Genomic DNA, 50,035 nt, shown 5'->3' on the forward strand with positions numbered 1-50,035 from the left:
GCCGCCGGCTCAGGCCAGCCTCAACCTCGGCCACACCACAAGCAAGAACCACACCAGTCCCAGCGTCGTCGAACTCGTCGGCGCCTAGCCCACCCATTACCGGTTCACACCAGATTGACAACCAGCGGAATCGAGTGAACTAGTCGCCAGGGCTGGGTGTGAGTATGTCGTGAGTAGGATGGCCGCATGACTCAGAGCACCCCACTGAAACCCGTCACACTCACCGGACGGCTGGTTCGGCTGGAACCCCTGTCGCACGAGCACCACGACGAGCTGTGCGAAGCGGTGCGCGATGGTGAGCTGTGGAGGCTCTGGTACACCACCGTTCCCACCCCGGACGGCATGGCGGCGGAGATCGACCGACGGCTCGGACTTCAGGAGGCCGGGAGCATGTTGCCCTTCGCCACCCGCCGCCTGGCAGACGACCGCGTGATCGGCATGACCTCCTACATGAACATCGACCCCACGATCCCGCGCGTGGAGATCGGGTCCACGTGGAACTCGGCCTCCGCTCAGGGCACGGGGACCAACGCCGACTCGAAACTGGCATTGCTCGGCTACGCCTTCGACACCTTGGGGTGTCCGGCCGTCGAGCTGCGCACGGCCTGGATCAATACCCAGTCGCGGCGGGCCATCGAACGTCTGGGCGCCAAACTGGACGGCGTGCTGCGGCGCCACTCCTACACCCGGGACGGCTCACTACGGGACACCTGCGTCTACTCGATCACGGCGGACGAATGGCCCCAGGTACGTTCCATGCTCCGCTTCCGGCTGGGCGAGGATGTGGTGGCCTGACCTTCGGCAGTCACTTTGGTCCGAAAAAACGGCGGCGAACTCTCGGACCAAAATGACTGCCAATCGAGGGGAGAACCGACCAAAGTGACTGCTGATCTGAGTGAGCTGAGACGCCGCCCGGGACGCCCCGCTACCCTGGGGGCATGCGTGCAATCGAGATCAGTGAACCGGGCGGACCGGAGCAGCTCCGCCTGACCGACCGTCCGAAACCCGTGCCCGGCCCCGGCGAGGTCCTGGTGCGCGTGGCCGCCGCGGGCGTCAACCGCGCGGACGTACTGCAGCGTCAGGGCTTCTACAATCCCCCACCCGGAGCCACCGACATCCCCGGCCTGGAGGTCGCCGGCACCGTCGAGGCGCTGGGTACGCCTGCGCCCGTCCCTGCCGCAACACCCGTGTCAACCGGCACCACCCCAGCCGATGCCCCGGAATACGCTCCCGCCCTCGGCGATCGGGTCGCGGCCCTGCTGTCCGGCGGTGGCTATGCGGAGTATGTGACGGTGCCGGCCGGCCAGCTGATCCCGCTGCCCGATGACATGTCCTTCACTGACGCCGCCGCCCTGCCCGAGGTCCTGTCCACCGTCTACTCCAATGTCTTCGCGGGTCCCGAACCCGGTTCGGGCGCCCATCTGGCGGCGGGCCAGTGGCTGCTGGTCCACGGCGGCGGCTCCGGAATCGGCACCTGTGCGATCCAGATGGCCCGGGTCTTCGGTGCCAAGGTCGCCGTCACCGTGGGCAGCGCCCGCAAGGCCGAGTTCTGCCGCGAGCTGGGCGCCGACGCTGTCATCGACTACAAGACCGAGGACTTCGTGACACGCATCAAGGAGGTCACCGCGGCGGCCTCCCCGACCGATGCCTTCGGCGAGCCCCGCAAGCCCGGGGCCGATGTCATCTTCGACGTGATCGGCGCGAAGTATCTGGAGCGCAATATCCGGGCACTGACCACTGGCGGGCGCCTGAGCATCATCGGCCTGCAGGGCGGGGTCAAGGCTGAGATCAACCTCAACGCCCTGATGACCGGGCGCAAATCCGTGATGGGCACGACCCTGCGCGCCCGCCCGGCCGGCCAGAAGGCCGCGATCGTCTCCGAGGTCCGTCGCCGGGTCTGGCCGCAGGTGCTCGCCGGGGCGATCCGGCCCATCGTCCACCGGGTCCTCCCCCTGGGCGAGGCCGGCGCCGCTCAGACCCTGCTGGAGGACGGGACCAGCATCGGCAAGGTCGTGCTCGACGTCGCGGACGCTCACGCCTGATGGGCCTGCTCGACAGATTCCGCAAGCCGAAGGCCCCCACCGCCGACGACCTCTACGGCACCGGCCTGTGGCGTCAGCACCGCGACCGCTTCAACCGTGCGGTGGACCGCTTCTACGACACCGCCCTCGCCGTCCACCGGGAGCACCCGGCGGAGTCGGACGGGACCGGACCGGCCGCGACTCAGGGAAGCGCACACGGACAAGCCACGGCCACAGCAGGCACCTCGGCCCCGGAACCCCCGGCGGAGACCCTGGCACAACTCACCCATACCCTGGGCGAAGCGAGCGCCGCAGTCGATGCCGTCGCGCAGGCAGCGCAGGAGTCCTTCCCGATCGATGGCATGGTCCTGCCCGCGCCCGCCCGCGCCCGGGTGGGCCGCCTGCCGGAGCTGCTCTCGCGCGCTGCCGCCAAGGTCGCCGAGGCCGCCCAGGCCGCCGCTATGAGCCGGGTGGCGCTGCGCACCGGCGGCGATGGGCTCGAGGCCGCGGCGGCAGCGCACCGCTACGTCGCCGATGCCGCAGAACTCGTCGGGCAGTGCTCGGCGATCGCCTCCGGGTGGGGCGAGAACTCCGAACCGTTAAACTCATAGGGTGAATGACCTCAGCGGGATCCGCCTGATCGCAACAGACCTCGACGGTACCCTGCTGCGCCACGGCCAACCGATCGCCCCGGCCACGGTGGCCGCCGTCCGCGCAGCCCTGGATGCCGGGATCGCCGTCCTGCCTGTGACCGGCCGGCCCCTGCACTGGCTGGACATCCTGCGCACCGACCTGCCCGAACTCGACCGCGTGATCGCGGCCAACGGCACCGTGGTCTACGACCTCCACCAAGAGCAGGTGCTGTGGAAGTCCACGATCACACCCGCCCTGACCGGCGCATTCGCCCGGCTTCTGGACGAACGGGTCCCCGACGCGGTCCTGGCCTTCGAAACCCTGGCGGGTTCCGTGGTCGAGCCCTCTTTCAAGGGCCGCACGCCCCGCAACGCCTCCGTCGTCACCCGTGCCGAGGTCGTGTCCGGCGACACCACACCGGAATCCCTGGCCGATGTCATCAAAATCCTGGTACGGATCCCCGGCAACACCGACTCCGCGAAGCTGCAGGACGCCATCGCCCCGCTGACCCGGCTGGATTCCGGCGCCCTGCACGGAACCTATTCCGATCCGCACAACGGGCTGCTCGAGCTGTCCCCCGCGGGAGTCACGAAGGCCCATACGCTGGAGCTCTACACCAGGTCCCTCCAGCTCACCCCGGAACAGGTCGTGGCCTTCGGCGATATGCCCAATGACATCGAGATGCTGCGCTGGGCCGGCACCAGCTTCGCCATGACCGGCGGCCACCCGGATGCGCTGGCCGCGGCGACCGGCGCTTGCCCGGAACTGGACGCGGGCGGCGTGGCCGAACCGATTCGGCGTATCCTTTCAGCGCAGGCCACCCGGTAACCCCGCTGCGGACGCGCCTGCAAACATCGACCCTATCCGGACCACGGACACGATCCACAGACAAGGAGCCCCCACACTCATGATCGACGGCAAGTACACGCTGACCGCTGACACCCCGATGGGACCCAAGCGCGGAGTCCTGACGCTGACCAGTGAGGGCACAGAGCTCAGCGGCGAGCTCACCTTCAGCAACAAGTCGGGCAAGTCCATGGATCTGCCCTTCACCGGCGGGCGCTTCGACGGGGACGACTTCTCGATCTCCGGCAAGCAGAAGGTCGTCGTGTTCTCATTGGAGTACGAGATCACCGGCCGGGTCGAGGGCGATGTGCTCAGCGCATCGGCGAAGACCTCCATGGGGCAGATGAAGATCTCCGGCACCCGGATCTGAACCGGAGGCCGGAGGTCGCTCCGGCCCTGATCACCCCAGGAAGCTCCGCAGGCCGGCGACCAGGCCGTGTTCCTCCACCGGGGGCGCGACGAAATCGGCCAGTTCCTTCAACTCGTCGCGGGCCTGGCCCATGACGATCGCATGGCCGGCCCAGTCGAGCATCTCGGCGTCGTTCGAACCGTCGCCCGCGGCCACGGTGTGTGCCCGGTCCACGCCGAGCAGGTCAGCGACCCGTTGCAGGGCCGAGGCCTTGGAGATCCCCTCCGGCGAGATGTCCAGCCAGTTGCTCCAGCCCACCGAATACGTCACCCCGTGCAGGCCGATCCGCTTGACCGCCTCCGCGAACTCCGGCTGGCTCCCGCCCAGTTCCCGCATCACGATGCGGGTGGCCTTCTTCGCTTTGAGCTCCTCGAAGGACACCACGTTGTAGTCGCCCCCGGCGGTCAGGTCGCCGCGTGGGAAGTCCTCGGACGCCCAGCGCACCAGGTTCTCGTCCTCGACCATGTACAGGGCCGTCGGCATGACGGATTCCATCTGCTCCAGAGCGCTGGCCGGGTCGAAGGTCTCCACGTGCACGGGCTTCCAGCCCAACTCCGTGGCCGGGTCCAATTCCATGATGACCGCGCCGTTGGAGCTGATGACGTAGCCGCGCGTCTGTTCCAGACGGTTGGCCACCTCCAGAGCGCCAACGGGCGCCCGCCCCGTCGCGATCACCACGTGCTGCCCGGCGTCGGCCAGGCCCATCAGATAGTCGCGGACCTCTTCGTGCAGAACGCCGTCGTAGTCGACGACGGTCCCGTCGAGGTCCAGGCCGATCAGGTATCGGGCGGTTGCATCAGCGGCCTGGGCCGCGGCCGTGCTCGTCGTGGTCATGGAACCTCCGGTTTCGTTCATGGCATGGGGTACCGACGCCGAGGCCGTGGCCGGCATTCCGGCCACGGTCCGGAACCGGTTCGGTTCAGTAGCGCGGACCCTCCGGGCCATAGGCGGTCATCCCGCCCAGGTACGGCTGCAGGGCCGCGGGAATGCGGACGGAGCCGTCGGCCTGCTGGTGGTTCTCCAGGATCGCAACCAGCCAGCGGGTGTTGGCCATTGTGCCGTTGAGCGTGGCGACCGGGGTCGTGCGGCCTTCGGCATCGCGTTCGCGAATGTGCAGGCGTCGGGCCTGGAAGGTGGTGCAGTTCGAGGTCGAGGTCAGTTCGCGGTAGGTGTCCTGTGTGGGGACCCAGGCCTCGCAGTCGAACTTGCGGGCCGCGGAATCGCCCAGATCGCCGGCGGCGATGTCGAGCACCCGGTAGGGCAGCTCGCACTTGTTGAGCATTTCCTCCTGCAGGCCGAGCATGCGCGCGTGTTCGGCCTCCGCCTGGTCCTGGTGGACATAGGCGAACATCTCCACCTTCTGGAACTGGTGGACGCGGATGATGCCACGGGTGTCCTTGCCGTAGGAACCGGCCTCGCGGCGGTAGCAGCTGGACCAGCCTCCCATCCGGATGGGGCCGCCGGACAGGTCGATGATCTCGTCCTTGTAGTAGCCGGCCAGGGCTACTTCGGAGGTGCCGACCAGGTACAGGTCGTCGGCCTCCAGACGGTAGATCTCATCCGCGTGTTCGCCCATGAACCCGGTACCGGCCATGATCTCCGGCTTGACCAGGGTGGGGGTGATGACGGGAGTGAAGCCCGCCTTCTGGGCCACGTCCCAGGCCATGGTCAGCAGTGCCAGTTCGAGCCGTGCACCGAAACCGGTCAGATAGTGGAAGCGGGCGCCGGATACCTTGGCGCCGCGCTGGGTGTCGATCGCGTGCAGGCGTTCGCCGATCTCCAGGTGGTCGGCCGGAGTGAAGCCCTCGGCTGCGAAGTCACGCGGGGTGCCCTCCAGCCGCAGGGTCACCGACATCTCCTCACCGCCGGAGGGGACTCCGTCGACGATCAGGTTGGGCAGCTTGGCGATGAGCGCGTCGAAGGTGTTGGCGGCATCGTCGGAATCCGCCTGCAGGGCCTTGACCCGGTCGGACAGGCCCTTGGCTTCCTTGACCAGTTCGGCCTTCTTCGCCTTGTCCTTCTCCTGGGCGACCGTCTTGCCGAAGGCCTTCTGTCCGGCACGGGCCGCTTCGAATTCGGTCAGGGTCGCACGCTTGGCCGAATCGGCCGCGAGGATCTGATCGACCAGCGATTCGTCTGCCCCGCGGGCACGCTGGCTGGCCTTGAACTTGTCCGGGAACTCACGCAACTGCTGTAGATCGATCACATATACAGAGTAGCCGGTGGCTCCGACACATGGGGACTCCGGATCCTGGGGCCCGAGGCCACCACCAATCAGCAACTTGATAGAGCGAACTCAGTTGACACACAGGTTCGTATGAGGCAAACTTGAAGGCCAATGTGGGGCGGGTCAACCGTTCCGCGCTGTTTTGAAGGAAGTCACCTGGCATGAAGAACCTGATCCTCGCTCCCGCAGCAGTTCTCGCGGCCGGCGCCATCGCCCTTTCCGGCACCTCCGCCTTCGCTGCGACGGGTGCATCCTTCTCCGGCACGGATAAGACACATGGCCAGCCCAGGGCACAGGATGAAACGGAATCCGCCGCGCCCCAGGCCAAGGCCATTCTGAGCATCACCCCGCAGTCGATCAAGGCCAGCGAACTGACCACCGACAAGGGTGTGAGCATCCAGGTCAGCGGCCTGCCCGCCGGCGTCACCAAGGTGAACTTCAAGGTCACGCAGAAGGTCGGCGACAAGGATATCGAGCCCTACGAGACCAGCACCGGGGTCGAGGACGGCAAGGCCGGCTTCGACCTAGTCAAGGGCGACGCCTCGGCGGACTCGGATGACTACGTCGGTTCCTACACCGTCACCGCCACCTATGAGGGAGCCTTGCAGACCCTGAGCGGCTCGTTCAAGATCACCACGGACAACGGCGACACGGACCCCAGCGCCTCGGCGACGGCCACCGAAACGGAGACGGCTACGGAGACTCCTTCGGACACCGCCTCCCCGACGGACACTGCGACCCCCACGGACTCGGCGACACCCTCGCAGACCGCCACCGGGACCCCCACGCAGACGGCGACGGCCACCCCCACGGAAACCACGCAGGCCCCCGTGAAAGTCGCCAAGCTGGGAGTCGAGCCCAAGAAGATCTCCGCGAAGAACTTCGTCAACGAGAAGAAGGGCGTCCGCCTGTCGGTCACGAACCTGAAGCCGGGCACCGACGTGAAGTTCACGGTCACTCCCAAGGGCGGCAGCGTCACCGGCCTGGACCGCACAGTGGCCGCCGATGAGAACGGCACGGCCCGCTGGGTCGTCTACGGTGTCAGCGCAAGCAACCCCAGCGCCTATGTCGGCGAATACACCGTCAAGGCCGTCCCCGAACACGGCAAGGCACTGAAATCCGGCTTCACCGTAACCGCCGGTGATCCCAATGCCGGTGGCGGAGACGATTCAGACGACAACGGCCCTGGCGACAACGGCACCGGCTCGGGCGATAACGGTTCGAATGACAACGGTTCGGGCAATGGCGGCTCGGAACTGCCGCAGACCGGTGGCGCCGAGCTGGGCGCAGTGGTCGCGGGTTCCATCCTGCTGTTGGTCGGCGGGGCGAGCATCATGGTGACCCGGCGCCGCAAGACGCAGCACTGAGCACACCAACAGCACCCGTGCCGGGCAGCGCGCCCTGACGGGGTTTGAGCCGAGGGCCCGCAACCGAAAGGTTGCGGGCCCTCGGACTATCCGACTTGATGCGGGCCGGTGGGACGAACGCGAGCACCGACACGCGGACACCCGGACGTGCACAAAAACACTCTTTACATTTGTAAAGCACCGGTTATGATGATGAATGCCCCTGCCGCCGACCGTTCCGAGGAGATGCCCACCGTGTCGGATCACACCGAACCCCTGCCCACCGTGGAGGCCACGGCGCCCGGCCCCGACCCAGTCGCCACGGAATCGCAGGCGGGCCCGGAACCACAGGGCTCACCGGAACCCGAACCCATGATCAACGCCGAGGACCTGGGCATGCGGGGCAAGTCCCCCGTGTTCGAACACGTCGACGCGCAGGTCCCGGCCGGCGGCATGCTCGTCATCATCGGCCCCGAGGGCACTGGCAAGACCGCGTTGTTGCTGTCCCTGACCGGACGGATGAAGTTCACCCACGGCCACGCCACCGTAGCCGGCATCGACGTGGCCAAGCAGCCCCGGCGGGTCCGCAGCATCGCGTCCCTGGGACCGGTCAAGGACGTCACCGACCTCGACGACAACCTGACGATCGAACACCACGTGGCAGAACGCATCATCATGTACCAGCCCTGGTACAAGCCCTTCGCCTCCAAACAACACGTGGCCAGGGCACTCGAGGTGATGCGCAGGGTCTCGGCCCGGGTGTCCGCGGCAATCCAACCGGAACCCGGGACACCCGAGGCGCGCACGGCCTCGCGCGTGGCCACCGGCACCTTCCCCGCCAAGTCCTATGTGGGAGACCTGTCCGATCTGGACCGCTTCCTGCTGGGCCTGGCGCTGGCCCTGTTCGCCCATCCACAGGTCGTCGCAGTCGACGACATCGATCTGCTGCGGCGGCGCGAAGACCGCCAGCGCGCCTGGATGTACGTGCTGGCCGGAATGGAATTGCTGGGCATCGCGGATCCGGACGCCACCTCTCCCACGGACCGAACAGCACTTCCGGCGCCCACCTTCATCGTCAGTTGCGAGGACGCCTCGGAACTGGCCGAGGCGCGCGAGCGCGTCCTCGCCCAGGGCCTGACCCCGCCGCCCCTGGTCCCCGTCCGCCTAAGCGCCGACTGACCCCCGCACAGCCTCGAAACACCGAGAAAACACCGAAGAGCCCTTATGTTCTCATTGCCACTGCTGGAAATCACCCGGTTCCGCCGCCACTTGCTCACCCAGTTGGCGCTGCTGACCGTCATCCTCATCCCGACCGTCTACGGCGGCATCTACCTGTGGGCCAACTGGGACCCCACGGGCAACTCCGACCGCTTGGACGCCGCCGTGGTGAACCTGGACGAGGGCGCGCAGGACCCCAAGCTGGACGCCGGCCGGGAGCTGACCGAAAAACTCACCGGTGAGGACGCCGATGCCGGATTCACCTGGAAGACCACCGATGTGGACAGGGCCGCGGACGGCCTCGACTCCGGGAAGTACGCTGCGGTGCTGACCATCCCCGCGAACTTCTCGCGCGAACTGACGTCGACAGCCGGCGACGATCCCGAGCGCACAGAGCTGAAGATCCAGACCAATGACGCGAACAACTATCTGACCGGCAAGATCGCCTCGGTGGTGCTGGGCCAGGTGCGTGAGAACCTCAACGAGACGACCACCGCCAAGTACGTCGACCAGGTCTATGTGGGCTTCAACGACATCCACAAGAACATGGTCAAGGCCGCGGACGGGGCGGACACCGTCCATGAAGGCGCGGCCAAGCTGGCCACGTCCTCGGACACCCTGGCCGATGGGGCGGGCCAGCTGCACGATGGCGCGGGGCAACTGGTCGACGGCACCGGTCAGCTGCACGATGCGACCGGCAAGGCGGTCACCGGGGCCAAGAGTCTGGCGACCGGGATCGGCAAGATCGACGATGCATCCGGCACCCTGGCCGACGGCTCGGGCAAGCTGGCCGATGGCGCAGGTGACCTGACCACGGGAGCTAAGAAGGTCGCCTCGGGCGCCGACAAGCTCAGCGACACCGCGGATGCCGCGACGCAGAAGGCCGATGAGTTCAAGGACCGCGCCGACACCCTGGTGGACAATACCGTGCCGGTGATCGACCGGGCGGCCGACGACCTGGACGACGCCCACCACAAGGTCAAGGGCGATATCACCGAGCAGCTGCGGGCCCTGCAGAAGAAGTACCCGGACGACCCCCAGGTCAAGAAACTTGTGGAGAGCGCCCAGAGCGTGGGCAAGGACCTGGACGACGCCCACGACCGGGCGACCAAGGGCTTCGAGAAGGCCAAGCAGGCACGCAAGGACACCACAGCCAAAGCCGATGAGCTGATCGGGAAGGTCCACGCCGCCGATAAGAGCATCGGCACCCTGGCCGGCGGCGCACGGACCGTAGCCGACGGCGCCGGCAAACTGCACACCAACACCGTGACCCTGGCCAAGGGGGCCGACAAGCTGCACACCGCCACCGGCACCGCGGCAGACGGCGCGCAGACCCTGGCCTCGGGCTCGGTCCAGCTCGACGCGGCCGCCGGCAAGATCGATACAGCCGCCGGCAAGCTGAACACGGCATCGGGCAAACTGGCCGACGGGGCGGGGCAACTGCACGACGGCGCGACCAAGATCGACGACGGCACGGGGAAACTGGCCACGAGCATCCGCGACGGCGCCAAAGAGGTCCCGACCTACGATAAGGACTCCCGCGATGCGCACTCCAAGGCCGTTGCCCTGCCGGTGACCGGCGATGACACGCCGAAGAACCATGTGGCCTTCTACGGCGAGGGCATGGCCCCCATGTTCATCAGCATCGGCCTGTGGATCGGCGGCATGATCACCTATATGGTTCTGGGCGCGATCCCCTACCGGGCCCTGGCGACCAGCGCGAAGTCCTACCGGATCGCACTGTCGGGCTGGTGGCCGGCGGTGATCTTCGGCTGTCTGCAGGTCGCGGTGCTCTACGCCTTCCTGGTGTTCGTCCTCGACTTCACGGCGGCCAGCTGGATCGCCACCCTGCTGTTCAGCATCATCGTCACGGCGTCCTTCCATGCGATCCACCAGATGTGCGTGATCCTGTTCGGCGGGATCGGCCGTCTGCTCGCCCTGGTGCTGCTGATCCTGCAGCTGGGCGCGGGATCCGGCTCCTATCCGGTGGAACTGGGACCGGGCTTCTTCCAGGCGATCGCGCCCTATCTGCCGATGACCTACGCGATCAAGGGCCTGCGCGCGCTGATCTCCGGCGGCGATCCGGGACAGGTCGCCAGTGCCCTGCTGGGCCTGGTGGTGATCGGTGTCGTGGGCATGCTCGTCAGCGTCATCGCCTGCAACGCCAAGCGGATGATCAAGCTCAAGGACCTCCACCCCAGCTTCACACTGTGACCGCATAGAATGAGATCCATGGACTTCGGCGAGAACTTCCTGCTGACCGCGGTGGCGCTGCTGGTCGTCTTCCTCATCGGCATCGCCATTGGGGTCGCGATCGGCACCGCGCGCACGCGCCGTGCCGTGCTCGGACACGAGCCGGGCACCACCCCCGGCGCAGACGGTTCCGAGGCCGAGGCCCCGGCCGGTCCCACGGCCTCGGCCGAATTGGCGATCCCCGTCAAGCGGGCGGCGATCATCCTCAACCCGTCCAAGCCAGCCGCACGGGCGTTCCGGGCGACCGCCTTCGCGATCTGCCGGCAGGAGGGCTGGGCGCCGCCGCTCATCATCGAGACGCGGATCGACGATTCCGGTTCGGCCATGGCGCGCACCGCTGTGGCCGCCGGGGTGGACGTGGTGATCGCAGCGGGCGGCGACGGCACCGTGCGCGCGGTGGCGCAGGGCCTGGTGACCGCGGGGCTCGCGGACGGGCAGACCAGGCCCGCCATGGGGATCGTTCCGCTGGGCACGGGGAATCTGCTGGCGCGCAATCTGCACATCGTGCTGGAGCGCCCCGAATGGGCTCTGCGGATCGCTCTGTGGGGTGGGGACGCGCCCACGGACGTGGCGGTCGCGCAGATCAGCCCGGACGAGGATGCCAAACAGCACGTGTTCATGGTGATGGCCGGGATGGGCTATGACGCTGCGGTTATGGCCGATACGAACCCGGCGCTGAAATCCAAGGTCGGCTGGCTGGCCTATGTGGAGGCGGGCTCCCGCAAGCTCGGCGGCGACCGGACCAAGGTGTCCGTGAGCTTCGACGACAATCCCGCGAAAACCTACCGGGTGCGCTCGATCGTCGGCGGCAACGCCGGCAAACTGCAGGCCGGGATCGAACTGCTGCCCGGCGCCAGCCTGTCCGACGGCCTGATGGACGTCCTGCTCATCACGCCGAAGAACCTGGCACAGTGGATGGGCGTGTTCGCCTCGATCGGCACCGGCAAGCAGAAGAAGGGCATCCACACGGAGATCGTGCGGTGCAAGACCGTGGAGATCGAAGCGAACGAGGAGATCGAGGTGCAGGTCGACGGCGACGCACTGGGGGCCTCGGACTATCTGAAGATGCAGGTCGTCCCGGCCGGAATCACGATCCGTGTGCCGACCGCCGAGCAGCAGCACCAGATCCGCTTGGAGGACTGGCGGATTCTATAGCCGGCGGACGCCCTGCCGCGGGCTCCTGTGATGCACGCTGAGCGGAGTCTTCGGACACGCCGACAAAAATCCTTGTGATCCCCGAACGACTGCGTAGTCTGGAAGATCCACAGTACATCGTTCGACTTCCTCATCGGAACGAAGGCAGGCAGATCCATGCGGGCAAGGGTTCTTCTGGCACCGGCCGTTCTGGCCGTGGGCCTCATCATGGCCACCACTCAGGTCACGAACGCGCAGGCGGACGCCGCGCTGACCTCTCAGACCGGACAGAGCGCGGCACAGAAAGCCGCCTCCGTGGACATCTCCGCGGGTGACTCGGACCTGGCGACGACGCCGGCGGACCAGCCCTCCGCCCAGCCGACGGACGGCGCCTCCGGGGATGCGACCTCGCCGGCGGGGACCAGCGCAGGTGCCACCGACGGACACGACGATACGACGGCGGTCGACGTCTCGGGCGTCAAGGCAGTGCCCGCCACCGCGAAACTCACCGGCGAGGAATCCGCCAAGGGGCTCAAGGTGACGTTCTCCGGGCTCGAACGCGGGGCCACCTACTTCACCACGGTGGCTGCCGGGCCCACCTCACTTGACAGCGCCACCCCCGTGACCTTCACCGCCGACGCCCCCACCAAGACCGTGACCTATGCGCCGCACGCCGCGGGTATCTCCGGGGGCGAGAACCACGTCTACGTCGAGGACGCCTCCGGGACCCGGCACGAGCTGGCCTCCTTCGAGGTGACCTCGCCGCTGCCCGACCCGCGGTTCACACTGGACACCACGCGGATCTCCACGAACGACCTGGCCGTCAAGGGCGTCAACGTCAAGGCGCAGGCCGCCGGCGGGGACGACGACCACCTGACCGTCAGCCTGCTGGAGCACTTCGCACCGGGCAGCGCACAGAGCGATCCCGAGCCCATGGCCGGGACCTCGGCCGCCGCCGGCGATGACGGTCTGGCCGATATGAATCTCAAGGCGCTCAACATCGACCCGGGCCAGTACTCGGTGGTCGTGTACAACGACGCGGGCACGATCCTGTACGAACAGATCCTCACCGTCGTCGGCTGAGCTCGGCTGAGTCCGGCTGCGGCTGAGACGGTCCGTTCCACGGGCGCTCCGATATCCTCGGGGCGCCCGTTTCGCGTCTAGGCTGGTGGGCGGAAGACCAGCCATCCCCGGCGCCGGACACGCGCCGAACATCCCTACAAAGGAAGAGTCCCATGGCGAAGCTGAAGAAGATCGCACGAGGCCGCAAGCTTGCGGAACAGGCACTGCACGAACGCGGAACGGTCGCCAGCGAACTGGCGGGAAGGGAATCCTCCCACCATGAGGGTTTCCTGGCCCATCTGAATATCAAGACCGGCTGGTTCTTCCTGGCCTTCGCCGCACTCATCGCAGTCCTGTTGCTGCCCACCGGCGACGACCTGCCCCTGGCCGGCAAGCAGGCTCTGGCGATCCTGGCCTTCGCCGTCATCATGTGGGTGACCGAGGCCGTGAGCTACCCGGTGTCGTCGGTGATGGTGCTGGGACTGATCGCGATCATGGTGTCCTTCGCCCCACCCGTTGACGACCCGGGTGCCGGCGCCATGGGAACCGCTGCCTCGCTGAAACTGGCGCTGGGAGGATTCGCGTCCTCGGCCGTGGCACTGGTCGCAGCCGCCCTGGCCCTGGCAGCCGCCATGCAGGCCACCGGGCTGCACAAGAGGCTGGCCCTGCTGGTGCTCAAGTTCGCCGGCGAGAAGACCAGCCACATCGTGGTCGGCGCGATCGTCATCTCCATCATCCTGGCCTTCTTCGTGCCGTCCGCCACCGCCCGCGCCGGCGCCGTGGTGCCGATTCTCCTCGGCATGGTCGCGGCCTTCGGAATGGCCACCAACTCGAAACTGGGCGCCCTGCTCATCATCACGGCGGTCCAGGCCGTGTCGATCTGGAACGTCGGCATCAAGACCGCCGCCGCGCAGAACCAGGTGGCGATCGGCTTCATCCAGGATCAGATGCACACGAATGTGTCCTGGGGCCAGTGGCTGTTGTGGGCCGCCCCCTGGTCGATCCTCATGTCGATCGCACTGTTCTTCGTCATGCGCTGGGCGATCAAGCCCGAGACCGACCGGATCGAGGGCGGACGCGCCGTCATCGATGCGAACCTGAAGGAACTGGGACCGCTGAGCGCCAAGGAGATCCGGCTGATCATCGTGGCCGTGCTGCTGCTGGCCTGCTGGGCGACCGAGGACCTGCACGGCATCGACTCGACGACCACCACGCTCATCGCCATCGGCATCCTGCTGACCCCGCGGATCGGCGTATTCAGCTGGAAGACCGTGGAGAAGCTCATCAACTGGGGCACGCTCATCGTGTTCGCGATCGGCATCTCGCTGGGCAGCCTGCTGCTGAACACGGGAGCCGCGACCTGGCTGTCGGAGAAGACCTTCGGCGCACTGGGGATCTCGAACATGCCGATGCTGGCGATGATCGCACTGGTCAGCCTGTTCACGATCCTCATCCACCTGGGCTTCGCCTCCGCCACATCGCTGAGCTCGGCCCTGATCCCGGTGTTCATCGCGCTGGCCACCTCGATCCCGGGCGGTGCGCAGGGCGGGCTGGGCTTCGTCATCATCCAGCAGTTCGTCATCAGCTTCGGCTTCCTGCTGCCGGTGTCCGCCCCGCAGAACATGCTGGGCTACGGCACTGGCGCCTTCACCGCCAAGCAGTTCCTCAAGACGGGCATCCCGCTGACCGTGATCGGCTATGTGCTGGTCGTGGTGTTGTCGGCCACCTACTGGAAGTGGATCGGCCTGGTCTGAGGAGGATGACCATGAGTGAGCCCGCTCCCGATGTGACCCCGCCCGGGTCCGCGCCGGTTCCCGATCCCGCGTGGAGTTGGAAGCTGCACGATTCGCGTGGGGCCTCGAGCATCTGCACAATGCTGGTGCTGCTGGGCGCCACGGTCGTCTGGATCGCCGCGCTGTCACACGACACGACCCTGTGGGTCCTGGCTCCGGTGCTGGGCGCCGGTGCCGCGGTGATCACCGTGCTGCGGGCTCGGAACCTCTGGCTGCTGGCCTGGGCGATCGTGGCGATCCTCAGCCCCGCCTACTATCTGCCGCTCGCCGGCGGGATGAACTGAGACAGACGGCGGCTGCGGGTGAGCAGTCATTTTGGTCTGGCGCCCGCACGATTCGCAGGCGATTTGGTCCGAGAATCCCGCCTAGAATCAGACCAACTTGACTGCTCATCGAGGAGGATGAACTGAGTCAGTCGGCGTAGAGTTGTGACCCATGAGCATTGAGGACATTCGGCGGGATCTGGACCTGCGAGCAGTCGGGGAGATCTTCTATCTGCGCACCCTGGACCAGTTGACGGTCAACGTCTTGGACGGCGAATCCGGTCTACCCGGCTGGACCCGCAAGCACGTGGCCGTGCACATGATCAACAACGCCGAGGCCCTGATGCGGCTGCTCGATTGGGCGACTACGGGTGTGGAGAACCCCATGTACCCCTCCCGCACGGTTCGCGATGCAGAGATCGAAGAGGGTGTGGCGACGATCGAGGTCTCGGACGTCCGCGGCATCAGCCACGAGGTCGCAGTGGAACTCGCCGCCGCCCTGCCCGAGCCCGAATCCCCCGCCTGGGATGCTCAGGTGCTCAACGGCCGTGGTGAGCCGATCATGGCAGCCGCGATTCCGTGGATGCGGGCGCGCGAGGCCCTGCTGCATGCCCTTGACCTCAACATCGGGATGACCGCCCTGGACTTCCCCACAGCCGCCATCGACCGGCTGCTGACCGACGTGGAAACGGTGTGGGCGGCCCGCGCCGAACCTGCGAACTTCCTCCTGCACATCACCGACCGACCGGATCGCCCCGAACTGGCGAACTACCTCCTGGCCTGCGGCGATGCCGCGGCTTTCAGCGCCGAACCGGTCGAACTGACGGGCGAGGCCGCAGAGCTCGTCTCGTTCCTGCTGGGCAGGGGCTGGCCCCGCGGGCAGGCCCCGGCCGGGACCTCGGCGTCGGTGCCGCAACCACCCGCCTGGCTGTAGAGGAGGCCAAACGCGTTGTGGTTCCCGTTTGGGGCCGTCGCTTCGAAACGACGGCCCCAAGCGGGAACCACGACTGACTTTCCGGGAGCGTCCGCCTCAGCCGCGGCGGGGGCCCTGTTTGGACCGCGGTCCCGCGGTCCGCACGCCCACCACGGTCCCCGTCACCGAGGCCGCGGGCAGTTCCGCGATCGCGTGCGACATCCGCCGCGCCCGGCTGCGCTGGTAGGGATCGGCCACCGTCACGTCCCCGCCCATTCCTGCGGCGAAGATCCGATTCGCCTGGGCCAGCCGGCTCAGCGCCGCATCCAGTTGCACGCCGAGGCTCTGCAGCTGCGAATGCGCGTCTGCGACCTCCTCGCGCAGCTGCAGGATTCGCTTGATCCCGGCCAGACTGACGCCCTCGTCCTGGCTCAGGCTCTGCACCAGGCGCAGCTTCTCGATGTCACTGGCCGAATACCTGCGGCCGCGACCGGGAGTGCGTTTGGGCGTGACCAGACCCATACGGTCGTATTGCCGTAGGGTCTGCGGGTGCATGCCCGCAAGCTCTGCGGCCACGGATATCACGTAGACCGCGGCATGTGGGTCGATCTCCATGGCCACTCACCTCCTCCTTGATTCGATCATGCATCAGTGCGCCGACCGGCACCGGCACGGTGCCGGCCGGCGCCGTGTTCGGTGCCGCGCCGGCGCCGTGTTCGGTGCCGCGCCGGCGCCAGCGCAACTCAGCTGTTCTTCGCCTTCGCGTACAGATCGGCGCGCGGGTCCTCGCCCTCGGTGGCCTTGGCGAAGGCCTCGACCGCCTGCTTCGCGTCCTTGCTCATCCGCTGCGGCACGTGGACCTCGACGGTGACCAGCAGATCGCCGGTGTGCTTCTTCGTCTCGATCCCCTTGCCGCGCACGCGCAGCACGCGCCCCGACGGGGTGCCGGCAGGCACCTTGAGCCGTACGGGGAAGCCGGACAGAGTGGGAACCTGGACCTCTGCGCCCAGGGCGGCCTCGGCGAATGTCACCGGCACGGTCACCCGCAGGTTGTCACCGTCACGGGTGAACACAGGATGCGGTTCGACGTTGACCGTCAGCACCACATCGCCGGCCTCGCCGCCGTTGGGACTGGCCTTGCCCTTGCCGCGCAGGCGGACCTTCTGGCCGTCCTTGACGCCGATCGGCGTGCGCACGTTCAGCGGCGAACCGTTGGGCATCTTGAGCTTGACCGTGGCGCCTTTGGCGGCCTCCGTGAAGGACAGGCGCGTAGACGCCTTGATGTCCCCGCCCTTGACAGGGCCGGGCTGATAGCCCCGGCCACCGCCAAAGCCGCCACCGCCGAAGGCCCCGCCGAACAGATCGGACAGGTCCGGGCCACCGGCACCGCCGAAGCCACCGGGACCGCCACTGTACTGGCCGCGGCCGCCGCCGGAGTTGAACAGCCCGGAGAACACGTCCTCGAAACCGCCACCGGCGCCACCTGGACCACCGGCGCCCGCGGTGAAACGCGCGCCCGAGCCCATCGCGCGGACCTGGTCATACTGCTTGCGGGTCTCCTTGTCGGCCAGCACCTGGTGGGCCGCGCTGATCTCCTTGAACTTCTCCTCGGCCTTCTTATCACCAGGATTCGCATCCGGATGGTACTTGCGAGCCAGCTTCCGATAGGCCTTTTTGATGTCCGCGTCGGAGGCGTCCTTGTCGACCCCGAGGACCTTGTAGTAGTCCTTCTCGAACCACTCATTCTGAGGCCCGGCGTTCATCTGGCACCTCCTTTCCGCAGGACGTCATTCCCGCTTGCGGGATCACTCCCGCTGATTGTCTTCATCGTTTCCAAAATCTTATGGCGGTGGCGGCCAATCCCCCGGCTTGTCCCGGGAATCGACCGCCACCGATCATGTATGCGCCCACTCAGTCGGAGGTCACTCCTCCGGCAGGTGCACGCCTACGCGGGCCGCGCGGATCACGCGCTCGCCCAGCTTGTAACCCGGCTGCATGACGAGGAACACGGTGGGCTCCTCGACTGCGCCGTTGGGCTGCTGCATCAGAGCCTCGTGCAGAGCGGGGTCGAACTCGTCGCCCACCGCGCCATACTGTTCGACGCCCACCTTGGACAGCGCCTCGAGCAGCTTGTTCACATGGGTCTCGAAGGGCCCCGTGACATCGCCGGCGTCGGCAGCCAGCTTAACCTCGTCGAGCACCGGGATGAGCGCCTCGACCAGGGCAGCCGAACCGGCCTCCTTGGCCTTGGCCTGATCGCGCTCCGAGCGGCGGCGGTAGGCCGCGTACTCGGCGTTCAGACGCTGCAGGTCATCCAGGTACTTCGCGGCCTCATCGGCCACCGGGGCCTCGGCGGTCCCTGCCGTGGCGTCCGAGCCCTGGCCGGCCGTGGCGTCTGCCGACGCACCGTCCGTCGGGGCCGAGGCCGCGGATTCCTCCGCGGCCTCGGCAGCTGCTGCGGCGTTGCCGTCGGCGGCCGCCCGCTCGGCTGCGGATTCCTCCGCGGTCTGTTCCTGCGGCTCGCGCACCTCGCCCGTCTCCGGGTCGATGCGGCGCTTGTCGGCGAAGGTGAACGACTGTTCCTGGGACTCGCCCGAAGCGCCGCCCTGATCAGGAGTAGTCATTACTTCTTCTCCTCGTCATCGTCTTCCACGACCTCGGCGTCGACGACATCGTCATCGGCGGAACCGGTGGACTCGGCACCCTCGGCGCCCGCCTCCGGAGCGGCGTTCGCGTACAGGGCCTCGCCCAGCTTGGTCTGCGAGGCGGTCAGCTTCTCCAGCGCGGATTCCACAGCGGAATCGTCGTCGCCCTTGAGGGCTTCCTTCAGCGCGTCGACGTCGGCCTGGACCTCGGTGCGGACATCTTCGGGCAGCTTGTCCTCGTTGTCCTTGATGACCTTCTCCGTGGAGTAGGCCAGGTTCTCCGCCTGGTTGCGCTTATCGGCGGCCTCACGGCGCGCCTTGTCCTCATTGGCGTGCTCTTCGGCTTCCTTGACCATGCGATCGATGTCGCTCTGGTCCAGGCCCTGGCCGCCGGTCAGCGTCACGGACGCCTCCTTGCCGGTGCCCTTGTCCTTAGCGGACACGTGCACGATGCCGTTGGCGTCGATGTCGAAGGACACCTCGATCTGCGGCACGCCACGGGGGGCCGGGGCGATGCCGGACAGTTCGAAGTTGCCCAGCAGCTTGTTGTCCGAGGTGAACTCGCGCTCGCCCTGGTACACCTGGATCGACACGGAGGGCTGATTGTCCTCGGCCGTGGTGAAGGTCTCCGACTTCTTGGTGGGAATCGGGGTGTTGCGCTCGATCAGCTTGGTCATCACGCCGCCCTTGGTCTCCAGACCCAGCGACAGCGGGGTCACGTCGATCAGCAGCACGTCCTTGCGTTCACCCTTGAGCACGCCGGCCTGGACGGCGGCGCCGATGGCGACGACCTCGTCCGGGTTGACGCCCTTGTTGGGCTCACGGCCGTCGGTCAGCTTCTTGACCATGTCGGACACGGCGGGCATACGGGTCGAACCGCCGACCAGCACGACGTGGTCGATCTCGGAGACCTTGACGCCGGCGTCCTTGATGACGGTTTCGAAGGGCTTGCGGGTGCGCTCCAGCAGATCCGAGGTCAGTTCTTCGAACTTCGCGCGGGTCAGCGACTCGTCCAGGTGGATCGGGCCGTTCTCGCTCATCGACAGGTACTGCAGGCTGATGTTGGTGCTGGTCGCCGAGGACAGTTCCTTCTTGGCCTGTTCCGCGGCCTCCTTCAGGCGCTGCAGGGCGGTGGTGTCCTTTGCCAGGTCCACGCCGTCCTTGTTCTTGACCTGCTTGATCAGGTAGTCGACGATCCGCTGATCCCAGTCGTCGCCGCCCAAGCGGTTATCGCCCGAGGTGGCGCGCACCTGAATGGTGGAGAAGTCGTCTTCGTCCTTGCCGACTTCCAGCAGGGACACATCGAAGGTGCCGCCACCGAGGTCGAAGACCAGGATGAGTTCGTCTTCCTTGCCGCGCTCCAGGCCGTAGGCCAGGGCCGCTGCGGTCGGTTCGTTGATGATGCGCAGGACGTTCAGGCCGGCGATCTGGCCGGCGTCCTTGGTCGCCTGGCGTTCCGCGTCGTTGAAGTAGGCGGGGACGGTGATGACCGCGTCGGTCACCGTGTCCTGCAGGTATTCCTCAGCATCGTGCTTGAGCTTCTGCAGGATGCGGGCGGAGACCTCCGGTGCGGTCATGGACTTGCCACCCAGTTCGGTGGTCCAGTCGGTGCCCATGTGGCGCTTGACGGAGGCGACCGTGTTCTTGACGTTGGTGACGGCCTGGCGCTTGGCGATTTCGCCGACCAGGGAGTCGCCGTTCTTGTTCACCGCGACGACCGACGGGGTGGTGCGGCCACCCTCCGCGTTCGCGATGACCTTCGGCTCGCCGCCTTCCAGAACGGCGACGACCGAGTTCGTGGTTCCGAGGTCGATACCCACTGCACGAGACATATGTTGAATCCTTCCCTTGACTATCGCTGTCTGTTGCGCCCGGGGCCGGTCCCGCTGTGCGGGGCCTCCTGAGCGCCTCCGGCTCAATCCTTCTGCATCGGACCGAACCAGTCAAACTGCTTGTCAGTAAACTTGCGTACACCTGACTCAACTATAGGGGCGCGGGGTTTATTCCGAGCGGGTGAAAAAGTTTTCCGGAGGGGCGTTTCCCAGTCGATGAAAGCGTGCTTCATCGACTGGCCGGTTCATGTAGCCCTGCAGGTCCGGGGACTGCATGAACCGGCCGGTGGATGAGTCAAGGGCGTATCGAGTGGGAAACACCGCCGGACCAAGGTGACCCTCACAACAGAAAATTGACTTTAAGTCATATACACCTGAACCTGTGCCACACTAACGGCATGACCACAGAGAACCCCGCCGGCGCCCCACCCACCACAGGCACCGAGCTGTCCACCCGCATGGACCGCCTGCCGTTCACCCGCAAACATCTGCATATCCTGACCTCCTCGGGTATCGGTTGGGCCCTGGACGCGCTGGACGTGGCACTGATCTCCTATGTCGTCGTCGTGCTCAAGGTCCACTGGGACCTCAGCGCCTCCGCGCAGAGCTGGATCGTCTCCCTGGGCTTCATCGGCATGACCCTGGGCGCGATCTTCGGCGGGCGCATGGCCGACCGCTTCGGCCGCCGCACCATCTTCGCCGTCACCCTGTTGGTCTTCGGCATCGCCTCGGCCGTGGCGGCGTTCGCCCCCGGCCTCACCCTGTTCCTCATCATGCGCCTGTTCGTGGGCTTCGGCATCGGCGCGGAGCTGCCCGTGGCCAGCACCTATGTCAGCGAGTTCGCACCCCCGCGCATCCGCGGGCGCATCGTCGTCATTCTCGAGGCCTTCTGGGCCGTGGGCTGGCTGGGCGCAGCGCTCCTGGGCTACTACGTCGTCCCGCACTTCGGCGACTGGGGCTGGCGCCTGGCGTTGCTGGTGGGCGCGCTGCCCGCGCTCTACGCGGCCTTCGTCCGCGCGGGCCTGCCGGAGTCGATCCGTTTCCTGGCCGGCCGCGGCCGCGTCGACGAGGCGACCCGGGTCGTCACCGCCTTCGAGGCCTCGGCGCCGCTGCGCAGGGCCGCCGGGCCACAGCGGAGCGGGCAGTCGGGCACCCGCCTGCTGACGGCCACTGCTCCCGCCGATCACTCCGCTGCCGAGGCCAAGGCGAGCGCGACCGCCCGCCCCACCGCGGCCTCGGCGGCGGAATCCGGCGCTCAAGCCCCCGCTGTCAAGACCCGGTTCGCCGATCTGTGGGCCAGTGGCCAGGCGCGGAACTCCACTGCGTTGAGCCTGGTGTGGTTCTTCGTGAACTTCAGCTACTACGGCGCGTTCATCTGGATCCCCAGCATTCTGCACGCGCAGGGCTACGACATCGTGAAGTCATTCGGCTTCACCCTCATCATCACCCTGGCCCAGCTGCCCGGCTATGCGGTGGCCGCCTGGCTGGTGGAGCAGTGGGGGCGCCGCTGGACGCTGGCGGTGTTCCTGCTCGGTTCGGCCGGCAGCGCCCTGGCCTTCGGCAATGCGCACTCGGTGGCGTGGATCCTCATCACCGGCTGCCTGCTCAGCTTCTTCAACCTGGGCGCCTGGGGTGCACTGTACGCGATTTCGCCCGAGGTCTTCCCCACCCATCTGCGCGGCACCGGCACCGGCTGGGCGGCGGGGTTCGGGCGGATCGCCTCGATCATCGCACCGCTGCTGGTCCCCGCGGTCCTGGCCGCGGCATGGGGCGGGGCGGGCGTGCTGTTCACGGTCTTCGCACTGTCGTTCCTGGTGGCGGCGGTTGCGGCCCTGTTCCTCAGCGAGCAGACAGGCCAGGCCCTGCGCGACTGAGGTGCGGCGCTGGTTCGAGGCTCAGCGCGTAGGCTCGGCCTATGGAACAGAGCACACCGCGTCCCACAGTCCTCACCGCCGAGGGCCCAGTGCTGGGACTGACCATCGCCGGCGCCGCGGGGTCCACGGCCGAACAGGCGCCGCCATCCACCACGCCGGCCCCACCGACGGCGGCATCCGCCCCGGAGCCCGGTGTTCCCCTGCACCGGTTCCTGGGCATCCCCTATGCCGCATCTCCAGTGGGTGAGAACCGATTCCGCGCGCCGCAACCCGCACCCGTTCACACCGAGCCCCTGAACGCCGAGCTCTTCGGTCCCGTCCCACCGCAGTTCGGCGCCCCGGGGGCTCCGGCCGCGCACCGTGAGGGCGAAGACTGGCTGACGCTGAACATCTGGACGCCGCATTTGCCGCAGGCGGGGCACCTGCCTCAGGCGGAGCATTCCGGCACACCTGCCCAGGCCCCCTCGCCAGCCCAGGCCCCGCCGCAGGCTCTCCTGCCGGTCATGGTGTGGATTCACGGCGGCGCCTATGTCATGGGCGCATCCGCCGAGCCGGTCTACGACGGTGCCGAATTCGCCCGGCTGGGCTGTGTGTTCGTCAGCCTCAACTACCGCCTGGGCATGGAGGGCTTCGCGCAGTTCCCCGATGCGCCGGCCAACCGCGGCCTGCTGGACCAGGCGGCCGCCCTGCGCTGGGTGCGCGACAATATCGTGAACTTCGGCGGCGACCCGGACAATGTGACGGTGTTCGGCGAATCGGCCGGCGCCGGCTCCATCCTGTGTCACCTGTCTATGCCCGGCTCCCGCGACCTGTTCCACCGCGCCATCCTGCACAGCCCACCGACCATGGTGGTCACCCGCACGCTGGCCGAGGACGTCACCGCCGAATTCGCCCGCGTCGCCGCGGCCGCGGGGCTGGTTCCGGACACTGCGGGCCCGGTTCCGGACGCCTCGGGCCCGGTTCCGGACGCCGCAACCGCAGCGTCCTTCGCCCGCCTGTCCCCCACCCAGTGCCTGGACCTGATGGGCCGAGTGGTCGCGGGACAACAGAGCCGGGCACCGCACTGGGGCCGGGCGGTGGGCTTCACCCCACCACTGGTGCCTGTGGTCGACGGCGAGGTCCTGCCCACCGATCCGTGGCAAGCCGTGCGCGACGGCGCCGGTTCCGGCGTCGACGTGATCATCGGGCACAACGGCAACGAGTTCACCCTCTTCATGCTGGATGACCCGCAGCCGATCGACGCGGAGCGCGCCGCCCGCCGCGTCGCGCTCATGGGACCCGCGGAATACCCGGGGAATACAGGTACTCCCGCCGTCGAGTCCTACACGTCCTTGCTTCCCGGTGCCACCGCAGAAAAGGTCTTCGAGGCAGTGCAGTCCGATCGTGTCTTCACGATCGCGGCCCTGGACGCCGCCGCGGGCCGGGCCGAGGCGACGCAGCAGACCGGCAGGACCTTCGTGTACTTCTTCGACCCGGAGCCGGCCGGGGGCCATGGCGCCCCACACGCCGCCGATGTCCCACTGATCTTCGACCGGTTCGACACGGACATGGGCCGGCGGTTCTATCCGGAAGCGACCGCGGCCGACCATACCCTGAGCCTGCGGATGCGCCGATCCTGGCTGGCCTTCGCCACCACCGGCGACCCGGCCACCGCGGAATCCGGTGCCTGGCCGGAGTGGACTGCGACCTCGGATTCGGCCTCGAACCCAGCCGCTGCACCCACAGATGCCGCCGGAGCCGTCGTCCGCATCTGGGACTATGCGCCCCGCAATGCCGAACACCCGCTCCTGCAGCGCTGGAGGGCCTTCGCCGCCGACGGCGCACGGTCGCTCGACCTGCTCGACTGACCTCGGCCGGGGCCGCCCGATCGTTCCACGTCCTGTTTCAGAATCCACCGTTCATCCAGTGAATTCTGAAATAAACAGTCCAATGATGTGGCGTACCCGACTGCGGATATGCTGAAACGCATGCGCGACCCCGACCACCCCGAGCCCACGGACCCAGACGACACCACGGAATCCGGCGCTTCCGAACCCGGCACAACCGAACCGCAGGCCCCCAGCCTGCGCGACATCCTCCCCTGGGAGGGCAAGGCACGCACCGGGGACAAGGTGTTGCTGGGCTTCCTCATCGGCATCCCGATCTTCTACCTCATCATGTGGCCCCTGCGGCCGATGCTCATCGCGAAGATCCCCGTGGTGTTCTCCATGGTCACCGGCGCCAAAACCGTCGTCGCAGGCGCCGGCGCATTCGCCGCGGTCGAGGGCTTCCCGCTGTGGCTGGTGATCGGCGCTGGACTGATCGGCATGATGAAGTTCGACTGGCTGTGGTGGTACGCGGGCAGGCGCTGGGGCGATCGAGTCGTCAACATGTTCGCGCAGGACGAGAAGTCGCGTAAGCGCTTCCACCGGCTCAAACGCCTGCCGCGCTGGGTCCTGCTCACCCTTGTGTTCTTCGGCCGTTGGCCCGGAGTGCCGGGTACCATCACCTGGCTGGTCACCGGCTGGTCGCGCGTGAGCTTCGCGCTGTTCTTCACCATGAACCTGCTGGGCAACCTGCTGTTGGCGGTCCTGGTCGCGGTCATCGGCTATGAGATCGGGCAGCCCGCCGTCGACTTCCTCAAGTTGGTCGACAAGTACGCGATCTGGATCTCGCTGGCGATCATCGTGGGCGTGGCCCTCTGGTCGGCCCGCGGCACCCTCAAATCCGAGGGCTCCGACGATCCCAAGACCGCGCGCCCCGACGCCGGGCCCCCGGATTCGCCCCAGCAGGACACCTGAACCGAACGCCGGAACCACAGAACACCAGTCACAGCCGAACAACCGGTACAGCCAGAAAGGCCCAGCCTTGGCCCTGAGGGATCTCTTCGCCGACACCCGCCCACTGCGGGTCCCGACGTTCAAACGGATGTTCTACGCGAATATCGTCACGACGATCGGCGCGCAGATGTCGATCGTCGTGGTGCCGGCGCAGATCTACGCCATCACCCAGGACTCCGGGTATGTGGGCCTGGCCGGGATCTTCGGACTGGTGCCGTTGGTCCTGTTCGGCCTGTACGGCGGGTCCCTGTCGGATTCGATGGACCGCCGCAAGCTGCTGCTGGTGAGCAGCACGGGCCTGACGATCGCCAGCTTCCTGCTGTTCCTGTGGGCACTGATCGGCACACACAATGTGTGGCTGATCCTGTTCACCCTGGCATTCCAGCAGGCGTTCTTCGCGGTCAACCAGCCGGCGCGCACGGCGATCCTGCCCTCGCTCCTGCCCACCGAGGTACTGGCGGCGGCGACCACCCTGAACATGACGGTGGGCCAGTTCGGCGCGATCGTCGGCCCGCTGGCCGGCGGCATGCTGATCCCGCTGATCGGCTTCCCGCTGCTCTACCTGATCGATACGATCGGCATCCTGGTGAGCATGTGGGCCGTCTGGCGCCTGCCGGCCCTTCCCCCGGGCGGCCACGGTCTGCCCGGCTCCGCAGTGGCTGATGCCTCGGCCCCGGAAGCCGCAGTTCCAACCCCGGAGCCGCCCGCCCGGCCGAGGGCCGGATTCCGCAGCGTCTGGGAGGGCCTGGTCTACCTGTCGCGCAGCCCGATCCTGATGATGAGCTTCTTGGTCGACATCATCGCGATGCTCTTCGGCATGCCGCGCGCCCTGTTCCCGCAGATCGCACACGAGTCCTTCGGCGGCCCGACCGACGGCGGCTTCGTCTTCGCGCTGTTGTCGGCCGGGATCGCGATCGGATCCGTGCTGGGCGGGCTGTTCTCCGGCTGGGTGTCAAAAGTGCAGAGGCATGGCCTGGCCGTGCTGGTGGCGATCATCATCTGGGGTGCGGCGATGGCGCTGTTCGGCGCCGTGCTGCCGCTGGCCGGGTCGTTCTGGTGGCTGGCGCTGCTCGGCGCGATGCTCTTCCTCATGGTCGGCGGCGGCGCCGACGTCATCAGCGCCTCATTCCGCAACACCATTCTGCTCGAGGCCGCCGACGACCGCGTGCGGGGCCGCCTACAGGGCGTGTTCACCGTCGTGGTGGCCGGTGGCCCGCGCCTGGCCGATGTGCTGCACGGCTATGCGGCTAATACGGTGGGCACCGCCTGGGCGAGCGCCGGCGGCGGCATCCTGGTCGTCCTCGGCATCGTGATCGCGGCCGTCCTGGTCCCGTCCTTCGCCCGCTATCGTTCGGGTGGCGCGCGCAGCAACCTCTGACCGATTCGGGCCGAGGACACCGCCGGCCGGGCACGGCGCGTTGCGCGCAGCGGCCGGGCTCAGGACCGCGGCCGAGGTCACCGCGCGGCGGCCGGCCGCACGCCCCACACGGCCACCGCGGCGATGGCCAACACCAGTCCCGAGGCCACCAGCGCGGCCGGCATCCCCCACAGGTTCGCCACCACTGCGGCCAGCACCGGCCCGAAGACGCGACCGGCGTGCTGCGCTGCAACCGTCAGCCCCAGTACGCGGCCCACGCGATTGGCCGGCAGCATATCGCGGATGCCGGCGGTCAGCGCGGGCATCAGGCCGCCCATCGCCAGGCCCAGCACGAAGCGCAGGCCGGTGAAGACCCATACGGAGCCGGTCAGCGGTTGGACCAGGGACACCACGGCGCCTGCCAGCAGGGACCAGATCAGCATGCGCGTGTTCCCATAGCGGTCGGCGGCCCGGCCCAGGAAGGGCCCCGCGACCATGGTGCCCGCGGCGGTCGCCGCCAGGGCGATCCCGCCCCACAGGGTCGGATTCGCGAGCCCGGCGGAGCCCACGGCTCCCGCTCCCAGGGCCGCGGTGGCACCCGAGGCACCCGTCGCCTCGGCACCGGCTGTCGCGCCCGCCTTGGTTATCGCGCCTGCATTGGTCAGCAGTTCGCCCATATAGACGGTGATGAACGGCTCCACGGCCAGCTGCGCGAAGGTGATGAGCCCGGAGACCGCGACCAGCACCGTGAGCACAACGGGCAGCGCCACCCGGGGCAGCTGTGCTGTGGGCTGGTTCGCCGCGCGATCGACGACCTGAGTGCCGCCACCGGGCACTGCGGACGTGGCGGCCGGGGCCTTGGCCGGTACCCCGGGCGGTGCTTCGGCGAGCGCGGGCGGATTGCGCATGAACAGCACGACGCCCAGGAACGCCACGAAGATCAGGCCGCCGACAACAGCGAAGCAGGCGCGGGGACCGATCGATTCCGGCAGGATCCCGCCGAGCACCGGGCCCAGCAGGCTGCCTGCCATGTTCCCGCTGGTCAGCACGCCCAGGGCGAAGGCCCGGCGGCCCGGCGGGGTCTGGTCGGCCACCAGGATCGAGGCCCCCGAGGCGAAGCCGCCCAGCAGCCCGGTCAGCACGCGGAAGGCCAGCAGCCACCACACGTCGCCGGCCAACCCGGTGATGCCGATCGCCACGGCCATGCCCAGGCTCGATCGCACGAGCATCGACTTGCGGCCCCAACGGTCGCCCATCCACCCCCACAGCGGGGCGGTCACCGCCGCGACGAGGAAGGTAGCGCCGAAGCACACCGCGGACCAGGTCACCACCGCTGCATCGTCGGTCACGCCCAGGGCGCGGATGTAGACGGGCAGGAACGGAATGAGCATAGTCATGCCGACGATCGTCGTGAAGGTGCCGAAGGTCGCGACGACCAGATTCCGCACCCAGGGATCGGCGGCACCGGTCCGATCGGCTCTCGACTCTGGGCTGTGCATGCCACCGTTCTACCCCGCCGCCGGATTGCAAGACGTAACGTATCGCAATGTGGTCAATGGATGATTTTCGGGTTCTCCGTCGAATCCGGCGAAACTCACATTAGGAACTCGCCTCAGAACCGGTTATGCTGGTTACGTTGCTACGCGATCATGCGTAGCGTTTCTGGCGATCCGGATTGGGTAGTTGCGTCCGCCGTCATTATGGCTTAACTTCAGCGCGTGTCTACCTTCCGCGCTGCGACTTCCGCGGAACGCACCCATTGGCGTCACCCTTTCGGAACTTCTCCGTTCGGTCCATGTCGACCAAGTATTGCTTTCCGCACCTAAACAGCCGGCTCGCAGTGAGTCGACTCAACGCCTGCCGGGCAAATGGTCCGGTGGTCAAACAGTGAGGAATAAACACATGGCCAATGGAACTGTGAAGTGGTTCAGCTCGGAAAAGGGCTTCGGCTTCATCGAACCGTCCGACGGATCCGCTGACGTCTTCGCGCACTTCTCCGCGATCGAGGGCTCGGGCTACCGCAACCTCGAAGAGGGCCAGGCCGTCGAATTCGAGTCCGAGGTCGGCCCCAAGGGCCCGCAGGCCACCAGCATCCGCGGACTGTGATCTCTGCGGGCCTCTAGCCCGCTGATCATCCGCCGCGGTGCGGCACTGCCATAGTGCAGAGCCCTACCGCGACTCAATGCCCCGAAACCGGAGCGACACCCCTGTATACAGGGTCGGCGTTCCGGTTTCGGGGCATTTTTGTATGCGGCGCGCGCAACGTACCTTCATGCCTGCACACCTTCATGCCAAGAATGGTTGCGTTTTCAACTATACTTCGGTAGCCTCGGTTCTGCAGAACCACCATCGACCTCCGGACTTACCGGAGTACATGAAGGAGCTGAACCACATGATCAACATTCGCAAGGCACTGACGCTCGGCGGCGCGACGGCGGCACTGGTCGGCGCATCGTTCCTGGGCGGAACTGCAGCCATGGCAGCGGGCCCCGACTACGGCGGCGGCGCAGTCGCACCGGGTAGCGGCCAGAGCTCCATGCCGGTCAACATCGTCGGAGAATCCGTCGATCCCGGTGAAGCCGTCGCCGCGCCCGCACCCAAGGCCCCCAACGGTTCGCCCGTGCAGGTCGAGTCCCAGCAGGGCCTGCAGGTCCACGACGGCAAGGTCACCTATCCCAGCGCCGGCTACTACCACTGGTCCTTCCAGTCCGAGGACGGTTCCTACACCGGCACCGTTTTGGTCCGCGTCGGCATCGACTGATCGTAAGCCGATCCCCAGGCCACTTGCGGCACCGACCGGCCCGGCTCGCAAGTAAAACGCCCCGAAACCCGAGCACTACCCCGCATACAGGGGTGGCATCCCGGGTTCGGGGCGTTTCGCATTCAAAGGCGGCCGGCGTCTTCGGGCGGCCTCGGGCCCGCGGGGCCGGAAGGCCTTCAGGCCCGCAGGGCCAGGGCGAAGGGCAACACCGCTGCGGCACCGGCACGCCTGAGTTCGCGGCCGGCCATGGTCAGCGACCAGCGGGAGACGACCTCGGCGTCGACGAGGAGCACCACCTGGCCCGCGACCGCCTGCGCCAGTTCCGGAGAGACGCCGAAGGCCTGGTCCAGACCGCGCACCCGGAAGGCGCTGTTGACGTCCGGGCTGCCAGGATCGTGCTTCAGGTCCAGGTCACCGGCATCCGTCATCCGCCCCACCTGCGCCAGTTCATGGGCCAGGGAGCGCACCGTGCCTGGCCGGTTCACACTGGGCATGCCGACCACCACCTGCGGACGCGCCTGCCAGTCCCATTCCCCCAGCACCTGGATGCAGTACTTCCCGATGTTCGCGGGCACCGGCTGGTCCCCGGCCGCAGGCGACAGGAATTCGCGCAGCATCTGACCGGGCCCCAGGTCCGTCAGACGGGCGATGACCCGGCCGGGCTCCACCCGTTCCTCCTGCGGGATCCGACCCTTGAGGTCCACCCCGACCTTGGCCATGCCCGAGGGCCACGAAGCCCGCGGGTCCAAGGGCACCCCGACTCCCGCAAGCATCTGCCTGGCGGACTGGGCGCCGGCATCGCTGACCTCCTGATTCCACCACACCCCAGCGCAGATATCGCAGCGGCCGCAGTCGTGCGCCGTCGGGTCGTCCAGCGCCTGCGCCAGGAAGCGCATCCGGCAGATCCGCCCGACCTCGTATTCGAGCATGCCCTGCGCCTCGTCGCGGCGAGCCTGCGCCACCGCCGCGTAGCGCGGTGCGTCATAGGTCCACCCGCGCCCGGTCGACACATAGCCGCCGGCCACCCGGTCCACTGCCCCGTCGACCTGCAGGGTCTTCAACAGCAGTTCCAGACGGGAGCGCTTGATGCCCACCAGCGGTTCGAGCGCCGGCACGGACAGCGGCAATGCGCCGATCGGTCCACCGCCGGGGCCGTAGTCGTCTGCACCGTATTCCTCCCCGGCCGGCGCGGCGTCGTCCAGGGCCGCCAGCACCGCCCTGGCCTCATCCTCGTCCGGCATCGAGGCGGTTGCGAAGTACTCCCAGATGTCAGGGTCCTCATTACCCGGCAACAGCAGCACGTCGGCGGAATCCGTCGCACGGCCGGCACGGCCCACCTGCTGGTAGTAGGCGACGGCGGAGCTGGGCGCGCCCAGGTGGATGACGAATCCCAGATCGGGTTTGTCGAAGCCCATGCCCAGGGCGCTGGTCGCGACCAGGGCCTTGAGCTCGTTGTCCTTGAGAGCCTGTTCCAGGCGGACGCGTTCGTCGGTGTCCGTGCCGCCCGTGTACGTGGCGACATCCCAGCCGGCCTGGCGCAGCGCGCGCGTGGTGTCCTGGGCCGCGGAAACCGTCAACGTGTAGACGATCCCGGATCCGGTGAAGTCCCCCAAGTGTTCACACAGCCAGGCGATGCGCTTGGCCGCGGGCCAGGTGGCGGCGACGCCCAGGCGCAGGGAGTCCCGCGACAGGGCGCCGCGAACCACCAGGGTGTCGCGGCCCAGCTGAGCGGCCACGTCCTCGACCACGCGGGTATTGGCCGTTGCAGTGGTCGCCAGGACCGGCAGATCGCCGGGCAGAGTTTCCAACAGCGCGCCGATGCGCCGGTAGTCGGGGCGGAAGTCATGGCCCCAGTCGGAGATGCAGTGGGCCTCGTCCACGACGATCATGCCCACGCCGCCCAGCAGCCGACCCAGCACACGTTCGCGGAACTTGGGGTTCGTCAGGCGTTCGGGCGAGATCAGCAGGACGTCGACGTTGCCCGCGTCCAGGTCCGCCAGGACTTCGTCCCATTCGGTGGCGTTCGAGGAGTTGATCGTCACCGCGTGCACGCCTGCGCGCGCCGCAGCTGCGACTTGGTCGCGCATCAGCGCCAGCAGCGGCGAGATGATGAGCGTTGGCCCGGTGTTGCCGGAAGCCGCAGTACCCGGCATACCGGTGCTCTGGCCGCCCCAGCCCATGCGGATCAGCCGGGCCGCGACGAAGTACACCGCCGACTTGCCCCAGCCGGTGCGCTGCACGACCAGCACCCGTTTATGGTCCGCGACCAGGGCCGCGATCGCCTCGAACTGGCCGTCACGGAACTGCGCATCCGGCCGACCCGTGAGTTCGCGCAGGATCTCCACCGCCGCCGCGTGCAGGGCGGGGTCGGCGGCGGGCCCCGCGGATTCCGCGCCTGAACCGTTCATCTCATCCATGCCATCCACTCTAGGCTGAGGCACTGACACGGCTGTCCTCTGCACATTCCAGCGGCACCCCATCCAGGACGTGCGGGCCTCTGCGGGAACCTATCGCATGAGGAACCTATCGCATGGCGCGGCGGTTCTTCCGGATGGTCTCCCCACGTATCGTGAACAGGCTGATGATCGTGCCGATGTAGAGGAATCCCAGGGTCAGCAGGAACAGAATTCCCTTGAGGTACTTGCCGATGTAGAAGTACTGCAGGCCGGCGATGAAGAAGAAGCCGACGATCGTCAGGATCAGCGCGATACCCGGATCCTTCAGCGGTTCGGCGGGCTGGTACGGGTTGTAGGCCATCGTTCCTCCTGAGAAGACGGATACAAGTGTCGTTGACTCGATTCTTCCAGGTTCGCGCCCACCGCGCACTGGGGCTGCCCCCCTGGCCCTGCCGCAGCGCGAGCCGCAGGCCAGACGGCCATCGGCCCGCGCCCCTCTGTCGCGCCCTCGGCCGCGCCGCTGCCGCATCCCCTTGGCCAGCGCGTGTCCGGGCCCGCGATCCTTGGTAGATTTGCGGGGTCTATTCCAACACCGCCCGCGGACACGGAGCCGCAGGGGCACACAGGCAAGGGGAGCACATGCAGGCACGGGACCTCGGCGTCGCGATCGGAACCGGCACGCCCGGAGAGTACAACGCGATCACCGATGTGGCGGGGGTGTCGGTGGGACACACGACCCTGATCGAGGGCGAGGGCCCGCTGACGGCCGGCCGCGGCCCGGTGCGCACCGGCGTCACCGTCATCGACCCCGTCCCCGACGACATCTGGACGGCGCCCGTGTTCGCCGGTTTCCACCGCCTCAACGGCAAGGGCGATATGACCGGCATCCAGTGGTTGCAGGAATCGGGGATGCTCTCGACGCCCATCGCCCTGTCCAACACCAATGCGCTGGGCACCATCCGCACCGGGCTGATCCGGGCGCGCGCGGCACTCGCGGCGACGAATGAGGAACACAATGCGGTGTTCTCCGGCCAGCCGGTGTGCGGCGAGACCAACGACTCCACGCTCAACGACATCGCCGGCTTCCACATCACGGAGGACCATGTGGCGCAGGCGCTGGCCGCCGCGCATTCCGGCCCGGTGGAAATGGGCAATGTGGGCGGCGGCACCGGGATGATCTGCCACGACTTCAAGGGCGGGATCGGTTCGGCCAGCCGCGTCGTCGAGACCGGCGCCGGCCAGTTCACGGTGGGCGTGCTGGTCCAGGCGAACCACGGCAACCGCGAGCGCTTCGCGGTGAACGGCGTGCCGCTGGGCCGGCTCATCGACGCGCCCAAACCGGTCAAGGGGCCCACGGATTCCCGCGTCGCCCCGCCCCCGCCCGGGGATGGGTCCATCATCGTCACGGTCGCCACCGACGCCCCGCTGCTGCCCCATCAGCTGAATCGGATCGCGCAGCGCGCGGGTCTGGGCATCGCGCGCCTGGGCGGCACCGGCGAGTACACGTCCGGGGACTTCATCGTGTCCTTCTCCACCGGCAACCGCCTGTCCGAGGCCACCCGGTACCCGGAGCGGGCCGCCTACTTCGACGACATCCGGATGCTCACGGATCGCAGCATCAACCCGCTGTACTGGGCGACGGCGGAGTGCACCGAGGAGGCGATCGTGAACGCGCTGCTCAGCGCCGAGACCATGACCGGCCGCGACGGCAACACCGCCTACGCCCTGCCCCACGACCAGTTCCAGAAGTTCATGGGGGCCTGAGCGCCGGGGCCCGCGGCCGAGGGGATGAAATCTTTGGGCCGTTTGTTTCAGATTGGGCCGGACGAACGGCCCAATCTGAAACAGATGGCCCACTGATTGGCGCACGGGAGCGTCACCGCAGCGCGGTCGCGGCCAAGTCGGTGATCGCCTGGCACACCCGGTCCAGTCGCGGGGTCCCGACCTTCCACCTGTGCAGATACAGCGGCACATCGGTGATCGGGTCGGCGACCGGCAGGTCGTGCAGGGCATCGCCGCCTCCCGGCTCACCCGCGCCGGGTGCGTCTCCGGCGCCGAGGTGGGCCTCGGGCACCATTCCCCAGCCCAGACCCGCGATGACCGCCCCGGTGAACTCGCGCGAACTGGGGATCTGGTGCACGGGCGGCTCGGTGCGGATCCCGTTGCGCCGGAGGAACTCCCACTGCAGGTCGTCATCACTGCCGAAGTTCACCATGGGCAGGCGCCGCAGCCAATCGGCCGGGCGCACCGCCGGCCCGGACTCAACGCCTCCCACCGGCCCAACCTCAACGTCGTGAGCCCGGAGCAGATCCACCCTGGCCATGGCCCGATAGCGCATCGCGCCCAGGGGGATCGAGCGGCATCCGGCGCCGGCGGCCCGCCGCGAACTGATCGCGGCCATTACCCTGCCCGCTGCGAGGTACTCGTGGGCCAGCGCCTGATCGACCACCTCCAGATGGATCAGCACGTCCGGCCAGGCCGCGGCCGAAGCGAACAACGGCCCCATCCAGGTCGACAGGGAGTCGGCGTTGACGGCGAGACGAATCCGCACCGGGGCCTCGGCGCCGGACGGGCGGCCCGCGCTCCCGGCATCTCCGCCGGTATCCGGTGCGCCCGCGCCGATCCGGGCCAGGGTGTCGGCTTCGATCAACAGCATCTGCCGCGCGGCGCGCAACACCACCTGGCCCGCCTCGGTAGGGGCGACCGGGGCCGACCGGCGCAGCAGAACCGTCCCGACTTCGGCCTCCAGTGCGCGGATGCGCTGGCTCATGGCCGAGGGCGTGATGTGCAGGCGGCGGGCAGCCGTATCCAGCGCTCCGGTGTCCACAGCAGTCGCCAATGCCCGCAGGCGTTCGATGTTCATACAGAAATTCTTCACCAGAAGAAGAAACTTTCATATACCTGCATCACGATCTGGCCCCGAAACGGCCTCCACAGGCCGCCGCCGACCCTAGGCTTGCAGGCATGTCCCCTCTTCTCATCAGCTCCGCCGTGGCCGGCTGCCTGGCAGGCTGGTCCCTCATCGTGGCGGTCGGACCGCAGAACGCCTTCCTCCTGCGCCAGGGCCTGAAGCGCTCACACATCGGCGCCGTGATCGCAGTGTGCGCCCTGGCCGACTGCGTGCTCATCGCCGCGGGCAATCTGGGGATCGGCGCGCTCATCGCCGCGGCCCCGTGGTTCACCACCGCCCTGCGCTGGCTGGGCGCCGCCTACCTGATCTACTTCGCGATCCAGTCATTCCGCTCGGCAGCGCGGGCACAGGGATTGGACGCCGATTCCGCGCCCGTTGCCAAGGGCGACCCCGGCGCGGGTAACGCAGGCCACCCCGGAACTGGTGGTGAGGGCGGCCTCGGCGCCAAAGCCCGGACCGAGGACGCAGGCGCCGCCGCGCCCACAGACTCCGGCGCTCGGCGCCTCGACTCCGAAAGCTCCGAAAGCCCCCGCAGCACCCGTGCCCGTTCGACGCTGCGCCCGGTCATGCTGACGACTCTGGCGATCACCTTCCTCAACCCCGGCGTCTACCTCGACACCGTCGCCCTGTTGGGAACCCTGTCCCATCAATACCCCGGTGACTCCTGGTGGTTCTCCGTCGGCGCGATGTTCGGCTCCATCAGCTGGTTCATCTTCCTGGGCCTGGGCGCACGGGCCCTGGCGCCGCTGGTTGCCAAGCCCGCCGTCTGGCGCTGCATCGATGTGGGGATCGGGCTGTTGATCCTGTTCCTGGCGCTCCGCCTGCTGTTGGCCGGCTAGGCAGGGGACCGGCTAGGCAGGGTGACCGGCTAGGCGGGGTGGCCGGGTGGGCTGAGCGGGACCCGCCGAATCGATCCGGGCTAGACTGGGAGCTTTGCGCGGCCCGCAGATCGTTGGGTCATTTGTTTCAGATTGGGCCGGACGAACGGCCCAATCTGAAACAAACGGCCCAATGATCTGTACGCAAGAAGAGGAGACCCCATGTCGGACACATTGCACGAACTGTTGCGCTCCGGCGCACCCACCCGGGCTCATCTGCCCGCCCTGGCCCGGGCCGCCCAGGCGCTGCCCGTGGCCGAGCTCCTCTACGTCATGCGCTCACTGCCACCCGCCCGCGCCGCAATCCTCTACCGGGTCCTGGAGAAGGACACCGCCCTGGACGTGTTCGACCAGCTCAGCGCCGCCGACCAGGCCGAGCTGATCGGCGGGCTGCGCACCGACGAGATCGCCGAGCTGATCGGCAACCTGGACCCCGACGACCGTGCCCGGCTGCTCGACGAGCTGCCCGCCAAGGTGGCAGACCGGCTGCTGGCCGGCCTGGACCCGCAGGAACGCGCGAACACCTCGGTGGTGCTGGGGTATCCGAAGGACTCGATCGGCCGCCATATGTCACCCGAGGTCCTCCTGCTGCGCGCGGATTCCACCGCCGGGCGGGCCCTCGCGCGGGTCCGCGAGCGCATCGCCGAGCCCGAGACCGTCTACCTGCTGCCGGTGGTCGCGGCCAACCGGAGGCTGGTGGGCGTCCTCGGCCTGCGCCGGCTGCTCGCCGCCGACCCGGAAACACCGCTGCGCGAACTCATGCAGGAACCGGTCGCGGCCTCGGCCACGGATGACAGGGAGCCCGTGGCCCGACTGTTCCTGCGCGAGAAGCTCATCGCGATGCCGATCGTCGACGGCGAGGACCGGGTCGTCGGGATCCTGACGGTCGACGACGCGATCGACATCATCGCCGCCGAGGACGCACAGGACGCCGCGCGCTCCGGCGGCTCCGAGCCCCTGGCCGGCTCCTACCTGTCCACCCCGATCCTGCGGTTGGTGCGCTCGCGCATCGTGTGGTTGGTCGTGCTGGCGGTATCGGCCATCCTGACGGTGCAGGTGCTGGACCTGTTCGAGGACAAGCTGCACCAGGTCGTGGCCCTGGCGCTGTTCGTCCCGCTGCTCACCGGCACCGGCGGCAACACCGGAAACCAAGCGGCCACGACGGTCACCCGCGCCCTGGCCGTGGGCGAGGTCAGGTCCCGGGATCTGCTGCGCGTCGTCTGGCGCGAGGTGCGGGTCGGGGCGATCCTGGGCCTGGTCCTCGGCTGCCTGGGCTGGTTGGTCGCCGGCCTGGTTTATGGTTTTGCGATCGGAGCGGTGATCGGCCTGACCCTGCTGGGCATCTGCACAATGGCTGCGACCGTGGGCGGCTTGATGCCGCTGGTGGCCAAGGCCGTGGGTGCCGATCCCGCAGTGTTCTCCAATCCGTTCATCTCCACCTTCTGCGATGCCACCGGACTGCTGCTGTACTTCGGCATCGCGACGGCGGTACTGGGCTTGAGCTGAGACCTCTTAGCCACACCTAAACAAAACCGCTAGGCTGGCTTCCATGACCGAAGACAACGCAGCCGTCGCCCAGACCCCTGAGACCCCGACTTCGCCCGTGAACCACCACATTCCGCACACTGTGGAATCCCGCGCTCTGGTCCCCACCGAGCGCCCTGGCCGCTACGGCAAGCAGCTCGCAGCGCATATGGGCCGCAAGGTCCCCGCCACCTGGGACGAGGTCACGCAGACCGGGGTGATCACGTTCTTCGACGAGGCCGCCCGCGCCCGCCTGGCCGCTACCGACGACGGCCTGGACATGACGATGACCGCGATCGACGCGGCCGCCCTCGACAGGTTCGAGTGGGTACTGGGGATCCACCTGATCCGCTTCGGCGCACGCGAGGACATGGAGTGCCACTGGATCCGCTCCGATGGCGCACCGGGGACTTCGCAGACCCCGCATGATCTCGAGGAGCGCGCCAAGGAGAAGGCCGCGCAGAAGGAGGCCGCGCAGCAGCAGGAGAGCTGAGGCGCGCGGGCCGGGTGCGACTCAGCCCCGGCGCCGAGCGCCCTGCTCGGCGGCTTCCTCGACCATATCGGTGAGCAGCTCGATGGTGCGGCGCACGGCTTCCTTGTCCGCGTCGCTCCAGCTCTTGGCGTGCGGTTCCAGGGCGGTCTCCGCCATATCGCGCAGATGGATGAGGCGCTCACGCCCCTCATCGGTCAGCGACACCTTCGATACCCGGCCGTCGGAGGCCGAGGCCGCGCGCTGCACCGCACCCTTGGCGGCCAGCCGGTTCACGATCTTCGTAGCGGCCGGCTGCGAACACCCGTAGGCGCGGGCCAGGCCACCGATCGTCACGGGTTGGTACTGGTCGACAATGGCCAGTCCACGCCAGTCGGCGACATCTTCGGGTGGGTTGACCTCGCGTGTCACCCGGCGGACGAAGCGGCCCGCAACAATGGTCAGGTCGGTCAGCAAACGATCGTCTTCCACGGGGTCAGTCTACCCGGGCAGTCCGCGGCCTGTCCCGGTCAACCACGGGACAGGCCGCAGACGTCCACTATGTGAACTCTCAGTTCCGGTGCACGGACTGCTGGGACTGCGCGGACCGCTTGGACAGCGGTGCGCAGACGATCGAGCCCACCAGCGCGACCAGGATGCCGATGACCGGCGGGATGCCGATCCCCCAGGGCGCCCAGCACATAGGCCAGCACGCAGGCCACCACGTAGATGCCCAGGTTCACCCAGTTCACGCCCGGCAGGGATTCGCCCTCGGGCATCTGGGTGCGCCGCCAGCGTGCCAGGTAGTCGCCGATGATCACGCCGCCCAGCGGCGGGATGAAGGTGCCCAGCAGGCCCAGGTAGTCCGGCAGGTGCTCGTTCACGCCCACCAGCGCAAGCACTGTGCCGATAACGGAGCCGGCGATGACGAACGGGGTCTTCGAGCGCTTGGAGAACAGTTCGGCGCCGGCCACCCCGAAGGCGTATGCCGCGTCTGCGTTGGACTTCCACAGGTTGCCGAACAGCAGGAACAGCCCCCAGCCGATCAGGCCCAGATTGAACAACACGAGCACGAAGTCGCCCTCGCCGAAGGTGATCGCGCCGATAGCACCGAAGAAGATCATCAGCCCGTTGCCGATCAGGAAGCCGATCACGCATGCCCAGACGGCCGGTGCCCCTGACTTGCCGAAGCGCGTCCAGTTGGGAGCCTGGGTGCCGGCGGACACGAAGGTGCCCACCACGGTCGTCACGGCCACGGCCAGGGTCATGTGCCCCGGCGGGTCGATCGCGGCCAGGCCGGACCAGCCGCCGACCTCCTCCAGTGAGCGGAACATGACCCAGAAGGCCAGGATCAGGATGAGCGGGGTCGACACCAGCGACACCCAGTACATGCCGTGGTAGCCATAGCAGGCGGTGGCGCACATGAGCACGCTGACGACCACCATGACCGCGGCGCGCGCGGCGTAGGACTCCCAGCCGAAGGCCTGGGACGTCAGGTCGCCGATCGTGCCGACGACCACCCCGTACCAGCCGATCTGCGTGCCGCCCAGCAGCACCGAGGCCAGTTTCGACCCCTTGGTGCCCAAGGTATAGCGGGACATGACGACGGTGGTCAGGCCGGTCCGCGCGCCGATCCAGCCCAGGGTCGCGACATAGGCGCCCAGCACCACGGAGCCCACCAGGATGACCATGAGCAGGCCGGACAGGTCGAAGGACTCGCCCAGGCTGGCGCCGGCCAGCATCGTGGGGGTGAAGATCGTGAAGCCCAGCAGCACGACCATGAGCGAGAAGAACCCCTTGCGGGCGTGCCGGGGCACGGGGGTGACGGGGTAGTCCGGGTCGACGGGAACCTGCTCCGCGCTCATGCGAGTTCTGCGGTTTCCACGCCGATGTCCTCGGCCCAGATCTGCGGGCGCTCGTCGAGCATTTTCTGCATCAGCGCCACGCAGCGGGCGTCGTCGGCGTTGATGACCTCGACGCCGTTGGCACGCAGCCAGTCCTCGGAGGCCTCGAAGGCGCGGTTCTCGCCCATGACCACGCGCGGGATGTCGTAGAGGATGGCGGAGCCGGCGCACATGGTACACGGGGACAGGGTCGTGTAGAGGGTGGATTCACGATAGACATTGGCGGGCAGACGGCCGGCGTTCTCCAGGCAGTCGGTTTCGCCATGGCGGGTCGCGCTGTCCATCTGCACGCGCTGGTTGTGGCCCACCGCCAGGACCTTGCCGCTCTTGTGGACCAGGGCCGCGCCGATCGGCACGCCGCCCTCGTTCCAGCTGATCTCGGCCTGTTCGATCGCCAGGTCCAGATACTTCTGATCGTCGGCGCCAAGCGCGTTGGGTGCTGTTGCAGTCATACCCACAACTTTAGAGGAAGCTGAGTGTTCGGCTACAGCACGGGTTTGCCACCGGAGCGCGCCGCGTGCCCGCGCCAGTGGAACCACCCGAGGACCACGCCGGTGAGCAGCAGGGCGACGCCGATCCAGAACAGCACGTGCGCCGGGCCGATCCACTGCACGGTCGTGGTCTCCCAGGCCGGGGCGCCGGCGGGTCCGCCGCCGGGGTCTCCTCCCCCGGACTGCCGGCAGACGAGAACGGGCGGGAAGAAGCGGAGTTCGATCATAGATGAGGACGTTTCACCGAGCGCCGCGCCCGGATCGCACCCGTTCCAGCTCTCGGCGGAGTGTTCGGCTTGCCTCGACTGGAGCAACAGCATCGGGTAGGTCAGCAGCAGGCAGAGCACCCCGAAGGTGGCGCAGACCCGCGCCGGACCGGATGTGTGCTTCTCATTGCGCATGCCCGCCAGCTTAACCCGACGGCGAGACGCCCTTGCGGAACTCGATTCCAGGGTTTACTTTTAAATACGTGTTCCGGGGACGGTGAGATTCCGTACCGGCGGTATAGTCCGCGACCCGAACGCCGTGTCCCGAACGGGGCCCGCGCGTCCGGTTGACTCGGTGGGATTCCGAGACCGACAGTGAAAGTCTGGATGGGAGGAACAACAGGCACCGTGCCTGTTCGCATTCGCGACGCCCTGGTTCCTCGAGTCCTCCTCGAAGTCCGGTACCGCCGCATGTGGATGGCCCGGGTGGCGGCGCATACCGTCACAGCACTCGCACCGTTCGGCGCACCTCCCTCACCTCGGGTAGAAGGTGAGGTTGAGAGTGAACCGGACGGTTTTTTCGTCCCCCGGGGCCATGGGCTTCACAGCCGCCGAGGCCGCGGCGATGGACGCCGCCCTGGCGGCAGCAGCACTCGGAGTCCGCGGGGCGAACCCGCTGGTGGGGGCCTCGGTCCTGGGCGCCGACGGTGACTGCGTGACCGGCTACCACCGGGGAGCCGGCACCCCGCATGCGGAGATCGACGCACTGGCGCGCGCCCGGGCGGCGGGCATCGACCTGGGCACGGCGACGCTGCTGGTGACGCTGGAGCCCTGCAATCACACCGGCCGCACCGGCCCCTGCGCCCGGGCCATCATCGCCGCCGGCATCCCCCGGGTGATCTTCGCCCAGGCCGACCCGGTACCCGGTCACGGCGGCGGCGCCGAAACCCTGCTCGACGCCGGCGTCGAGGTTCGCTCCGGTCTGCGCGGCGCCGCCGCCGGCGCGCTGAACGCGCGGTGGTTCGCCGCCGCTCGGGGCGCGCGACCCTTCGTCACCGCCAAGATCGCGCAGTCCCTGGACGGGTTCTCGGCGGCGGCCGATGGCACGAGCCAGTGGATCACCTCGGCGCAGGCCCGCGAGCACGCCCACGGGGTGCGCGGCCGGGTCGATGCGATCCTGGTGGGCACCGGCACGGTGCTGGCCGACGACCCACGGTTGAGCGCGCGCCTGCCGACGGGCGAGCCGGCCGAGCGCCAGCCGGTACCGGTGGTCATCGGCTCCCGGGACGTGCCCGCAGATGCACAGCTGCGCGCAAATCCGGGCCTGCGGCAGTACCGGCCAGCGGGCTCGGGGTTGCGGTCCGAGGCCGCGGGCGGTGCCGGCGAAGGTGCAGCCGAGCCGGAATTCTTGCTCCGGGTCCTGCGGGATCTCAAGGCAGACGGCTGCGACCATGTGCTGGTTGAGGGCGGGCCAGGCCTGGTCGGCTCGTTCCTGCAGGCGGGACTGGTCGACGAGCTGCTGGTCTATACCGCTCCCCTGCTCCTGGGCGCGGGCACGCCCAGTGTTCGCCTGCCCGGCATCGGAACCCTGCGCGATGCCCTGGCCTTCACCCCGGACCCGGCCTCGGCACCGGCCTCTGCCCCAGTCCGCTTGGGGCCCGACATGCTGACCCGCCTGGTGCCCGTAGAGGCAGACGGGCCGGGCTCGGCGGGCCCCGGTCCCAGCTCCGGGCAGCCACCCGCCGACTCGGCACCACAGACTTCCACCGACAACTCTCAAGGAGACGCATAGTGTTCACCGGAATCATCGAGGCCCTCGGCACCGTCACCGCCCTGGAGTCCCTGCCCGACGGCAGTGCCCGCATCACGATCGACGCGGGCCGGCTGATCGAGGACCTGCCGCGCGGGGGCTCGCTGGCGGTCAACGGCGTCTGCCTCACCGCGGTCCCCGCACCCCGCGCCGAGTCGTCACAAAAGTGCGACGAAACCTCCGCCGAACGCACATTCATGACGACTCGGCGGGGGGCGGACGGAGTCTTCACCGCCGATGTCATGGGCGAGACCCTGCGGTTGACCTCGTTGGGGGACCTGGCTCCGGGCAGCCGGGTCAATCTGGAGCGGTGTCTGAGCCCCTCCGGGCGCTTCGACGGGCACATCGTGCAGGGCCATGTGGACGGCACCGGCGTGCTGGCCTCGATCGCCGACCACGGATCCTGGGCCGTCTACCGCTTCACCGTGCCGAGCGACCTGGCGCCGTTCACCGCGCTCAAGGGCTCGATCGCCATCGACGGGGTGTCCCTGACGATCAGCGGGGTCAGCCCGGCGCCCGGGACCTCGGCGCCGGAGGACGGTGCCGCGCACTGGGTCGAGGTCAGCCTGATCCCGGCCACCCGAGAACACACGATCCTGGGCGAGGCCGCACCGGGGCGCCGCGTCAACCTCGAGGTCGACGTCATCGCCAAGTACGCCGCCCGCCTCACCGCATTCGCAACCGTACCGACAGCACAGAACGCAAGCACAGAAGGAGCCACCGCATGACCACCACATCCACCACCCCACAGGCTCCGGCCACCCAGCCGGCAGGGACCTCGGCGCCCGAAACGCCGGACACGCCCACCGCTCTGAACACCATCGACCAGGCCATCGCCGCCCTGCGCGCGGGCCGGCCGATCATCGTCGTCGACGATGAGGACCGGGAGAACGAGGGCGACCTCATCATGCCCGCAGCGACCGTGACGGCCAAGTGGATGGGCTTCATCATCCGCCACTCCTCGGGCGTGGTGTGCGCGCCGATGACCGCCGAGCGCGCCCGGGCCATGGAGCTGCCGCCCATGGTCGCGAACAACCAGGACCCCAAGGGCACTGCGTACACCGTCAGCTGCGACGCCTCGGCCGGCACCAGCACGGGGATCTCGGCGGCGGACCGCGCACTGACCGCCCAGGTGCTGGCCGACCCTGCCGCACTGCCCACACAACTGCACCGGCCCGGGCACGTCTTCCCGCTCATCGCCAAGGACGGTGGGGTCCGCGAACGCGCCGGCCACACCGAGGCCGGGGTCGAGTTCGCGCGCCTGGCCGGTTTCGAGCCCGTGGCCGTCATCGCCGAGGTGGTCCACGACGAGGGCCCGATGATGCGGCTGGACGACCTGCGGCCCTTCGCACGCCTGCACGGGCTGATGCTCGTATCGATCGAGGAGCTCATCGCCTACCTGGACGCCCGCGATATGGCGGGAGCCACGGAGGCCGCAGCCGGGGACGGGATCACAGCCGGCGCAGCCACCTCGACCGATCCCGTCGTCCTGCCGACCGAGTTCGGCACCTTCACCGCACGCGCGTGGACCGTCGACGGGGTCGAGCACCTGAGCCTGAGCGCAGCGGGGAGCGCTGCTGGTGCCTCGGCTGCCGGAGCAGACGTGGCCGAAGCCGGCGCCACGGCTGACTCTGCCGGAGCAGACGTGGCAGGAGCGGAGGTGGCCGGAGCCGGGGCCTCGGCCACGGAATCCGATGCGCCGGTGGCCGGCCATGCCGGCCAATCCGCGCCGTTGGTGCGGGTGCACTCGGAGTGCCTGACCGGCGATGTGTTCGCCTCGCACCGGTGCGACTGTGGCGAGCAGTTGGCCGCGGGGCTGCGCGCGATCGCCTCGGCCGGGGGCACGCTGATCTACCTGCGCGGGCAGGAGGGCCGCGGGATCGGCCTGTTCAACAAACTGCGCGCCTACGCGCTGCAGGACGGCGGGCTGGACACCGTGGACGCGAACACGCACCTGGGACTGCCGGTGGACGCCAGGGACTACGCGGCGGCCGCGGCGATCCTGACCGGCATGGGGATCCGGCGGGTGCGCCTGCTGACGAACAATCCGGCGAAGGTCTCGGCCCTGGCCGAACACGGGATCGAGGTCGCCGAGCGGGTGTCCGTGGACATTCCGGCGCGGGCGGAGAACGCCGCCTATCTGCGCACCAAGCGCGACCGCATGCACCACCTGATCGGCGGAACCGGAGTCGCCGGGGCCGGAGTCGGCAGTGCCGGAGTCGCCGGCGCACCCGACGCCCGGCACGCCCAGCCTGCGCACCCGGACCTCGCCGCAGAGCACAGCGCGCCCACCGCGGCCGCATCCGCACTCATCGAAAGGAAGGCCTCCTGATGGCCCAGCACGGAGCACCCACCGCACATCTGGACGAACTCGCAGCCGAGCACCCGCAGCTCAAGGAGCTGACGCTGACGATCGTGGCCGCCAGCTGGCACACCGAGGTGATGGACGGGTTGATCGCGGGCGCCCTGCGCGCGGCCGCGGTGGCCGGGATCGAACCTCGGGTCGTCCGCGTGCCTGGCAGTTTCGAACTGCCGGTGGTGGCGCAGAAGTACGCGCGGACCTCGGACGCGGTGGTGGCTCTGGGCGTGGTGATCCGCGGTGGCACCCCGCACTTCGACTATGTGTGCGCGGCGGCCACCGACGGCCTGAACCGGGTGGCGCTGGACACCGGGACCCCCGTGGGCTTCGGGCTGCTGACCTGCGATGACGATGCACAGGCCCTGGCACGCGCCGGCCTGCCCGGGTCGACCGAAGACAAGGGCTTCGAGGCGACCGAGGCGGCCCTGGCCACGGCCCTCATCCTGCGCGCCTAACAACCCCGGCAGTGGCTCCACACATGCATGGGTGGCAGCAAAACTCACGATCTTTGCTGCCACCGGTGCCATTGTGGAGCCACTCGACAAGGCGCAGGCACCTGGCCCAACGGGCGCCCAACTGGCGAGAGCCACTCGGCAAGGCGCGGCACCCGGACATGCGAAACGGGCCCGGATCTTTCGATCCGGGCCCGTTTCCCCCATAAAGACTCTCCAACCAAGAAGAGAAGTGAGGCCGGTCCATAAAGTTCGGTACCACTCCCCAAAAGACGAGCCCCGCAGCTCGCCACCGAAGAACCGGCCTCACTGGTGATAACCATACGGAGCCACCCTGGACCGGCCCTGGGATGGCCGTGAACGCTTCATGGCAATGGAATGGCAGAAAGCTGAATCAGTCCGATCCCTGTCCGCCACCGGCCGACCGACGACCCTCCGCCACCCCACCCACGAACCGCCCGGCGAGGTATTTGACCGCGGCCCGGGCGAAACGAAAGTATATAAATTGCACATTGAGACTCAGACCACAGTAGTTCAGGGCGCATCGGCTCCGAACACAGTGGCTCTGAGTCCGCTACTTTCAACGACGAAAGGCATCATGACTACAAGCGCAGTGCAGCACCGAACATCTGCCGCGGCCCCGCCCGCCTCCAAGCACAAGGGCCTGCTGGCCGCCGGGCTGATCGGCTCGTCGATCGAATGGTACGACTTCTTCCTCTACGGCACAGCCGCCGCGATCGTGTTCCCCCACGTGTTCTTCCCGGAGACCAATGCCCTGGTCGGCACGATGCTCGCGTTCTCCACCTTCTGGGCCGGTTTCATCGCCCGGCCCATCGGAGGCCTGCTGGCCGGCAACTATGGCGACAAGCTGGGGCGCAAGCCCATGGTCGTCATCGCCCTGACCGGTATGGCGGTCTTCACCTTCATCATCGGCTGCCTGCCATCGGCGGGCACCATCGGCGCGGCCGCCCCAGTCCTGCTGGTAGTCTGCCGGTTCGTCCAGGGTGCGGCCTGCGGAGCGCAGTGGGGCGGTATGGCCCTGTTGCTCAGCGAGTCCGCCGGCCCCAAGCACCGCGCGTTCTCCGGCTCCTTCACCCAGCTGGGCGTGCCCTGCGGCGCGCTGCTGGGCAACCTGGTGTTCGTGGGCGTGTCGGTGGCGCTGAGTCAAGACGCCTTCACCACCTGGGGCTGGCGCATCCCCTTCTGGGCCACCGCCCTGCTGGTCCCGATCGTCATGTACATCCAGCTCAAGGTCGAGGACTCCCCCGAGTTCAAGCAGCTGGAAGAAGAGGTCGCAGCCGGCCAAGCGGACAAGCCCGCAGTCGTCAAGACCCCGCTGTGGCAGGCCGTCAAGTCGAACTGGAAGACCATCCTGTTGGCGGCCGGCACCCTGTCCGGCACCAACTGCATCTTCTACATCTCGATCGCCGGCGTCCTGTCCTACGGCACCAAATATCTGAACATGGACTACAACCAGATGTTGTTGGGCGCCATGGCCTCCTGTGTGGCCGGAGCGATCTTCATGGTCATCGGCGGCAAGCTGGCCGACTCCCACGGCCGCAAACCGGTCATCCTGATCGGCGGAATCGGCGTGCTGGCCTTCGCATTCCCATACTTCGCCCTGGTCAACACCGCCAACATCTGGCTGTTCACCGTCGCCGTGACCATCGCCAGCTGCTTCCAGTCACTCATCTACGCGCCGATCGCGGCCTACTTCGGTGAGCTGTTCGCCCCGCAGATCCGCTACTCCGCCGTGTCCCTGGCCTATCAGCTCAATGCGATTGTGGTCTCCGGTTCGACCCCGGTGGTGATGACCTGGATCATCGCGAAGATGAACGGGTCGACCCTGGGCATCACACTGTTCGTCTGCCTGACCGCGCTGTGCACGATCCTGTGCACCCTGCCCCTGCGCGAGACGAACCCCAAGCACGTCCGCGAGAACCCCACCGCAGTGCCGGGTGAACACCTGCACTCGAACGCCTGAGCAAGGGCAAAAGGAATGGGGCCGAGGTCCCGGCCGGGTTCACAGACCCGGCCGGGACCTCGGCCCCATCGCCATTCAGCCGGCGCCTCAGCCGACCGGCGTTCAGTCGACTTCGATGCTGCGCTTGAGGATCTTGCCCGTGGCGCCCTTGGGCAGGGACTCGACGAACACGATGCGCCGCGGGATCTTGTAGGCGGCCAGGTTCTCGCGCGTATAGGCCTCGATCTCGTCCTCGGTCAGGGTGACGCCGGGCATCGGCGTGATGACCGCGGTGACCGTCTGGCCGTACTTCTCATCGGGGATGCCGATGACGGCGACCTCCAGGATGCCGGGGTGCTCGTAGAGGACCTCTTCGACCTCGCGCGGGTAGACGTTGTAGCCGCCGTGGATGATGAGGTCCTTGAGCCGGTCGACGATGTAGAGGTAGCCGTCTTCGTCCATCCGGCCCAGGTCGCCGGTGTGGAAGAAGCCCTCGTCGTCGAAGACCTTGGCGGTGGCCTCGGGGTTGTTCCAGTATCCGGCCATGACGTTGACGCCCTTGACGCAGACCTCGCCGACCTCGCCAGGGGCGACCCGATTGCCCTCGTCGTCCTTGACACACAGTTCGGGCTGGCCGTTGGTGGGCAGGCCCACGGAGCCCACGACGATCCTGCCGTCGCGCGGATTGACCGAGGCGTTGGCCGTCGTCTCCGTGAGCCCGTAGCCCTCCGTGATGGTCGCGCCGAAGCGCTGCTCGAACTGGCGCATCACCTCGGCGGCGATAGACGCCCCGCCGGAGATCGCGATGCGCAGGCTGCTGACGTCGTAGTCGCCCGGTGCGTGCACGACCGCGTTCCACATGGTGGGCACGCCGCCGGTGACGGTGACCCTGTCCGTCTGGATCACCTGCAGGTATTCGATCGGGTTGAAGCGCGGCAGCAGGGTGATGGGCGCGCCGCAGTTCATAGCCGACAGCAGCACGCTGACCAGACCGAACACGTGGAACAGCGGCAGCGCGGTGGCGAAGACGTCATCGGGGGTGCCGCCACAGGCCTCACAGCACATCCTGCCGGTGGCCACCAGGTTGTCCACGGTCAGAATGGCACCCTTCGGGTTGCCCGTGGTGCCCGAGGTGTAGAGCAGGACCGCGACGTCCTCGCCCGTGCGCGGCACGGGTTGGTAGGACTCCCAGCCCGCTTCCGTGGCAGCGCCCAGCCGGGCTGCGTCGATCAGCGCGATATCGGCGTAGGCGAGGGCCGGCGCGGAGCCCGCTGCGGCCTCGGCGTCCGTTGCACCGCCGGCCGGGGCGGCCCCGGTGCCGGCCCCCTCCGAAAGTTCGGCTACGGCCTTCTGGGCCGCGGAGTTGCAGACGGGGTGGGCGATGACGGCCGAGGCGCCGGAGTCGCTGAGGAAATGCCGGAGTTCGCGCGCGGTCGACAGGGGGTTGACGGGAACGACGATGAGGCCCGCGGCCTGGGCTGCGAAGAACTCGACGACGAATTCCGCGGTGGTCGGGCAGATCAGCACGATTCGCTCGCCCACACTGTAGGCCGCGGTGAGTTCTTGAGCGCGCGCCGTGACCAGGCCGGCCAACTGGGCTCGGGTGATCTCCAATCTGGGGTCACCCGGTTCCGCGGGCAGGGGGCCGCGGACCGCGATGCGCTGCGGGTCGGCCTGCGCATTGGCGAAGACGATGTCGGCGACGTTCCGGTGCTGGGACGCGGGGTCGGGAGTCGGGCCGGTCGTTGCGGGGGTGTGTGCTGGAGTGCTGGATGTTGCCGTGCTGGATGCCACGATGCTCCTTCGAATCATGGAAATGCGTGCGGGCGGACTCGGACATCCGCCGTCGTGTTCATGCTATCGCAGGGATGTTACCCGGATCACTACAGGTGGTGGATGGCGGGTGCTGTGCGTGCGAACCGTCGCCGGGCCAGGAACTTCACGAATATGCCGATGGGGACGACCAGGACGGCGTAGGCGAACATGAACCAGATCCCGAACGTGTACTCCTCCAGCCACGGCACGAACAGGCACAGGGACACCAGCGCGAAGTAGCAGCCCAGCAGCGACCAGAGGATTGCCGCGCTCCAGCCCGGGTGTTTGAACAGGAAGGTCACGCTCAGGTCCAGCAGCAGGCACGGGACCGCAATGAAACCGACTATGAGAAAGTAGAACCCCGCCACGTCCAGCGATCCGTAGTCCCGATCCCAGGGGCGGTTGATGAGCAGGCTGAGCACCATGCCCGAGGTGATCGCCGCCGCGGTCCACCCGATCAGCGCCGAGGCGTACGGCCGGCCCGCCATTGCATGGGAGGTGCCGTGCTCCATCGTGCGGGAGTCCCCGTGCGATGGCGAACGGATGCCGTCGCCCGCCGAAGCGGGCATCGCGTTCTGTGTCATGGCCTCATCATATGGTCCGTTATATGTTCCATCTCCGTTCGCGCAGGCGCAGGATGAGGTAGACGATCCAATAGACCAGCGCGAGGACGATGAAGCAGGCCGCGACGAAGATGGCGATGATGGCCATCGCTCCGATCGTGATCCAGCCTTCCTCGGCATTGCGAGCCCAAATCCACATGGCAACCGCGATGGCAGTGGACACACAGGCCAAGCACGACATCACCCACAACAGGGGCTTCCAACCGGCCGACGCCGGCCTCTGCGAATCGGGCTGCGCCGGTCCCGGCGACGCTGTCAGCGAATCGGTCATCACGTCCTCCACTCCCCTTGTAGGCGAATCGGGCTCACCGGACTCGCCGCCGGTCCCGTCTTACGATGATGATGCCACTGAGGCCCAGGGGAATCAGTGCCGCAAGACTGATGACGATTGCGGCGGGGGCGGACTCCTGTACGAACGCGGGTACTGAAATCGCCGCCCACAGAATCAGGAACACCCCGAGCACGGCCCAAGTGCTCGTTTGAAGTCGCAGCTTATGATCTGAGCGAGTCATTGTTCCTCCCACCGGACGTACTGGACGGACACGCCTCCACGTACATCCCCATCGACGACTGGAGTGAACCGACCATACCCGGTGCCCCCTATTTTAACAAGATTGCTTGTTCTCTTTACGATCGCGACAACTGGCACTTCGATAGGATCACGCCAGCCTCACGACATCACATGCGCAAACCTGCAACACCGCTCTGTGTCAAGCTGTGTGGAGTCACTCGGGCTAGTTTCTGACTGCTTCGTGCTCCGGCAGGTTGATACCCACGACGTGGGGCGGCTTCGGAGTCACCGGACGTGACTTGAAGCGTCCCCGGTGT

At 68.0% G+C, this 50,035-nt stretch carries 45 protein-coding genes and 1 riboswitch; of the genes, 29 read left to right on the plus strand and 16 right to left on the minus strand.

Going from position 1 to position 50,035, the window contains the following annotated elements; all coding sequences use genetic code 11:
* Positions 1–186: 186 nt before the first annotated feature.
* The 5 genes from NQ036_RS12740 (at position 187) to NQ036_RS12760 (ending at position 3,870) form a co-directional block, all read left to right on the plus strand.
* Positions 187–795: a GNAT family N-acetyltransferase gene (locus tag NQ036_RS12740; RefSeq protein ID WP_257049355.1), complete on the plus strand. Its 609-nt coding sequence runs from the start codon at positions 187–189 to the stop codon at positions 793–795.
* 143 nt (positions 796–938) lie between these two features.
* Positions 939–2,042, plus strand: a complete 1,104-nt coding sequence (locus tag NQ036_RS12745; RefSeq protein WP_257049357.1) for an NAD(P)H-quinone oxidoreductase — start codon at positions 939–941, stop codon at positions 2,040–2,042.
* A complete protein-coding gene (locus NQ036_RS12750) occupies positions 2,042–2,632 on the plus strand; it encodes a hypothetical protein (RefSeq protein WP_257049358.1) in 591 nt (196 codons plus the stop codon). Before NQ036_RS12745 ends, NQ036_RS12750 begins: the two co-directional genes overlap by 1 nt.
* Position 2,633: 1 nt before the next feature.
* Entirely contained in the window at positions 2,634–3,482 is an 849-nt protein-coding gene (locus NQ036_RS12755; RefSeq protein ID WP_257049359.1) for an HAD family hydrolase, read from the plus strand.
* Between the two features lie 79 nt (positions 3,483–3,561).
* On the plus strand, positions 3,562–3,870 hold the full coding sequence (locus NQ036_RS12760) for a hypothetical protein (RefSeq protein WP_257049360.1): 309 nt from the start codon (positions 3,562–3,564) through the stop codon (positions 3,868–3,870).
* A 30-nt stretch (positions 3,871–3,900) separates the two neighbouring features.
* Here NQ036_RS12760 and NQ036_RS12765 read toward each other — a convergent pair whose 3' ends face one another.
* Together NQ036_RS12765 and serS are read right to left on the minus strand one after the other, a co-directional pair.
* The gene (locus NQ036_RS12765) at positions 3,901–4,743 is read right to left on the minus strand and encodes an HAD family hydrolase (RefSeq protein ID WP_257049361.1); all 843 of its coding nucleotides are present in this window, start codon (positions 4,741–4,743) and stop codon (positions 3,901–3,903) included.
* An 85-nt stretch (positions 4,744–4,828) separates the two neighbouring features.
* A complete protein-coding gene (gene serS, locus NQ036_RS12770) occupies positions 4,829–6,115 on the minus strand; it encodes a serine--tRNA ligase (RefSeq protein WP_257049362.1) in 1,287 nt (428 codons plus the stop codon).
* A gap of 182 nt (positions 6,116–6,297) precedes the next feature.
* On the opposite strand from serS, the gene NQ036_RS12775 reads away from it, so the two are divergent.
* From NQ036_RS12775 to NQ036_RS12810, 8 genes are all read left to right on the plus strand, one after another.
* On the plus strand, positions 6,298–7,503 hold the full coding sequence (locus NQ036_RS12775) for an LPXTG cell wall anchor domain-containing protein (RefSeq protein ID WP_257059500.1): 1,206 nt from the start codon (positions 6,298–6,300) through the stop codon (positions 7,501–7,503).
* A gap of 186 nt (positions 7,504–7,689) precedes the next feature.
* Complete coding sequence (locus tag NQ036_RS12780; RefSeq protein ID WP_257049364.1) at positions 7,690–8,661, plus strand: ATP-binding cassette domain-containing protein; 972 nt, start codon at positions 7,690–7,692, stop codon at positions 8,659–8,661.
* 45 nt (positions 8,662–8,706) lie between these two features.
* Positions 8,707–10,914: a YhgE/Pip domain-containing protein gene (locus tag NQ036_RS12785; protein ID WP_257049366.1), complete on the plus strand. Its 2,208-nt coding sequence runs from the start codon at positions 8,707–8,709 to the stop codon at positions 10,912–10,914.
* Positions 10,915–10,932: 18 nt separating this feature from the next.
* The gene (locus tag NQ036_RS12790; RefSeq protein WP_257049367.1) at positions 10,933–12,108 is read left to right on the plus strand and encodes a diacylglycerol kinase family protein; all 1,176 of its coding nucleotides are present in this window, start codon (positions 10,933–10,935) and stop codon (positions 12,106–12,108) included.
* 156 nt (positions 12,109–12,264) lie between these two features.
* Positions 12,265–13,170 carry a hypothetical protein gene (locus NQ036_RS12795; protein ID WP_257049368.1) on the plus strand — a complete coding sequence of 302 codons (906 nt, stop codon included), beginning with the start codon at positions 12,265–12,267 and terminating at the stop codon, positions 13,168–13,170.
* A gap of 152 nt (positions 13,171–13,322) precedes the next feature.
* The gene (locus NQ036_RS12800) at positions 13,323–14,903 is read left to right on the plus strand and encodes an anion permease (protein WP_257049369.1); all 1,581 of its coding nucleotides are present in this window, start codon (positions 13,323–13,325) and stop codon (positions 14,901–14,903) included.
* 11 nt (positions 14,904–14,914) lie between these two features.
* The gene (locus tag NQ036_RS12805; protein WP_257049370.1) at positions 14,915–15,226 is read left to right on the plus strand and encodes a hypothetical protein; all 312 of its coding nucleotides are present in this window, start codon (positions 14,915–14,917) and stop codon (positions 15,224–15,226) included.
* Positions 15,227–15,377: 151 nt separating this feature from the next.
* The gene (locus NQ036_RS12810; protein ID WP_257049371.1) at positions 15,378–16,139 is read left to right on the plus strand and encodes a maleylpyruvate isomerase family mycothiol-dependent enzyme; all 762 of its coding nucleotides are present in this window, start codon (positions 15,378–15,380) and stop codon (positions 16,137–16,139) included.
* A gap of 96 nt (positions 16,140–16,235) precedes the next feature.
* Here the strand turns inward: NQ036_RS12810 and NQ036_RS12815 are convergent, their stop codons facing one another.
* The 4 genes from NQ036_RS12815 to dnaK all read right to left on the minus strand — a co-directional run bounded on the left by NQ036_RS12815 (position 16,236) and on the right by dnaK (position 20,595).
* Complete coding sequence (locus tag NQ036_RS12815) at positions 16,236–16,733, minus strand: heat shock protein transcriptional repressor HspR (protein ID WP_257049405.1); 498 nt, start codon at positions 16,731–16,733, stop codon at positions 16,236–16,238.
* A 128-nt stretch (positions 16,734–16,861) separates the two neighbouring features.
* Entirely contained in the window at positions 16,862–17,881 is a 1,020-nt protein-coding gene (locus NQ036_RS12820; protein ID WP_257049372.1) for a DnaJ C-terminal domain-containing protein, read from the minus strand.
* A gap of 159 nt (positions 17,882–18,040) precedes the next feature.
* On the minus strand, positions 18,041–18,742 hold the full coding sequence (locus tag NQ036_RS12825) for a nucleotide exchange factor GrpE (protein ID WP_257049373.1): 702 nt from the start codon (positions 18,740–18,742) through the stop codon (positions 18,041–18,043).
* Positions 18,742–20,595 (minus strand): molecular chaperone DnaK, encoded by a 1,854-nt coding sequence (gene dnaK, locus NQ036_RS12830; RefSeq protein WP_257049374.1) that lies wholly within the window; start codon positions 20,593–20,595, stop codon positions 18,742–18,744. Before dnaK ends, NQ036_RS12825 begins: the two co-directional genes overlap by 1 nt.
* Positions 20,596–20,993: 398 nt before the next feature.
* Between dnaK and NQ036_RS12835 the strand changes: the two genes are divergently transcribed.
* The 4 genes from NQ036_RS12835 to NQ036_RS12850 all read left to right on the plus strand — a co-directional run bounded on the left by NQ036_RS12835 (position 20,994) and on the right by NQ036_RS12850 (position 26,666).
* The gene (locus NQ036_RS12835; RefSeq protein ID WP_257049375.1) at positions 20,994–22,469 is read left to right on the plus strand and encodes an MFS transporter; all 1,476 of its coding nucleotides are present in this window, start codon (positions 20,994–20,996) and stop codon (positions 22,467–22,469) included.
* Positions 22,470–22,510: 41 nt separating this feature from the next.
* Positions 22,511–24,316, plus strand: a complete 1,806-nt coding sequence (locus tag NQ036_RS12840) for a carboxylesterase/lipase family protein (RefSeq protein WP_257049376.1) — start codon at positions 22,511–22,513, stop codon at positions 24,314–24,316.
* Between the two features lie 108 nt (positions 24,317–24,424).
* Positions 24,425–25,249, plus strand: a complete 825-nt coding sequence (locus NQ036_RS12845; protein ID WP_257049377.1) for a DedA family protein — start codon at positions 24,425–24,427, stop codon at positions 25,247–25,249.
* A 67-nt stretch (positions 25,250–25,316) separates the two neighbouring features.
* Positions 25,317–26,666 (plus strand): MFS transporter, encoded by a 1,350-nt coding sequence (locus tag NQ036_RS12850; RefSeq protein WP_257049378.1) that lies wholly within the window; start codon positions 25,317–25,319, stop codon positions 26,664–26,666.
* Positions 26,667–26,743: 77 nt separating this feature from the next.
* On the opposite strand, the gene NQ036_RS12855 is transcribed toward NQ036_RS12850, so the two are convergent.
* Positions 26,744–28,144, minus strand: coding sequence for an MFS transporter (locus NQ036_RS12855; protein ID WP_257059503.1), 1,401 nt, complete (start codon positions 28,142–28,144; stop codon positions 26,744–26,746).
* Positions 28,145–28,547: 403 nt separating this feature from the next.
* Here NQ036_RS12855 and NQ036_RS12860 point away from each other — a divergent pair, with 403 nt between their 5' ends.
* Together NQ036_RS12860 and NQ036_RS12865 are read left to right on the plus strand one after the other, a co-directional pair.
* Positions 28,548–28,751 (plus strand): cold-shock protein, encoded by a 204-nt coding sequence (locus NQ036_RS12860; RefSeq protein ID WP_257049381.1) that lies wholly within the window; start codon positions 28,548–28,550, stop codon positions 28,749–28,751.
* Positions 28,752–29,037: 286 nt separating this feature from the next.
* The gene (locus NQ036_RS12865; protein WP_257049382.1) at positions 29,038–29,406 is read left to right on the plus strand and encodes a hypothetical protein; all 369 of its coding nucleotides are present in this window, start codon (positions 29,038–29,040) and stop codon (positions 29,404–29,406) included.
* Positions 29,407–29,582: 176 nt separating this feature from the next.
* Here the strand turns inward: NQ036_RS12865 and NQ036_RS12870 are convergent, their stop codons facing one another.
* Both NQ036_RS12870 and NQ036_RS12875 read right to left on the minus strand, forming a co-directional pair.
* Positions 29,583–31,814: an ATP-dependent DNA helicase RecQ gene (locus NQ036_RS12870; protein WP_257049406.1), complete on the minus strand. Its 2,232-nt coding sequence runs from the start codon at positions 31,812–31,814 to the stop codon at positions 29,583–29,585.
* Positions 31,815–31,929: 115 nt separating this feature from the next.
* Positions 31,930–32,163, minus strand: a complete 234-nt coding sequence (locus NQ036_RS12875; RefSeq protein WP_257049383.1) for a TM2 domain-containing protein — start codon at positions 32,161–32,163, stop codon at positions 31,930–31,932.
* Positions 32,164–32,441: 278 nt separating this feature from the next.
* Between NQ036_RS12875 and NQ036_RS12880 the strand changes: the two genes are divergently transcribed.
* Positions 32,442–33,566 (plus strand): P1 family peptidase, encoded by a 1,125-nt coding sequence (locus NQ036_RS12880; protein WP_257049384.1) that lies wholly within the window; start codon positions 32,442–32,444, stop codon positions 33,564–33,566.
* Between the two features lie 112 nt (positions 33,567–33,678).
* Here NQ036_RS12880 and NQ036_RS12885 read toward each other — a convergent pair whose 3' ends face one another.
* Entirely contained in the window at positions 33,679–34,665 is a 987-nt protein-coding gene (locus NQ036_RS12885; protein ID WP_257059504.1) for an ArgP/LysG family DNA-binding transcriptional regulator, read from the minus strand.
* Positions 34,666–34,766: 101 nt separating this feature from the next.
* On the opposite strand from NQ036_RS12885, the gene NQ036_RS12890 reads away from it, so the two are divergent.
* The 3 genes from NQ036_RS12890 to NQ036_RS12900 all read left to right on the plus strand — a co-directional run bounded on the left by NQ036_RS12890 (position 34,767) and on the right by NQ036_RS12900 (position 37,608).
* A complete protein-coding gene (locus NQ036_RS12890) occupies positions 34,767–35,552 on the plus strand; it encodes a LysE/ArgO family amino acid transporter (RefSeq protein ID WP_257049386.1) in 786 nt (261 codons plus the stop codon).
* Between the two features lie 201 nt (positions 35,553–35,753).
* Positions 35,754–37,097, plus strand: a complete 1,344-nt coding sequence (mgtE, locus tag NQ036_RS12895) for a magnesium transporter (protein ID WP_257059505.1) — start codon at positions 35,754–35,756, stop codon at positions 37,095–37,097.
* Between the two features lie 43 nt (positions 37,098–37,140).
* On the plus strand, positions 37,141–37,608 hold the full coding sequence (locus NQ036_RS12900) for a DUF2218 domain-containing protein (RefSeq protein ID WP_257049388.1): 468 nt from the start codon (positions 37,141–37,143) through the stop codon (positions 37,606–37,608).
* 21 nt (positions 37,609–37,629) lie between these two features.
* Here the strand turns inward: NQ036_RS12900 and NQ036_RS12905 are convergent, their stop codons facing one another.
* From NQ036_RS12905 to NQ036_RS12920, 4 genes are read right to left on the minus strand one after another with little or no spacing between them, the layout of a single operon-like run.
* On the minus strand, positions 37,630–38,076 hold the full coding sequence (locus NQ036_RS12905) for a MarR family transcriptional regulator (protein WP_257049390.1): 447 nt from the start codon (positions 38,074–38,076) through the stop codon (positions 37,630–37,632).
* Positions 38,077–38,114: 38 nt separating this feature from the next.
* Positions 38,115–39,449 (minus strand): cytosine permease, encoded by a 1,335-nt coding sequence (codB, locus tag NQ036_RS12910; protein ID WP_257059506.1) that lies wholly within the window; start codon positions 39,447–39,449, stop codon positions 38,115–38,117.
* Complete coding sequence (locus tag NQ036_RS12915) at positions 39,446–39,940, minus strand: nucleoside deaminase (RefSeq protein ID WP_257059508.1); 495 nt, start codon at positions 39,938–39,940, stop codon at positions 39,446–39,448. The genes codB and NQ036_RS12915 overlap by 4 nt, the downstream gene beginning before the upstream one ends.
* Positions 39,941–39,972: 32 nt before the next feature.
* A complete protein-coding gene (locus NQ036_RS12920; protein ID WP_257049395.1) occupies positions 39,973–40,380 on the minus strand; it encodes a hypothetical protein in 408 nt (135 codons plus the stop codon).
* Positions 40,381–40,445: 65 nt separating this feature from the next.
* Positions 40,446–40,588: riboswitch (FMN riboswitch) on the plus strand.
* Between the two features lie 192 nt (positions 40,589–40,780).
* Here NQ036_RS12920 and ribD point away from each other — a divergent pair.
* From ribD to NQ036_RS12945, 5 genes are all read left to right on the plus strand, one after another.
* On the plus strand, positions 40,781–41,977 hold the full coding sequence (gene ribD, locus NQ036_RS12925) for a bifunctional diaminohydroxyphosphoribosylaminopyrimidine deaminase/5-amino-6-(5-phosphoribosylamino)uracil reductase RibD (RefSeq protein WP_257049396.1): 1,197 nt from the start codon (positions 40,781–40,783) through the stop codon (positions 41,975–41,977).
* Positions 41,977–42,723, plus strand: coding sequence for a riboflavin synthase (locus NQ036_RS12930; protein ID WP_257049397.1), 747 nt, complete (start codon positions 41,977–41,979; stop codon positions 42,721–42,723). Before ribD ends, NQ036_RS12930 begins: the two co-directional genes overlap by 1 nt.
* Entirely contained in the window at positions 42,720–44,327 is a 1,608-nt protein-coding gene (gene ribB, locus NQ036_RS12935) for a 3,4-dihydroxy-2-butanone-4-phosphate synthase (RefSeq protein WP_306440080.1), read from the plus strand. Before NQ036_RS12930 ends, ribB begins: the two co-directional genes overlap by 4 nt.
* Positions 44,327–44,809: a 6,7-dimethyl-8-ribityllumazine synthase gene (ribH, locus tag NQ036_RS12940; protein WP_257049399.1), complete on the plus strand. Its 483-nt coding sequence runs from the start codon at positions 44,327–44,329 to the stop codon at positions 44,807–44,809. The genes ribB and ribH overlap by 1 nt, the downstream gene beginning before the upstream one ends.
* A gap of 595 nt (positions 44,810–45,404) precedes the next feature.
* Complete coding sequence (locus tag NQ036_RS12945) at positions 45,405–46,790, plus strand: MFS transporter (protein WP_257049400.1); 1,386 nt, start codon at positions 45,405–45,407, stop codon at positions 46,788–46,790.
* Positions 46,791–46,892: 102 nt separating this feature from the next.
* Here NQ036_RS12945 and NQ036_RS12950 read toward each other — a convergent pair whose 3' ends face one another.
* The gene (locus NQ036_RS12950) at positions 46,893–48,563 is read right to left on the minus strand and encodes a long-chain fatty acid--CoA ligase (RefSeq protein WP_257049402.1); all 1,671 of its coding nucleotides are present in this window, start codon (positions 48,561–48,563) and stop codon (positions 46,893–46,895) included.
* An 89-nt stretch (positions 48,564–48,652) separates the two neighbouring features.
* Positions 48,653–49,168, minus strand: a complete 516-nt coding sequence (locus tag NQ036_RS12955) for a hypothetical protein (RefSeq protein WP_257049403.1) — start codon at positions 49,166–49,168, stop codon at positions 48,653–48,655.
* Between the two features lie 119 nt (positions 49,169–49,287).
* Here NQ036_RS12955 and NQ036_RS12960 point away from each other — a divergent pair, with 119 nt between their 5' ends.
* A complete protein-coding gene (locus tag NQ036_RS12960; protein WP_257059509.1) occupies positions 49,288–49,635 on the plus strand; it encodes a hypothetical protein in 348 nt (115 codons plus the stop codon).
* Positions 49,636–50,035: the final 400 nt, after the last annotated feature.

The sequence above is a fragment of the Brevibacterium sp. 91QC2O2 genome (genome assembly GCF_024580695.1).
GTDB lineage: Bacteria > Actinomycetota > Actinomycetes > Actinomycetales > Brevibacteriaceae > Brevibacterium > Brevibacterium moorei.

What these genes read in the sequence shown, in the direction of transcription:
- NQ036_RS12745 (WP_257049357.1), top strand. Translation starts at nt 939, where the DNA reads ATGCGTGCAATCGAGATCAGTGAACCGGGCGGACCGGAGCAGCTCCGC.
- NQ036_RS12790 (WP_257049367.1), top strand. Translation starts at nt 10,933, where the DNA reads ATGGACTTCGGCGAGAACTTCCTGCTGACCGCGGTGGCGCTGCTGGTC.
- NQ036_RS12775 (WP_257059500.1), top strand. Translation starts at nt 6,298, where the DNA reads ATGAAGAACCTGATCCTCGCTCCCGCAGCAGTTCTCGCGGCCGGCGCC.
- NQ036_RS12835 (WP_257049375.1), top strand. Translation starts at nt 20,994, where the DNA reads ATGACCACAGAGAACCCCGCCGGCGCCCCACCCACCACAGGCACCGAG.
- ribD (WP_257049396.1), top strand. Translation starts at nt 40,781, where the DNA reads ATGGGCTTCACAGCCGCCGAGGCCGCGGCGATGGACGCCGCCCTGGCG.
- NQ036_RS12810 (WP_257049371.1), top strand. Translation starts at nt 15,378, where the DNA reads ATGAGCATTGAGGACATTCGGCGGGATCTGGACCTGCGAGCAGTCGGG.
- NQ036_RS12945 (WP_257049400.1), top strand. Translation starts at nt 45,405, where the DNA reads ATGACTACAAGCGCAGTGCAGCACCGAACATCTGCCGCGGCCCCGCCC.
- NQ036_RS12880 (WP_257049384.1), top strand. Translation starts at nt 32,442, where the DNA reads ATGCAGGCACGGGACCTCGGCGTCGCGATCGGAACCGGCACGCCCGGA.
- NQ036_RS12890 (WP_257049386.1), top strand. Translation starts at nt 34,767, where the DNA reads ATGTCCCCTCTTCTCATCAGCTCCGCCGTGGCCGGCTGCCTGGCAGGC.
- NQ036_RS12825 (WP_257049373.1), bottom strand. Translation starts at nt 18,742, where the DNA reads ATGACTACTCCTGATCAGGGCGGCGCTTCGGGCGAGTCCCAGGAACAG.
- NQ036_RS12815 (WP_257049405.1), bottom strand. Translation starts at nt 16,733, where the DNA reads ATGGAGATCGACCCACATGCCGCGGTCTACGTGATATCCGTGGCCGCA.
- NQ036_RS12840 (WP_257049376.1), top strand. Translation starts at nt 22,511, where the DNA reads ATGGAACAGAGCACACCGCGTCCCACAGTCCTCACCGCCGAGGGCCCA.
- NQ036_RS12915 (WP_257059508.1), bottom strand. Translation starts at nt 39,940, where the DNA reads ATGACTGCAACAGCACCCAACGCGCTTGGCGCCGACGATCAGAAGTAT.
- NQ036_RS12800 (WP_257049369.1), top strand. Translation starts at nt 13,323, where the DNA reads ATGGCGAAGCTGAAGAAGATCGCACGAGGCCGCAAGCTTGCGGAACAG.
- NQ036_RS12920 (WP_257049395.1), bottom strand. Translation starts at nt 40,380, where the DNA reads ATGCGCAATGAGAAGCACACATCCGGTCCGGCGCGGGTCTGCGCCACC.
- NQ036_RS12855 (WP_257059503.1), bottom strand. Translation starts at nt 28,144, where the DNA reads ATGCACAGCCCAGAGTCGAGAGCCGATCGGACCGGTGCCGCCGATCCC.
- NQ036_RS12960 (WP_257059509.1), top strand. Translation starts at nt 49,288, where the DNA reads ATGGCCATCGCTCCGATCGTGATCCAGCCTTCCTCGGCATTGCGAGCC.
- NQ036_RS12900 (WP_257049388.1), top strand. Translation starts at nt 37,141, where the DNA reads ATGACCGAAGACAACGCAGCCGTCGCCCAGACCCCTGAGACCCCGACT.
- NQ036_RS12955 (WP_257049403.1), bottom strand. Translation starts at nt 49,168, where the DNA reads ATGACACAGAACGCGATGCCCGCTTCGGCGGGCGACGGCATCCGTTCG.
- dnaK (WP_257049374.1), bottom strand. Translation starts at nt 20,595, where the DNA reads ATGTCTCGTGCAGTGGGTATCGACCTCGGAACCACGAACTCGGTCGTC.
- NQ036_RS12785 (WP_257049366.1), top strand. Translation starts at nt 8,707, where the DNA reads ATGTTCTCATTGCCACTGCTGGAAATCACCCGGTTCCGCCGCCACTTG.
- NQ036_RS12750 (WP_257049358.1), top strand. Translation starts at nt 2,042, where the DNA reads ATGGGCCTGCTCGACAGATTCCGCAAGCCGAAGGCCCCCACCGCCGAC.
- NQ036_RS12885 (WP_257059504.1), bottom strand. Translation starts at nt 34,665, where the DNA reads ATGAACATCGAACGCCTGCGGGCATTGGCGACTGCTGTGGACACCGGA.
- NQ036_RS12860 (WP_257049381.1), top strand. Translation starts at nt 28,548, where the DNA reads ATGGCCAATGGAACTGTGAAGTGGTTCAGCTCGGAAAAGGGCTTCGGC.
- mgtE (WP_257059505.1), top strand. Translation starts at nt 35,754, where the DNA reads ATGTCGGACACATTGCACGAACTGTTGCGCTCCGGCGCACCCACCCGG.
- NQ036_RS12765 (WP_257049361.1), bottom strand. Translation starts at nt 4,743, where the DNA reads ATGACCACGACGAGCACGGCCGCGGCCCAGGCCGCTGATGCAACCGCC.
- NQ036_RS12780 (WP_257049364.1), top strand. Translation starts at nt 7,690, where the DNA reads ATGATGATGAATGCCCCTGCCGCCGACCGTTCCGAGGAGATGCCCACC.
- NQ036_RS12865 (WP_257049382.1), top strand. Translation starts at nt 29,038, where the DNA reads ATGATCAACATTCGCAAGGCACTGACGCTCGGCGGCGCGACGGCGGCA.
- NQ036_RS12875 (WP_257049383.1), bottom strand. Translation starts at nt 32,163, where the DNA reads ATGGCCTACAACCCGTACCAGCCCGCCGAACCGCTGAAGGATCCGGGT.
- NQ036_RS12795 (WP_257049368.1), top strand. Translation starts at nt 12,265, where the DNA reads ATGCGGGCAAGGGTTCTTCTGGCACCGGCCGTTCTGGCCGTGGGCCTC.
- codB (WP_257059506.1), bottom strand. Translation starts at nt 39,449, where the DNA reads ATGAGCGCGGAGCAGGTTCCCGTCGACCCGGACTACCCCGTCACCCCC.
- NQ036_RS12870 (WP_257049406.1), bottom strand. Translation starts at nt 31,814, where the DNA reads ATGAACGGTTCAGGCGCGGAATCCGCGGGGCCCGCCGCCGACCCCGCC.
- NQ036_RS12845 (WP_257049377.1), top strand. Translation starts at nt 24,425, where the DNA reads ATGCTGAAACGCATGCGCGACCCCGACCACCCCGAGCCCACGGACCCA.
- ribH (WP_257049399.1), top strand. Translation starts at nt 44,327, where the DNA reads ATGGCCCAGCACGGAGCACCCACCGCACATCTGGACGAACTCGCAGCC.
- NQ036_RS12740 (WP_257049355.1), top strand. Translation starts at nt 187, where the DNA reads ATGACTCAGAGCACCCCACTGAAACCCGTCACACTCACCGGACGGCTG.
- ribB (WP_306440080.1), top strand. Translation starts at nt 42,720, where the DNA reads ATGACCACCACATCCACCACCCCACAGGCTCCGGCCACCCAGCCGGCA.
- NQ036_RS12820 (WP_257049372.1), bottom strand. Translation starts at nt 17,881, where the DNA reads ATGAACGCCGGGCCTCAGAATGAGTGGTTCGAGAAGGACTACTACAAG.
- NQ036_RS12760 (WP_257049360.1), top strand. Translation starts at nt 3,562, where the DNA reads ATGATCGACGGCAAGTACACGCTGACCGCTGACACCCCGATGGGACCC.
- NQ036_RS12805 (WP_257049370.1), top strand. Translation starts at nt 14,915, where the DNA reads ATGAGTGAGCCCGCTCCCGATGTGACCCCGCCCGGGTCCGCGCCGGTT.